Genomic DNA, 47,471 nt, shown 5'->3' on the forward strand with positions numbered 1-47,471 from the left:
GTTTAACAGCCAAACAAATGGCCCTAAACTTTCTATGGAATTTTTAAATGGAGGTAATTACGACTTTGTCCCTTTTGTGCTTAAAAACCGTCGATTAACAAATCATAGTCTATCTTGGCTTATATCTGACCACTACCCTTTATGGGCTGAATTTAAGATTTAATTGAAGACCGTTAATCCCTTTTCAAAATACTAACAACCGACAATTCAGTCAAGTTTTAATAATTAGAAATTAAAAAACAAATATTGTTTACCATAAAAAAAGCCCATGTAAACGTATTTACATGGGCTTTTTAATAAAAACAAATTGATCTAACTAACTCTTTGTTTTTCTTTCATTTTCTCTAGAAGTATTAATTCACGATGAATTTCTTCTTTTCGTGCATTGAATCTTCTAACTCTTTCGTTAATAACTTCTTGTTTTCTTAGGCGTTCTTGAAGTCTTAATTCTTCTTTTTCTATATCGCTTTTCCTATTTTTCAGTCCTTTAATTTTTTCTACAACAACTGAAAAATAAGCATATCCATACATACTTAAAAATAATAAGGCAATAATTCCTAGTATTACGTAACCGTTTTGCATAATAAGTGCTATTAATTTATTAATTATTCATTACATATTAAGCCTTTAAAAACTTAACATATATAAATATAAAAAAAAGAACTCTACCCAAAAAATAAAAAAGCTAAAGTGCTCAAAAATAAGGTGAAAGGAAAATCATACACGAAAAAACGACGTTTGGACACCAAAAAATTCCTCTATTTTAAGCTTTATTTAAAATCCACAATATCGCCTTCCCAGTCCAAAATACCACCCTCAAGGTTGTAAGCATTTTCAAACCCTAACTCACCCATAATTCCACAGGCTTGACCGCTTCTTTTTCCTGAACGGCAATACACGTAATAGTTTTTATTTTTATCTAAAGCTTCAACTTCATCTATAAAATCTTGCCCCTTATATATGTCTATATGAATTGCATTTGGTATAACCCCTTCTGCTACTTCTCCATCGGTTCTAACATCTAATATTACTGCGTTGGCATCTGCCGCTAATTGAGATGTCCATTCTTCTTGTGATAAATCTTCCATTTTTATAATTATTTGAATCCTACAAATTTAATCATCTAAAATTTATAGACGAAAAAAAATCTAAAGTATTATACTTTAGATTTTTTTAAAACATTCATTAAACTATGAATTACACTTTAATTCCGCAACCAATAGCTTTTGTTTCAGTTTGCTCAACTTCTTGACCTTGTAACAAGGCGTCTACTGCTTTTTCAACGTATTTTGTACTCACAGATGCCGCATCCTTATAATTATCGTCAATAGCACCTATGTATTTAACAACATGGCCTTTCTTTGTTTTTTGTAGTACAAACATGTGCGGCGTTTTAGTAGCTCCAAACTTTGGAAATACGTTTTGTTCTTTATCAATTAAATAAGGAAATGTAAAGCCTTTTTCGTTGGCGCGTTGCTTCATGGCATCTAAATTGTCATCTGGTTTAACCGATACATTATTTGGCATAATTGCGATTACAGGATAGCCTTTAGAAGCATACTTTTTATCTAAAGCAATAATTCTGTCTTCATAAGCCACAGCAAACGGACAGGTGTTGCAAGTAAATGTTATTATAAATCCTTTTGCATTTTTGTAATCGGCCAGAGAGACCATTTTCCCATCAATATTTTTAAGGGAGAAATCTTCGGCAACATCCCCAATTTTATAGCCCTCACTCAACGTGGTTTTAGCTACTGTAAATGCGCTAATACATAACACCACGACAGCTGCAGAAATTAATTTAATCATCTTATTCATAGTATTCTATTTTAAAAATTGTTTTACTTCCGTTTCTAATTCTTCAAATGTAAATGATTGTTCAAAAAATTTGCGTTCATCATTTTTATATATAATGGTTGCAGGTATTGAGCCCGACCATGATGCATCTATTTTGGGTATCCACGTATTCATATCCACATCATCTAAAGCAATCACTTTCGATTTTAGTTTTTTATCCTTTATGAAAGGTTTTAACTTAGACTCATATAAATGCGGAAAGTCTAAGCTCACCAACAATACCTCTACATTTTTATTCGCATATTCGGCATTCAACTTTTCAAAATGTGGCAATTCTTTTATACAAGGTGCACACCATGTTGCCCAAAAATTAATAACATATATCTTATCGTCTTTTTTATGAAGAAACTTCTTAAAACCAGCAAAATCATACACTTCTAAATCAATAGAATTTGAACTAATTTTGGTTTCAACTGCCTGTTCTTTATGACTTACAACTTCTGTTTTTTTTGAATTATTACAGCCTACTAATACAAGTGCAAAAATAAATAGTACTTTAAATTTCATTATATTTTTTGATATTTAACAAACTCACCTTGAAAAAAATTCAATAGAAGTATAAAAATAATTAATAGTTAATACTTATAGTATAGTTTAACATACATTTATATAAAAAACGCCCTAAAGTATTGTGTAATTATATTTTCATTTCTATATTTGAACTCGTTAAAACAAACAAATGAAATCAATTTTAAATAATACTTGGTGGTGGAGCTTTCTAAACTTACGTTTCGTGAAGTAAAACCCTAGTATATTTAAAAATTAAAATATCCAAAAGGCTTGTCATTCACGACAAGCCTTTTTTTAATACATAAACACTGAACCAAATTCAGCATAAATGAACAAATTCAACTTATACACCCACTACAAAAAAATTCTAGCAGATACCATTACACCCGTTAGTATTTACCTAAAAATAAGAGATAAATACCCAAACAGTATTTTGTTAGAAAGTAGTGATTATCATGCAAACGATAATAGTTTTTCATACATCTGTTTTAACCCTATTGCAACTATTAAGGTTGAAAACGAAACTATTTCACAAACGTTTCCAGATGGTAGCGAAACAAGCACTGTAATAGATAACACCACCAGTGTTACCGAAGAAATTCACCAATTCACCAAACGTTTTCAGGTAAATTCTGAAGAAGAATTCAAGTTTATAAACAACGGAATTTTTGGTTACATTGCTTATGATGCGGTTCGTTATTTTGAAGATATAAACATTTCAAAGAAAGACAACTCCATTACCATTCCTGATATTTATTATGCGGTTTATAAAAATATCATCGCTATCAATCATCAAAAAAATGAAGCCTATATTTTCGCGCATTGCTTTGATTCAGAACCGAATATCGATGAAATAGATCACCTCATTAAGGTTAAAAACTTTGCATCGTACAATTTTAGTTCAAGCGGAGAGATGACTTCAAACTTAACGGATAATGAGTATAAAAAACATGTCGAGTTAGCCAAGAAACATTGTGGTCGTGGCGATGTTTTTCAACTGGTACTTTCAAAAAGTTTTACACAAGAATTTAAAGGCGATGAATTTAATGTATACCGTGCTTTACGAAGCATCAACCCATCACCTTACTTGTTTTATTTTGATTATGGGGATTTCAAAATTTTTGGTAGTTCGCCCGAAGCCCAACTTATTGTTAGCGACGGAAAAGCCGAAATTCACCCTATAGCAGGAACTTTTAAACGTACTGGAAACGACATTCAAGATGCCGAATTAGCACAAGAACTAAAGGTAGACGATAAAGAAAACGCCGAACACGTGATGCTTGTAGACCTAGCCAGAAACGATTTAAGTAGACATGGTAGCAACGTGACTGTAGATACCTATCGTGAAGTGCAGTTTTTCTCGCACGTTATTCACCTAGTTAGTAAAGTTACAGGACAAAAACACGAAGAAACCACCACCATGCAAGTGGTTGCAGATACCTTTCCTGCGGGTACATTAAGTGGCGCACCCAAACACCGCGCCATGCAACTTATTGAGCAGTACGAAAAAACCAGTCGTTCCTTTTACGGTGGCGCCATTGGTTTTATGGATTTTAATGGTAATTTTAATCACGCCATCATGATTCGTACTTTTTTGAGTAAAAACCACGAATTGCATTGGCGAGCGGGCGCAGGTATTGTATCAAAATCAATCCCCGAAAACGAATTGCAAGAAGTATATAACAAATTAGGCGCACTAACAAAAGCTATTGAATTAGCCGAAGACATATAATTAGGGCGTTACCACAAGGGTCGGGCTTTTCGCTATATCTTTTTTGCTTTTAATGGCAAAAAAGGATGCCGCTACAATCCCTAACGCAAATAAGACCTCACAGGTTTTTAAAATATTTGAGGTTTCAAAAACAAAAACAACAAAATGACAAAAGTATTAGTTATAGATAATTACGACAGTTTCACATACAATTTGGTGCATTATTTAGAAGATCTAAACTGCGATGTTACCGTTGTTAGAAACGACAAATTAACTTTAGATGATGTGGAACCTTTTGATAAAATAGTATTATCGCCCGGTCCTGGGGTTCCAGACGAAGCTGGTTTACTAAAACCCATTATAGAACGCTATGCTTCAACAAAAAGCATTTTAGGTGTCTGCTTAGGGCAACAAGCCATTGGTGAAGTTTTTGGTGGCTCGCTGGTTAATTTAGACGATGTCTACCACGGAGTCGCTACTAAAGTTAATATCACTGTCGACGATGAACCGTTGTTTACCGGCATGGGTAAAGAAATTGAAGTGGGCCGTTACCACTCGTGGGTTGTAAATGCCAACCTTCCAGAGTGTCTAGAAGCTACTTCTATAGATGCTAACGGACAAATCATGTCCTTACGCCACAAAGTGTATGATGTAAAAGGGGTGCAATACCATCCAGAATCGGTTTTAACACCTAACGGAAAACAAATTTTAAAGAACTGGTTGCAAAGTTAGAAATCTACACTGCAGGCAAATCAATAAAAAAAATAGAAACCATTAAAAACAGTTATGTATTTGTGGTTAAAAAACATCTTTTAAAAATGAAGAATTTATTAAACAGACTTATAAACCACGAAAGCATTTCTAGCGAAGAAGCGAAACAGGTTTTGGTGAACATCTCTAAAGGTGATTATAACCAAAGTCAAATTGCTGCTTTTTTAACCGTTTACATGATGCGAAGCATTACACTTAACGAGTTACAAGGGTTTCGTGATGCTCTTTTAGAGTTATGTATTCCTATAAATTTAAAAGAGTTTAACACAATCGATTTATGCGGAACTGGTGGCGATGGCAAAGACACTTTTAATATTTCAACCTTAGCATCATTCGTAACGGCGGGTGCAGGTGTTCATGTTGCAAAACATGGTAATTATGGAGTATCCTCTGCCTGTGGTTCTTCAAACGTTATGGAATATTTGGGTATTAAATTTTCAAGCGATGAAGGTTTCTTAAAAAACAGCATTGAAAAAGCAGGTATTTGTGTGTTGCACGCACCACTTTTCCACCCTGCCATGAAAAATGTGGCACCTATTCGTCGTGAATTGGGTGTAAAAACCTTTTTCAATATGTTGGGACCTATGGTAAACCCGGCATTTCCAAAAAACCAGATGGTAGGTGTTTTCAATTTAGAACTTCTTCGCTTGTACGGCTATCTTTATCAAAATACTGATAAAAATTATTCCATTGTACACGCGTTAGATGGTTACGATGAAATATCTTTGACCGGAAAAGCAAAAGTGATTTCAAACCATACCGAAACTATGTTTTCACCAGAAGATTTAGGACTTTCAGAAATTACCCAAAAATCTATTTTTGGCGGTAATACGGTAGAATCATCTGCTAAAATATTTATCGATGTCATTCAAGGAAAAGGCACCGAACAACAAAATAACGTGGTATGCGCCAATGCTGGTTTAGCTATAGCAACCACCAATAAAATAAGTCATAAAGAAGGGTTTGAATTAGCTAAAGAATCGCTATTAAGCGGAAAAGCCAAGGCGAGTTTGAACACCTTAATCGAATTAAGTAAATAACGTCATTACGAGGAGGAAACGACGAAGTAATCTCATCAATAGGGACAGATTGCTTCGACTTAAAAAAAGTCTCGCAATGACGAATCAGAATAAAAATGAACATACTAGATAAAATTGTAGCCGATAAGCGCGTTGAAGTCGATTTAAGAAAATCGTTAATTCCTGTGAATCAATTGGAACAATCGGTTTTATTTGAAAGACAAACCATTTCATTAGCAACCCAACTACGCAATAGCCAAACAGGTATTATTGCGGAACATAAACGTAGATCGCCTTCAAAATCGGTTATCAATCAAAGCTTAAATGTATTTGATGTTGCCAAAGGATATGAAGATGCAGGCGTTTGTGGCATGTCCGTTTTAACCGATGGTAAATACTTTGGTGGCTCGTTAGACGATTTATTAACCGCGAGAGCCAGTTGTAACCTACCGCTTTTACGCAAGGAATTTATTATAGACGAATACCAATTACTAGAAGCCAAAGCATATGGAGCAGACGTTATTCTATTAATTGCGGCTATTTTAACTAGAGATGAGATTAAGCAATTTTCAGAATTTGCAAAAAGTTTAAGTCTGGATGTGCTATTGGAAGTGCATAACGAAGAAGAGTTACATAAATCCATCATGCCAAGTTTAGACATGTTGGGTGTAAACAACCGAAATTTAAAAACCTTCGATGTAAGTTTAGAAACTAGTAAAAGTCTAAGTACACTTATACCTAACGATTTTGTAAAAGTATCTGAAAGCGGTATTAGTAACATAGAAGCCATTAAAGAATTACAATCTTACGGCTACCAAGGTTTTTTAATTGGTGAAAATTTTATGAAAACCGATAATGCTAGCGAAAGTGCTAAACAATTTATTAAAGAATTAAGTAAATAACGTGATTACGAGGAAGAAACAAATATAGCTTCGACTTAAAATATCTCGCAATAACGGTAAATAAAAGACCATGAAACTAAAAGTCTGCGGAATGAAATATCAAGACAACATAGAACAAGTTGCAGCTTTGCAACCAGACTATCTTGGCTTTATATTTTACGACAAATCTGCAAGAAGTTTTGATTCTAAAAACATGCCCGATTTACCAAAATCAATAAAAAAAACAGGCGTTTTTGTTAATGAAGATTTGGATACTGTTATTGAAAAAATAAATACCCACCAACTCCAAGCTGTACAACTTCATGGCGAAGAATCTCCTGAATATTGTTTAGAATTGAAACGTCATTACCAGGAGAAAAACAACAAAGTAATTGCTTCAAAAAAAACAGATGGTTTTGAGTTAGAAATCATCAAAGTGTTTTCCATTAAAAACGAATTCAACTTTAATGTTTTAAAACCCTATGAAGCGGTCTGTGATTATTTCCTATTCGATACCAAAGGGCAGTTACCTGGCGGCAACGGTTTCACCTTCAATTGGGATGTATTAAGCCATTACCCTTCAACCAAACCCTTCTTTTTAAGCGGTGGCATTGGTGTTGATGAAATAGAAAATTTAAAACAATTTCAACAAAGTAAAGCTTCAAAATATTGTTATGCTATTGATGTTAATAGCAAATTTGAAATAGAAGCTGGATTAAAGAATATAGATTTATTAAGAAATTTTAAAGACACCGTCATTACGAAAGAGGAACAACTAAAGTAATCTTCTTTATAACAAACAAATTGCTTCACCCCGTTCGCAATGACGCTAATAGAAATACTATGAATTACAACGTAAACGAAAAAGGCTACTATGGAGAATTTGGAGGTGCCTTTATACCAGAAATGCTGTATCCAAATGTAGAAGAGTTGCGCCAAAACTATTTAAAAGTCATGGCAGAACCTGAGTTTCAAAAAGAGTTCAACCAACTATTAAAAGATTATGTAGGGCGCCCTTCCCCTCTTTATTTAGCAAAACGTCTTTCAGAAAAATACAATACCAAAATTTATTTAAAGCGTGAAGATTTAAACCACACAGGGGCACACAAAATAAATAATACTGTTGGGCAAATACTCATGGCAAAACGTTTGGGTAAAACCCGTATTATTGCCGAAACTGGCGCAGGTCAACATGGTGTGGCTACTGCCACCGTTTGTGCTTTAATGGGCTTAGAATGCATTGTTTATATGGGCGAAATTGATATTGCACGACAAGCACCAAATGTGGCTCGAATGAAAATGTTGGGTGCGACCGTTGTTCCTGCATTATCGGGAAGTCGCACCTTAAAAGATGCTACCAACGAGGCGATTCGTGATTGGATTAACAACCCCGTAAATACACATTATATAATTGGTTCGGCTATTGGCCCACACCCCTATCCAGATATGGTAACCCGTTTTCAAGCCATCATTTCAGAAGAAATAAAATGGCAATTAAAAGAACACGAAGGGCGTGAAAACCCAGATTACGTTGTTGCCTGTATTGGTGGCGGTAGTAATGCTGCAGGTACTTATTATCACTATTTACATGAACCAGACGTAAACATTATAGCGGTTGAAGCTGCTGGTTTGGGTGTCGATTCTGGTGAAAGTGCAGCTACTTCCGTATTAGGGAAAGAGGGTGTTATACATGGTTGTAAAACCCTTTTAATGCAAACTCCAGATGGTCAAATTACAGAGCCTTATTCTATTTCAGCAGGTTTAGACTACCCTGGTGTTGGCCCTATGCACGCGCATTTAGCGAAAACAGGTCGTGCTGAATTCATGTCTATTACAGACGATCAAGCTATGAAAGCAGGTTTGGAATTATGCAAGTTAGAAGGCATCATTCCTGCGATAGAAAGTTCGCATGCTCTGGCCATTTTTGAACAAAAAACATTTAAACCAAACGATGTGGTGGTAGTAAGTTTATCTGGTCGTGGTGATAAAGATTTACAAAATTATATCGAATATTTTAAAATATAAATTTTGGGCGTTACCACAAGGGTCGGGCTTTCGCAAGTCGCTCTCAAAAAGAGGAGCTCCAACAATTGCTCAATCCCTAACGCACATTCAGATTCTAAGAAAATTATTCGTGAATTAGTGGCAATAAATATTACAAAATGAACAGAATAAATAAAAAACTACAAGAAGACAAAAAGTTATTATCTATATACTTTACCGCAGGGTACCCTACTTTAAATGATACTGTTTCCGTTATTCAAAACCTTGAAAAGAGCGGTGTAGATATGATTGAAATTGGATTGCCTTTTAGCGACCCATTAGCCGACGGACCAACCATTCAAGCCAGTTCAACACAAGCTTTAAAGAATGGTATGACTACTGAAGTGCTTTTCAATCAATTAAAAGATATCAGACAATCTGTTTCTATTCCATTAATCATCATGGGTTACTTCAACCCAATGCTTCAATATGGTGTTGAAGCTTTCTGTAAAAAATGTCAAGAAATAGGTGTCGATGGTTTAATTATCCCCGATTTACCCGTGGATGTTTACAATGAAGAATACAAAGCGACCTTTGAAAAATACGGACTTATAAACGTCTTTTTAATTACCCCACAAACATCTGTAGAACGCATCAACTTTATAGACTCTATTTCAAACGGGTTTATTTATATGGTTAGTAGTGCCAGCGTTACGGGATCGCAATCTGGTTTTGGAGACGAACAAACCAAGTACTTTAAACGAATTGCAGACATGAATTTAAAAAACCCACAAGTCATTGGGTTTGGTATTTCAGACAACACCACTTTTACACAAGCAACACAATACGCTAAAGGCGCCATAATTGGTAGTGCCTTTATCAAACATTTATCAACTAAACCAGTCCATTCTATAAACGACTTTGTAAACTTTATAGTAAAATAAAAACACCATGGCTAACGTACAAAAAATAGTAATTGTAGGCGCAGGATTTGCCGGATTACAACTAGCTCAAGAGTTAATTAACCACCCTAATTATGAAATTTATTTAATAGATAAACATAATTTTCATCAATTTCAGCCACTAATGTATCAGGTGGCAACTGCACGACTAGAACCTGCAAGTATTTCTTTTCCTTTGCGAAAAGTGTTTCAAAAAGCGAAAAATGTACGTATTAGAATTGCGAAAGTGCGCGAAATAGATCACGAAGGCAAATCAGTCAGAACCTCTATTGGCAATTTTGAATATGACCATTTGGTACTTGCTATTGGCTGTACAACCAATTATTTTGGGAACGCAAACCTAAAGGATTATGCCTACCCAATGAAAACCATTCCAGAGGCGATTCAGCTTAGAAACCGTATTTTACAAACTTTTGAAGATGCTCTAAATACAACAGACCCAAATAAACTTCAGGCATTATTAAATTTTGTAATTGTTGGTGGTGGCCCTACTGGCGTAGAATTATCTGGCGCTTTAGCCGAAATGAAACGTAACATTCTCCCAAAAGATTATCCTGATAAAGATTTCTCTAAACTTACTATTTATTTGTTAGAAGGTACGCCACATACCTTGAGCCCTATGAGTGAAGGGTCTCAAAAAATGTCGCAAAAGTATTTAGAAGAATTAGGCGTTGTTGTTAAAACAAGTACCATTGTTAACGATTACGATGGGCTTACTGTAACATTAAACAACGGTGAAAAAATAGAATCTAAAAACGTTATTTGGGCAGCCGGTGTTACTGGAAATATAATTAAAGGACTTCCTAGTGAGTGCTCTACTAGAGGTAACAGGCTTGTAGTAAATCGTTTTAACGAGGTTAAAAATTTAGACAATGTCTATGCCCTAGGTGATATTGCTTTTATGGAAACACCTAACAACCCACACGGTCATGCACAGGTAGCGAGTGTAGCACAACAGCAGGCTGCGCTATTAGCTAAAAACTTTAAAAACGTGAGTGCTAACAAACCTAAAAAAGAGTTTGAATATGCCGATAAAGGCTCTATGGCAACCATTGGAAAACGTAAAGCAGTAGTCGATTTACCAAAATTTAGCTTTCAAGGGCGTTTGGCTTGGTTCACTTGGATGTTTATACACTTAATGCTTATTTTAAGTGTTAAAAACAAACTACTCATTTTCATGAACTGGTTTATTAGTTATTTTAATAACGATAGTACCTTGCGAATTATAATGAAACCAGCAGCTGTAAAAGTAAAAACAAAGAAGGATTATACTAATTAGTATAATCCTTCAAAAAAATTAATTAAAACTATAGGGTTATTTTACCACGGAGATGCTAAGTATGGAAATGAGCTTAAAAAAGCCTTATCATTTGCGTCTACATGATCATCAGAAAATTGTGGAAACTCGGGGTTAGATAATCCTTCTTCACCTCCAAAAATCAAAATAAGTTCTACCGTAATAACATCATCGGCCAGGGCTCTTCCTGTTAGCACATTGGTGCCATCAAAAAAGGTAGTCGGTTTAATCATAGATACGGTTAAGACATCTGTAGCTAAGGCTGTTGTAAAGTCTTTAGCTGTAAAACCCAATGCATTCTTATCTGTATCCAATTTAAAAGCAGGACTTAAACCCATTAAGTTGTTTTGAAACATAGGTTGAAATAAGGCACCTTGTTCTGACGGGATGGTCACATTAAAAGCATCTTTACTTCCTTTAGAAACGAAAACCGTATTAATGGCAGGTCTGCCCATTTGGTCTTCTTGCATCCATGTGGCATCTAAAAACGGATTTTCTTTATCCTTTGTTTTTTTTGAAAAGGACTCTTGATTTAGCGCTAATAAATCCGCAGTATCTTCTGTATAATTTTCTTTTTCACAACTTAGAAATGCTATAGCTACTACAACAATTCCTAACATATATTTTATTGTTTTCATGATTATTCTTTTTAGTAAATTATTGTTTTCTTTTAGTTTCTACCCATGCATTTATAGAATCTGAATTCCCTAATAATGCTTTAGGCACTTCTACAACAACAGATAGTACATTGGTTCCAGCAAACGTATCTACACCTGTTTCAAGAAAACCATTCGCTTTACCATCAAGAATTGCCGAATATTGAGCAAAATCAAAAAAGAAAGGATCGTCTCTTGGGCCCGCAAAATATGTAATTCCGTTTGCAGAAGTTTCTACTTGAGGGTTTTGATTGTAATTGGTAATTTTTACCGAATTCACTTCTGTACTAGAATTGGAGTTAGGTTTGCTTATCAATCCTGTTTGACTAGGCACAATAGGTCCTAAAAAGTACATGCGCTTGTTTTTGGGCGCTGCCTGAATAACTAAATCTTCAACACCATCACCATTTGTATCGATGTTAAATTCGATCATAATGTTCTCATTAAATTGGGCTTTTTTAGTAGCTGAGGGGCTTAATAAACCTTGAACATTCGCAACAAACACCAGGTTATCTGTGTTTTCACCTTGAAAGGCATAGAAGTCTGTGATGTCACTTTCACCTCCTGCCACGGCTGGAGCATCAATGTGATCTGCGGCAATAATAAAAAGACCTGCAAACACAACTGCACCAATTGTTACATACTTTTTTAAATTTTTCATTGGATTAATTTTTAATTATTAAGTAATATTACTTAATAACGCTTACGTAAAAATTAAGATTCCGGTTTTACATATTTGAATATATTTTATTTTTTATGTTAAAACATTGTGTTTTTATCAGAAAAACCTACTTTAATTGAATGAATTTACAATTAAATTCAATTAAGAATAGAAATAAAAGCCAACCTGTAGTTTTAACGTCAATAACTTAAACATGGCATTTTTATTGATACTACACTTGAAAGGAACCGGATTTTAGAAAATCGATTGGGTTGTTTGCTTAAGAACATCCTTCCTATTCGTTATTTTATAAGTTTTTTAATTATATCCGTTAAATTTTCAGTTTAGAACTATTAACAAGAACAATTCAAATACTATTTTTAAAACCATTATAACATGAAAAAAAATTTAAATGCCATTGTGTTTGCGATCGCCATTATTGGGGCTTCCATTATTTTAGGGAATGCTGTTATTAACAGAAACAAACAAGTAGGCACTATTTCTGTAACAGGTTTAGGGCAAACCAACTTTACGTCAGATTTAATAGTTTGGGAAGCCAAATTTTCACAAGTGAATAGTGATTTAAAACAAGCCTATTCCGACCTTAAAAAGGATAAAGAAACCATCACGCTGTATTTAAAATCTAAAGGCTTAAGTGATGATGTTATTGTTTATAAAGCCGTTGAAACTAATAAGGAATTTAAGCAAAACTACACAAAAGATGGTAATTATATAGGACAAGAGTTTATTGGATATACCTTAAGTCAAACCGTTCAAATAAATTCTAAGGAGGTTGAAAAGGTCGAAAAAATTTCACGAGAAGTGACGGAATTATTAAATAAAGGAATCCAATTATATTCTATCGCCCCGAGATACTACTACACAAAACTGGAAGACTTAAAAATTGAAATGGTGGCACAGGCTACCGATAATGCGCATGTAAGAGCTGAAAGTATTGCAGAAAATTCAGGAACCAAACTGGGTGAACTATCACTTGCCCAAATGGGAATTTTTCAAATAACGGGCCAAAATTCAAACGAAGATTACTCTTGGGGTGGAGCCTATAACACTTCATCCAAAGAAAAAACGGCGTCTATTACCATGAAACTTACGTACCGAGTAAAATAGGAGAATACAATCTATTTACATTAAATAAGCTCAAGATTAAAATAAATTAATAAATCCCTTTTTTTAGTATATTTAGTAAACCAAACTGGCTTACTAAATATACTACTAATGAAACACATACGTATTTTTTCATATATCCTGTTTTTACTAACACAACACGCGACTGCTCAAGTTATTCTAAACGCAGATGGTATCGGGAACACCTACGAATTAATAAACTCCGTTTTAGCGCCAGGAAATAATGTTATAGAAGCACCAGATTGCAGTCATACTCCTTTTGGAAGACACATTGATGAAATTTTTGACGCTGAATTGAACACCAATGTATTTCGTTTTCACATCCATGCGACAGAAGATGACGACCGCTGCATTAATACGGATAGACAACGTAATGAAATAAAAGTTTACGATAAATCTCCAGATAACCTGAAGGCTATTGAAAGCGAAACAGTTATATATAAATGGAAGTTTAAAATAGATGCAGGCTTTCAATCAACACCCAATTTTACACATATACACCAATTAAAATCGGTTGGTGGGCTTTATGAAGCGACCCCTATGTATACCTTAACAACCCGTAAAGGAACACCTGATAAACTAGAACTACGTTACGCCGAAACCTCTTCGCAAGTAACCTTAAAACAAACCGATTTAACAGTCTTTAAAGGGATATGGGTGGATGTTACCGAAACTATAAAATACGGCGTATCTGGCACTTATTCCTTAGAAATGAATAAAGTAAGTGACGGAACCTCCTTGTTTAGTTACGCTAATAATGCCATAGTTAATTGGCAAACTGGTGCCGATTTTGTAAGACCCAAATGGGGTATTTATAGAAGTTTAATTAGCGTATCAGATTTAAGAGATGAAACCATGTTGTTTAACAACTTTAGTATCGAAGAGGTTGCGCCGCTTTCCATAGACCACATACATGCGGATGAAGCCCGTATTAAAATTTCACCCAACCCGGTAAATGGGACTTATATTTCAATACACGCTTTACCATATAGTTATAATGCTATTCGTATTTACGATCATTTGGGAAAACTTATGAATCACATACACACAACTTCAAACACATTAGACGTTTCAAGCTTAAAATCAGGCACTTATTTTATGATTTTAAAAAAGGATAAGAATACAGTGTCTAGCAAAAAACTAATCATCAAATAAAACACCCCCTTGACAGAAATTACACTTAATCGATGAAATAATCACTTTCAACCAAAAACCTATAACAACCTAATAGACAGACCGTAACATTTACATAAAAAAAAGTTGTGTAATTTTAAAAAAGATTTATATTTGGAAAACCAATCTGGTAAACCAATTTAAATTATTCACTAAATGCTACAAAAATGACATTAAAAACTACACTAAATCATTGGGCTTTATTAAATCGCCTTTTCTTCAACACTTGCATTTTTACATTCATTATTTTATGTAATTATAATGGGTTTTCTCAAACCACTTATAATATTACAAGCCCTAGTCAACTTACTGCGGCTTTTTCACTAACACTTGCTCCAGGAGACACGGTTATTTTTGCAGATGGAACTTATACTGCAAGTGCAACCATGAGATTTAATGGTGTAGGTACAGCAGCCAATCCTATTACATTGAAGGCGGCTACTCCTGGTGGCGTTAAATTTACCAACGGCCAAACATTGAAAATTGGTGGAGAGTATTGTATTATTGATGGTTTTCACTGGAAAGGTGGTAATGGCGCTAGTAATTTTATTGAATTTAGAGACAGCTCTAATTACGCTAACAATAGCATCCTTCAAAATTGTGTAGTTGATGGTTTACTCGGCACTAGCACTTCAACAGCGAGTATAAAACATAATTGGGTGGTGCTATACGGAACTTATAATACTGTAATTAACTGTTCATTTTTGAATAAAATGACCTCAGGAAATATGATTCTAGCTGAATATCAATTCAATGCATCTCCTGATGGCACGGGTACTCCAAATACACGTTGCGATGTAGTTGGCCATACCATTAGTAATAATTACTTCTATAACTATTCAAAAATTGACTCTAACTTAACTAATTCTGGTGATAGTGAAACTATACGTATAGGTACAAGTGAATATCAAAACGTAAATAGTAACGCCATGGTTAGCAACAATTATTTTGTTCAAGCTGATGGTGAAAATGAAATTATCACAAATAAAAGTAAAGGTAACAGCTATATTAATAACACCTTTAGACGATGTAGAGGTTCTTTAGTGCTTCGTCATGGTTCACACACCACGGTTGATGGCAATTACTTTTTAGGTGAAGACGTTGATGGTACAGGAGGTATTAGAATTGTGGATAGCTACCAAACCGTTACTAATAATTATATTCAAGATTGTATCACTGTTGGCGATAATGCTATATGGAATAACGGTATTACTTTTTTAGGAGGAAACGATAGCAGTGCGGTAGTTTGTACTTCGACAAGCATGTCTAATGGCTATCAAAAAGTGACAGACCTCAACCTATCTAATAATACAATTGTAAATACCAATGCCCCTTTATTCTTTAATATTAATACAGGTACAACCAAACCTCTTGGAACCGTTTCTAACAACCTAATTTATTTTGTTGATAGCGATCCAAATACAACTGCCGTTATTACAGGTAATACAACCTCTCCTATACCAATGGGTACAGCATTAACCTATGCTGCTAATATTTACAAAGGAACCACTTTAGGTGAAACAACTTACCCTGGGTTCTCTTTAGAAGCAGGTATTACCGCAACACAATCTGGTGAAATTTATACCCTCACAGGTACATCAGGTAAAGGTGCTAATATGAATAGTTACACACCAACAACAGATGCTATGGTTGGTCACGCAATTGGTGCTTGTTTTGTAGATAATTTAGGTGCTAACATTACTAATGGAGATTGTACTATTGTAATACCTGAAACTTTAGTTGTTGGTACTGTACCAGACTTTACAAACCTTGCTGGTAGCCAAAATGCTTCAGTGACTGCTAATGTAAGTTGGACTGCGCTATCAAACGATTCTTGGATCACTATTACCCCTACTTCAGGAACTGGTGATGCCACGGTTTCAGTAACAGTTACTGAGAATACAGGAACAGAAAGTAGAACGGGTACGGTTACTTTTTCACAAAACCCAGGAGGTGATAATATTGTTAGAACTTTAAATATATCACAAGATGCACCAGCACCACCAGATCCAAGAGATGGTTTAAACCTAATAAACAAGACTGCTGCAGATGCTGCTGTAAGTTATGTTTCTAATGAAGAGGTAAATAGTACTAAGTTTAATTATGCCGTAAATAGCTTAGATAAAGATTTTAACACTCAATGGGCTGGAAATGGCGCATTAGATCCTGGAGGAAGCAACAATGCTATCATAATTTATGATTTAAAAGGCGCTTTTGATTTAGAATTGGTTGATATCGCTACCACCAGCGGAAAAACTTATAATTTACAAATTTGGGTATCTTCAACTGGTACTGCTGATACTGATTTTTCAAATCCATTTCCTGCTGGAGACCTTGCAAGTAACTCAGATGCATCATTCAAATCTTTTGTGCTTCCTTCTGCAGCAATCGGAACAAAATATGTTAAAATTATTGGTAATGGGCAAGTTGGAAGTACCAGTAGATTTACAACCTTACATGAAGTAGAATTTTATAGCACATCAAACAGCCTTTCAATAGACGATAAAGGTTTAGCGAATCAAATAATCATGTTTCCAAACCCTGCTAAAGATTTTATAACACTTAAAAACATAAGAAATAATGTGAGTTTAATTCAAGTTTTCAGTCTTGATGGCCGAAAAGTGTTGGAGAAAGCTGTGAAATCTTCCGAATCTGAAATTAAATTAGATGTGTCATCTATTTCAAATGGTGCGTATCTTTTGAACACTTCAAATGCGGGTGTAACTAAACAATCTAAAATGATTATTGTTTCACATTAATCATCAAAATTAAGTTTTAAAAGTTTCATTTTATTTAAATATGATATCTTCGTATTAAATAAAATGAAACTTTTTTTATGCCCTTAAATATCGTACTTATAGAGCCCGAAATACCAAATAACACAGGTAACATTGGCCGTTTGGCTTTAGCTTCTGGTTCTACGCTGCACTTAGTTAAACCCTTTGGATTTAAAATAGATGACACCCGTTTAAAACGTGCTGGTTTGGATTATTGGAAACATGTCGATATTATTTATTACGAAAATATGGATGCGTTTTTCACTAAAAACAAGGGGCAAAATATGGCGTTTCTTTCCAGTCATGGTAGCAAAAACCACTGGGATATTCCTTTTGAAGATAATTTGTTTTTAATATTCGGTAAAGAATCGGTTGGCTTGCCTAAATCCATTATTGAAACACAGTCAAATCACTTATATAAAATACCCATTTATAGTGACCAAGTTCGAAGTTTGAATTTGGCAAATGCCGTTGCCATAGTTGTTTATGAAGGTTTAAAACATTTATAACAAAAAAAATAACGGCCATTAAACCTTTTTTAAATTTAATAGTCCAAGTGCTAATTAACAGTTTAATAATTTAAAAAAATGAAAACAACAATCTTAAAATTCGGTGTATTAACACTAGCCTTATTCGCTTTTTCTCAAGTAAACGCTCAAGACAAAAAGCAACCAGATCCTGAAAAAATGTTTGCTTCTTATGATGCTAATGAAGATAAGGTGATTTCTTTAGATGAATTTAAATCTAAAAAAAGAAAAAATGAAATGAAGCCTGAAGCTCTTGAAAAAAGATACGCAGCTATGGATGCAAATTCTGATGGTTCTGTAACTTTTGAAGAGTTTAAAACGTCTATGGCCAAAGGCAGAGGCGGAAAAGAAGGCGGAAAGAAAAAACAAGGATAGTTAGTTGTTTATCACATATAGAAAAAGGTTCAAGTTAATTACTTGAACCTTTTTTATTATCATTCTTTTTAAGCATGTTTAGATACATGGTTTCCACTTTCGTTCTTGCCCAGGGCGTACGCCTTAAAAACTTCAAACTCGATTTTACCGTTGGGTTATCATTAAAACAATTAATTTTAATGGTATAGCCCATATATTCCCAACCATAATGTGCCACCAAATCATTAATAATTTGTTCTAGCTTTATGCCATGAAGGGGGTTATTGGGTTGTGATTCCATTTACTAAATCTCTTATTTTTACAGCCTTTTCAAAATGGTCTAACTTATGGTCTTTAATCCACCACGTGGCGGCTTCCATTAACAAGTCTGGATTGTTATTTTTATTCTCAAAAAACGCATAAAAAGACACACCAACTAGCGTGCCTTTTTTGGCTATTTTTTCATTACAAATTTTAATAATTTTAGCTTTTAAAGGAGCTGTCATTATATTTAATTGCTTCTATCGTTTCTTCGTCTGTCGTTATTACGTTTTGGACGACGGCTACTATCATTCTTTTTAGTATTCGAATTGGCAGAGCGCTCGTTGTTTCTAGAGCGGTTTCCACCTCCACCACCACGTTGTTGGCGCTTTTCTGGTTGGGTTGAGGCATTTGGGTCGGGTTCAAAACCTTCTACTATTTCAACAGGAATTTTAATACCTACTAATTTTTCAATATCACGTAAATACACAGTTTCATCGGCACTAACCAATGAAAGTGCTTCACCACTAGCTCCTGCTCTACCTGTTCTACCAATACGGTGCACATAATCTTCAGAGATATTAGGCAACTCAAAATTAATAACGTGTGGTAATAATGGAATATCCAAACCACGAGCAGCAATATCTGTTGCTACTAAAACACTTACGCTACCATTTTTAAAACCACCTAAAGCCTTGGTACGTGCGCCTTGACTTTTGTTTCCATGTATAGCGGCGGCTTTAATACCTGCCTTAGCCATTTTTTCACATAGTTTATTGGCGCCATGTTTGGTACGTGTAAATACCAATACTTGTTTCCAGTTACCATCTGAAATTAACTTAATAATCAAATCGGTTTTTAAGCCTTTGGCAACACGATATACTTTTTGGGTAATAGCATCAACCGTTGTGTTTTCTGGAGTCGCTTCTACTTGCACTGGGTTGCTTAAAATACCATGTGCTAGTTTCTTTATATCTGGAGAAAAAGTCGCCGAAAACATCAGGTTTTGACGTTTTGCTGGCATCATTTTAATAACACGTTCTATATCACGTAAAAATCCCATATCTAACATACGGTCGGCTTCATCTAAAACCAAAATCTCAACACGCTTTAAGGATATGTGATTCTGATTTATTAAATCTAGTAAACGTCCTGGAGTTGCTACCAAGATATCAACACCTTGACGAATGGTGGCGACTTGTGGATTTTGATTCACACCACCAAAAATAACGGCGCTGCGTAATTCTAAAAATTCACTATACTCTCTTACGTTAGCATATACCTGTGCTGCTAATTCACGCGTAGGCGTTAAAATTAAGGCACGAATGGGTCTGTATTTTTCTTTCGGATTTTCTGATAGAATATGTAAAAGCGGTAATGTAAAACCTGCTGTTTTACCCGTTCCTGTTTGAGCACTTGCCAATACATCTTTACCTTGTAATATGTGTGGAATTGCTTTTTGTTGAATAGGACTTGGAGTAGTGTATCCCTTTTTGCTAATAGCTTTTAGCAAGGCTTGAGATAAGCCTAATGAGTTAAATTGCATATAAATTGTTTGGTAGCCCTTAGTTGGGCATTTTGAGATGACAATCTATAAACTAAATATCACCTCTATTTTTAATTAAGCAACAAAGATACTGTTATTTATTTAGATTGTTAGAAAGGGCTTTATATTGATTGTTTAATGGAAATGGTCAATTATCAAAATAATGCCTTACTTAGAACAAAACCGTTTCACAATGCAATTTGATGAATACAAATTATAAAGTCCTAATAATGAGTTACATTCAAAGAATAATCATTACATTAGGTTATATAAAACACTCTCATTCAACAATTTACTATCTAATCAATAGAGAAAAAATAAATACTTCGGATTGGCCAACCTAAATGGCTACATAATAATATACAGACTCTCCCTAGATCTAGTCGCTATAATTGAATTATAACATTACGAATCTAAACAAGTACATTATGAATCCAACGAATGAAAATCAAATAAATCCTTCCAAAATATTACAAATTGGAATGGGATTTTGGGTCTCTAAAACCCTTCTAACAGCTGTTAACCTAGGCTTATTTACACACCTAGCCAAAGGCGCCTTATCGGGTCAATCTATTCAAAATAAATTAGGTCTAAACCGTAGGTCGCTCTTCGATTTTCTAGATACCTTAGTCGCATTAGGCTTTCTTCAACGCACAGGTTTAAAAGAAACAGCTATTTATACTAATGCGAACGATTGTAACTTATTTTTAGACAAAACCAAGCTACATAAGTGGCATATTAGAAATGTCTAATAATAGATTATTTTCTTTTTGGAATGATTTGGAAACCTGCCTAAAAACAGGCCTACCAGAAAACGAGACAAAAAATGGAGGGCCGTCGCTGTTTGAGGCTATTTATGCCAAGGAAGACCGCCTTCGTGAGTTTATACATGGTATGGGCGGTATACAAACTTCATGAAACTATCCCATGATTTTGATTTTTCCAAATATAAAACACTTTGCGATGTTGGCGGATCTGGAGCAAACCTGTCCATGCATATCGCCAAAAACAACAGCCATATGCAGTGTACTTCTTTCGATCTACCAGCAGTAGCTCCCATAGCTAAAGAAAATGTCTTCAAAAAAAAAGCGCCCAATTATATCGCTATAATTGGGGCGCTTTCACTAACAAAAAAACCAAAAACCAAACTCTTCAAAAGGTTTTTAAAACCACTATTTTTTTATTTATTAATATCTTATTTTTTTCTTCTAATGAATCCCTCAATTAAAAGTATGACTCTTTTATATTTTAAAATGTATAGGTTATACTTCCTTTAATAGAAAATGGTGTTCCTGGTGTAAAGTGAATTTCCTCAACGGATTGAGCTTCATTTTGAAGTCTCGATTCAGTAGCGAACTGAGTTTCATTCCATTCAGTATTAAATAAATTTTCAATAACCAATCCTAAAGTGATGTTACTAAATTTGTAATTGGCATTAAAATCGGTTACAAAATAACCATTTGCTACAATGCTATTATCTTCATTTGCCGGTCTGTCGTCCACATATCTGTAATTCATACTGCCTGAGAAACCTTGCAAATCATTAATAGACAAGCCTCCTGCCATGGTAAAATCAGGTGCCAACGGAATATAATTTTGTCCGCTTACCTCTTCAATACTGCGAGCATGTGTATAAGTGGCATCGGTATCAAAAAACAACCATTTATTTAATTGGAATCGTACACCTAAATCACCTCCATAACGCGCCGTTTTTCCGCTAGGTTCTACAATACCCGCATCTCCTACATACACAAACTCCTGTTCTAAAAACAAATACCATAATGCTGAATTAACAATAAGTTTAGGTGCAGGTTTCCAGGTAGTTCCTAAATCCAAACCATACGATCGTGGCAACACTTCTTTACCTTGTTGACTAACAACCACACGAGTATCGTTTGAATGAAAGCCTATACCAGATTTTAAGTACAGTTGCAAATTGGATGCAGCATCAAGATAGAAGTTAAGTTTCGGACTTAAAATAGTTTTTGTTTCAGCTTGAGATGTATAGTTGGCTTGCAACTTATCATGATACTGAAACTTAAAATAATCTAAACGTAATGCTGGGGCTATTTTAAATTTACCAAAATTAAACTGCATATTAGAAAACGCACTTAGATTGGTTTGGTTTAAATCACCTAATTGAATTTGTTCTAAAATAGTACTACGGTTTAAAGTATGAGATAACTCAATATCATTAATAATATCATGCCTTAAGCTAATACCCGATGTGGTTGTAAGCTCGGTAGTTCCTAAACGCAATTCATTAGTTACAGATGTATTAAAACCTAATATACTTCGGTCTTCTTTTTGTTTAATTTGATCGCCATTAGCAGCATCTTCTAAAAAAAACGTGAAATTTGAATATAGCTCAAATCCATAATGCGAATAAAACACATTGGTTTTTAAGATTGAATTATCTGAAATGTATTTATTAAATTCTACATTGAAATTGGTGCGTTCTGTGTTACCTCCTTCGGTATCATCAATAGATCCAAAACGGGTAATATTTCCGTTATCAACCTCACGCTGTGGAATTTGTCCAGAAGCATCCCACCTACTTGTAAAATGTGAAAAGCTTAATGATAGCTTATCGTTATTAGGCGAAAAACTTACATATTTCCCAAATAGATTCAGCCTATTAAAGTTTTGAGGAGACTCATAAGGACCATCATTAGCAATATACTCCGTTGCTAAATAAGCATTTTGATTTTTAGTAGTTTCCAACAAGTTAAACAAACCTAAGGTCCGAACACTATTAAATTGACCTACAGATAAAGACACTGAACTTTCTTTTAAATAATCTTTAGTTGCAAAATCAACATAGCCAGCAGTGGCAAAATCGCCATGATTAGCATAGTACGACCCTTTACCAAAGTCTATTTTATTAACCGTTTCTGGTATTACAAAATGTAAGTCGCTATACCCTTGCCCATGTGCATGCGATACCATATTTATAGGCATCCCATCAACAGATAGTGAGATATCAGTACCATGGTCTATATCAAAACCTCTTAAAAAAATTTGTTCTGCTTTACCTCCCCCTGCATGTTGACCGATTATTAAACCAGGTACTTTTCGCAATATTTCTTGAGAAGAATTCACGGGATTATTTTTTATATCCAACCTAGTAATACTACTTACTGGATTTAAGGTTTCAGTAATAACCAATTCCTCTAATTGAAACGACTTTTCTTTTAAAGAAACAATTAACTTACTATTAAAATTTGAAGCATTCAAAGCAATGCTTTTATTTTGAAAACCTAAAAGCCCAAATCTTATTGAATCTCCCACAGTATTATTATCTAAAACAAACACACCGTTTTCAGAAGAATGGGCATGACTTTTTGAGTTTAAATTATAAACATATGCAGCTTCTAAAGGTTGATTAGCTTCATTAACTATTACACCTTTTATTTGTTGCGCGCTTGAAACAGTTACAATTGCTAATAAAAAAACAAGTAGACTTAATTTCATGAGGTTTCTTTAAATTTTATTGATTTCAACTTCCATTAATGGACCAAGTTCGTAAATACTTTCTAATAAATCTGCTTTCAAATTTTCAGCCTGCTTTAATTTTCCATTAGCTTTATAAACTTCCGCTAAATGATATAAGGCTTTAGGCTCTGATGTTTTTCCAGAAACATGTTGCTCCATAATTTCTAAAGCTTGTTGTGTTTGACCTTTTTTATGGTAAGTCCATGCTAACAAATCATAAGATAAAGGTGTTGGTCTATTACTAATTTCTGTTTGAGCAATCGCTAAAGCTTCATCTAAATTTTCTGAAGTATTCGCATATAACACCACATTGTAAGCATTATACATATCGCCATACATGGCGTTTTTAACAGCTGTTTTATAAAGTGCCAACTGTTCATTTTTCATAGTTTCATCACCTTTATACTCAGCTATTTCAGCTTTTAACAAATAGTAATCGGGTGCATTATAGGTTTTAGTTACGGTATTTAATATGCGTAAAGCTTCGTCTGGGTTTTTCTCGTGTGCATACACAATCCATGCGATGCCTTTCTTAGCGTACGCATCATTAGGGAATAACTCTAAAGCTTTCATAAAATGATTGTAAGACGCTTCAATATCACCATGATGCCCATAAAAATCACCTAAATTGGTATAAACCCATTGCTTTGTACTTGGCACGTTTGAAAACTCTGCATTGTCTCTAGCTTTTTCTAAATACTTGATGGCTGCATCTAAGTTACCTCTGTGATCACTCCATTTGGCCACACGTATTAAATAATCAAAATCTCTATCATCGCTAAAAGCATCTAAATAGCCTTTTGCTAATTCATAATTACCTAATTCTAAATGCACATCGAATAGCATTTTTTGAGTACCCTCTAATTTATCGCCATTAGCTTCTGCTTTATTTAATAAAACTAAGGCTTCCTTAAATTTATGTTGTGAGATATAGTTTGCTGCAAGTCCCTTTAAGAACCCTGAATTATTTTGGTTTGTAATGTCGTTAAGCTCTAAATAAGAAGCTTCGGCATTTATAAGGTATTTGATATCTCCTGTTATAGCGAATAATTGGCTATAAGCACTGGCTATTTTAGCTAAATATGGAAATTGATTGGGTTGCTTATCTAACTTTTGTTGCCAGAAGTTAAGTTCTGCATGTGCGTTTTCCAACGCTGTAGTATCTGAAGATTCTAAGTAAACATTATAGGCTTCACTATTGGTTATTTGTTTTGAAGATGTTGTACAACTTAACGCGGACGCAAGTACACAAAACATCATTATAACTTGTAATTTCATGGTCTTTGTTTTTTCGGTTTTTGTTTTTTGTTTTTGTTTGATAAAATTCTGGAACAAGGAGAGATATAGGTATTTACTTGTTCCAGAATGGTATTAACCAGATGCGTTTTAAAGCATCATGTAATTTGGATGTCATTTCGAGTAATCCCAATTTTATCAGGATGGTATTGAGAACTGGTTTTTATTGCTCTCTTTACTAATTTCTCTATTTATCATTCGTGAAACGCACTCGAACTGACTAGATTTGGCCAAATAACAGTTGGATTATTTAGATTCTACCAAGGAGAAGCTAAATAAGGAAATGAGGCAAGAAAAGGTTTATCGTTTGCGTCTACGTTATCGTTAGAGAATTGTGGGTATTCAGTAAAATCTTCTCCACCAAAAATAAGTAGTAATTCAACTGTAATAACGTCATCAGCTAATGCTCTACCTGAAAGTGTGTTTTCTGCAACACCATCAAAAAATGTAGTTTTACCATCTAAAGACACATTTAACACATCTGTAGATAAGAAACCTGTAAATTCTGCTGCTGTTAAATTTAAAGCATTTTTATCGGTATCGTTAGCAAAAGCAGGGCTTAAAGCTTGTAAATTTGCTTGAAACATACTTTGAAACGCTGCGTTTTGTTCTGAAGGTATTGTTACATTAAACATATCTTTACTTGCAGCAGATGTAAACACAGTATTAACTGCTGGTCTACCCATTTGATCTTGTTGTGCATAGGTTCCAGAAAAATCTGGTGCCATCATGCTTGTAGTTTCTTCTTCTTTATCAGAGCAGTTAAATGCCAGTAATGAAACTGCAAATGCGACTGCTAATACTTGTATTCTTTTAATATTTTTCATAATTCTAATATTTTAAATGGTTTTTTTATTATTTTCTTTTAGATTCTACCCAAGTGTTAATTTTACCGCTTCCACCAATCATAGATTTAGGCACTTCAACTACTATAGATAATACATTCGATCCTGCAAACGTATCAGACGCTTCTCCTTGTGGTAAAAAGCCTGATGCTTCTCCTGCAATAATCGCAGAGTACTGTGCAAAGTCAAAAAAGAAAGGATCGTCTCTTGGTCCTGCAAAAAAGGTCATACCGCCGTTACTTGCTATTTTAGCACTGCTACCGTAAGCTGTAATGTCTACCATACCACCTGCAGTTGCAGTCGATTTAATAGTACTGTTAAGTCCAGCTTGTCCTGGAGCAACAGGTCCGAAGAAATACATTTTACCATTTCTAGGAATTGCTTGAATTACTAAGTCTTCAATATTGTCGCCAGTGTTATCGATGTTAAATTCAATTAATACATCTTCTTCAAACATAGCACCACTCGTTGCTGTTGGGCTTAATAAGCCTTGTACGTTAGCAACAAATACTAAGTTACTTGTGTTTTCACCTTGAAAGGCATAAAAATCGGTAATATCACTACTACCACCCTTTACTGCTGGCGCATCGATATGATCGGCCGCAATTACGAAGAAACTAGCTACTGCTAAAACTCCAATTCCAAATACTGTTTTTAAATTTTTCATGTTTTTTGAGATTTTATTATTAGTTATTTATTTGACTCTCACACATACCTACGAAGAAACTCTAGAAGCGGTTTTGTTAAAATTATGTTAACGTAAAATATTTGCTAGTAATACGCCTAAAACATTACTTTTGCAGCTACAAATAATCGCGTTATGAACCCATCAGCTAACGGCTGGATAAAAAAATTACTTAAGGAAGTGACTAAGAACACTTCTTTTTTAAACGTTGAAAGTGAAACATTCTATAACGCTTTAAGAGATTGCGGCTTTATTTATGGAAGTAACTTTGATATTGTTTGTAATGTTATTTCTAATAATGATTTCACAGATGAAGAGCTTTCTAAGACTAATTTATGCTTAGCTCTCCTATATACACATACCAACTCGCGAAGTGAAATTCCTTTTGTTGATAGTGTTATTAACTTCTATACCGAGATAAACGAACTTAAAACCTCCTTCTTTTTAGGGTTTCTTGGCGGAAAGAAGTCTAGTGAACAATTAGAAAAAATAATACACAAGCGTATTCAAATAGATGATAACTTCATTACTAAGAACTTTAATTACTTTATAATTAATGCCCTATTATATGTAGATGTATTGGCTTATGAAGAATTTTTAAAGCTAGAATCGATATCTATTGATTATATAAAGACTTTAGAATCATCTATTGAAGCCATTTCTTTAGGTGCTTTAAATTCAAAAGCATCAAAAAATAAATATGATGATGGTTTAATTAAATTGTTTGAATCGTCTTTGCGCTTCCACGACAGTACACCTATTGTTTATTCCGAAGCCATAAAAAACATTAAAACCAATCTAGAAAAATATTATATTTTAGATTTAGCATGTATGGCAACTTGGAGTGATAAAACCATTGATAAGAAGGAACAACAATTTTTACTTCAATTAAGTGCTGCTTTATATGTAGATGCTGTCCATATAAAACAATCGATGCAAACCGTTAATACCTTTTATAGTGTACATAGAGACGATATTGCCTTGCTAGGGTCTAGCAACATGGCTAAAAGTTTTTATAACAACTCTAGTAAAATGGTTAAGAAACTAATTACTAGAAATAGCAAACGCCTGTATCAAGAGTTAAAAGACAGTAAAGAGCTTATGGTACTGCTTACACAATCTACCCAACGGGATTTAACGAGTATAGAACAGAAAAAAGTACAAGAGCAATTACTCGATATTTTCAAGTCTATTCCCAGTCTTGCTATCTTTCTACTTCCTGGTGGTGCCCTACTATTACCTTTGGTTGTTAAATTCATCCCCAAACTATTACCTTCTGCTTTTGATGAAAACAGAATTGAGGAATAATCATTTATAGTCTCAATTTTTTCATTAAATTTACCAATACTTCGTTAAACCTAAAATCCATTTTAAATTTTGAAGACATCCTATTCCGTTGCGGAAATTAACAGCATTTTAAACGGCGAGTTAGTTGGAAACACCACACAAACCATTGAAGGCCCAGAGCAATTACAAAATGCCAATACCAACCATATTACTTTTATAGGAAGTAAAAAATATGTGAAACATTGGGCCGACTCTAAAGCGTGTGCTGCTGTAATAAATGATAATTTAGACATAGAACCAGGTGATAACAGAGCATTAATTAAGGTGAAAAACGCCGATTTAGCCATGGCTAAAATCTTAGAACTTTTCAACCCAGCACCACCTGTATTCGATACCGATATTCACCCAACCGCAGTGATACATGAATCTGCAAAAATAGGTTCTGGCTGCAAAATTGGAGCCAACTGCTATGTTGGTAAAGATGTGGAATTAGGCGATGGGGTTATTTTATACCCAAACGTATGCGTGTTTGACGAAACTATTATTGGTAACAACACCGTTGTTTGGTCTGGAACCGTTATTAGAGAACGTTGTATTATTGGAAGCCACTGTATTTTCCACACGAATGTAAGTATTGGGGCCGATGGTTTTGGATACAGACCAAGTGATGATGGACGAGGCTTAGTTAAAATACCACAAATAGGTAATGTTATTATTGGGCATTATGTAGAAATTGGTGCCAACTCCTGTGTAGATCGTGCTAAGTTTAGTTCGACTATTATTGGCGATGGCTGTAAAATAGATAACTTAGTACAAATAGCACACAACAGTATTATGGGACGCTCTTGTATTATGGCGGGCCATAGCGGACTTGCAGGTTCGGTTACCCTAGGTGATGGCGTTATTATTGGCGGTAGCGCTTCTATTAAAGACCATGCCACCATTCATTCTGGTGCCACCGTTGGTGCAGGCTCTGGCGTTGTGAGCGATGTGGCTGCAGGTAAAACTGTTTTAGGCTACCCCGCACAAGATGCACGAGACATGCTAAAACAATGGGTTGCCATTAGGCAGTTTATGAAAAAACAATAATTTTATTATACAACGCATTCACAATTACCCAATAAAAGGCTTATGATACGAAATATTGAAAATATAGAATTAGAGTATTTAAAACTTGAAGACTACGACGAACTAAAAGAGGTTATGATTGAAGCTTACGCTACGATGCCTGGGTCGTACTGGAAAAAGCACCATATAGAATCTTTAATTAATAAATTCCCTGACGGCCAAGTTATTATTAAGGTGAATAACCAATTAGCAGGTTGTGCCTTATCTATTATATTAGATTATGATAATTTTGACCACAACCATACCTACGAAGAAATTACAGGAAATTTCAGCTTCAAAACCCACAATAATGATGGCGATGTACTTTATGGGATTGACGTTTTTGTGAAATCGGACTATAGAGGCCTACGCCTAGGGAGACGTTTATACGACTATAGAAAAGAACTAGCAGAAAAATTAAACCTAAGAGGTATTGCCTTTGGAGGTCGAATTCCAAATTACCACAAATATGCGGCCCAATTAAGCCCTAAAGAATATATAGACAGTGTGCGACGAAAAGAAATTCACGATCCCGTGTTGAATTTTCAAATTTCGAACGACTTTCACCCATCAAAAATTTTAAAAGGCTATTTGGAAGGCGATAAAGCGTCCAATGAATTTGCTGTGCTTTTAGAATGGGATAACATTTATTACGAAAAGAAAACCACCAAAGCACATATCAAGAAAAAAGTGGTGCGTCTTGGCTTAATACAATGGCAAATGCGTTTGTATAAAGACATGGAAGAACTTATGCAACAAGCCGAATTTTTCATAGACTCGGTATCTGCCTATCGCTCTGACTTTGCGTTGTTTCCTGAGTTTTTTAACGCGCCCTTAATGGCAGATCACAATCACATGTCCGAAAGTCAAGCCATTCGGGAACTTGCCAAACACACGCCTACCATTGTACAAAAGTTCTCAGAATTTGCTATTTCATACAACATAAATATCATTACAGGTAGTATGCCCGAGTTACGTGGCGACCTTCTATACAATGTAGGTTACCTATGCAAGCGCGATGGAACTACCGAGCGTTATGAAAAACTACACGTAACCCCCGATGAAGCTAAAGTTTGGGGTATGCAAGGCGGAAATGAATTAAGAACCTATGATACCGACTGTGGCAAAATTGGTATTCTTATTTGTTACGATTCTGAATTTCCAGAATTAAGCAGAATTCTAGCCGATGAAGGCATGGATATTTTATTCGTTCCCTTTTTAACCGATACTCAAAACGGCTATTCGAGAGTACGCCATTGCGCCCAAGCCCGCGCCATAGAGAACGAATGCTATGTTGCCATTGCTGGTAGTGTTGGTAATTTACCTAAAGTACATAATATGGATATTCAGTTTGCACAATCTATGGTATTTACACCCTGCGATTTTGCCTTTCCTGCAAACGGTATTAAAGCCGAAGCAACAACCAATACCGAAATGATTTTAATTGCCGACGTCGATATTGATATGCTACGTGAATTAAACCAATTTGGTAGCGTTAGAAACTTACGAGATAGACGAAAAGATTTATTTGAGTTAAGAAAGAAATAAATTTAGTTATAAAGTTTAAATGTAAATCCTGATAGCAACCTATCAGGATTTTTTTGTTTTACGTAGGAAAAAGTAATTATATTTACGACGCAACAGAAATAACAAACTTGGTATATCCTTACTTATTGGTGGGATATGGGGTGTGATGGTTATTTATTATATGCTGCCAACATTATAAACTAAACCGCTTCGTTAGAGAAATCTGAACTGAAATAACTCTGCTTTCTCGATTTATTCTTCCTTTGTTTGCTTATAAATAAACCCACAATTTGATAAGTTAATTCTTATCTTTAGAGCTTTTTACAAAATGCAATGATTATATCTTTTAAATAAATGGCAGGAATAGTAACAAGCGTAGAGGACCAAATGAAAAAACTTCGTAAAAGAGGTATGGATTTGGATTTAGAAGAAGATAAAATAAAAGAAATACTGTTAGATATTGGGTACTATCGTTTAGGATTTTACTGGCATCCTTTTGAAGTTGATGTAAAACATAATTTTGCAGAAGGAACTAAATTCTCAACTGTAATTGACCTCTATTATTTAGATGTAGATTTAAGATACTTATTGATTAAGTATATAAACAGGTTAGAATTAAATTTTAGAACTAACCTTATTTATTGGGCTTCTACGCATTATAACGATAATGCAATTTGGTACACAGATACCGCAATAATGGCAGAAGAATATTTGAAAGATATAAAATCACATTACAATAAGAATTTTAAAACGAAGAATATTCAAATTAGTAAGCATCACGCTAAATATCCCGATGATAAGTATGCACCTTGTTGGAAGACTTTTGAATATTATACATTTGGTTCAATAGTGAAAGTATTTCAACATATTATCGACCAAGATGTTAGGAAAGTAATTTCATTACAGTATGCAATTAAGAAACCTGATAGGCTTCAAAACTTTTTAGATACTTTGGTCTTTGTTCGTAACAGTTGTGCGCATAGTGGCGTGATATTTGATTTACATATAGACGAAGGTGTCAGTGGAGTACCAGACGTGCCTTTTAACAATGATTACAGCCATAGTTTAGATGCAGCAATTAAAGCCCTGCTTTTTTTAATGGATAATATTTCGAGCAATAGAAAGAATGATTTAGAAGAAAAATTAGTTAAATTATTCAATAAATTTGCAGACAATGTTGTGATAAAAAATATCATCGAAAGTAAATTAGGATATTATTATAATACGTAATTTAAAAAATATTTGTATATTTGTACTTCAAAAGTGTCCCATTAGTCATTTGCATTCGTGGTGCACTCAAAAAAAATAAACAACCTCAGATACTATCTGAGGTTTTTTTATGCTCTAATTTCACTTCCGAATATTAGTAATTTGACATCCTTAAAATAAAATTTTGAACTGATTTATATCTAATTTAATAGAAATCAAACTTAAGACATATAAAAGCGCTTATTTTCAACTTAAACAATGTTAGTTGCTTTGTTAATTCGCTTATTGTTTTATTCAAAAACCCTTAGAACCAAATACCTTATTATTTATACACCCAAACCATACACCACCTTTTAATGAATAACTGAAATGAAATAACAGAGTCTTTTAAATTCTTAAATGATTTTAATTTCAAAGGACCTATTATTTACCCTAATGGCGTTGAAACCAATTTTGATTATATATCAAAGTATTCCGTTATAAATATAACTTATGAACCTAACTATGAATTCTTAACCAAACTTATAAAGTTTAAAACGGAGTTAAATACTTCTGAACTTGAAAAAATGAGATGGAGAAAACTAAAAAAATCTGAGTATAAAGTTTACGAAATCGGGCTTTTTTTAGACCCAAAAAATAAGAGATAGTATTCATATTGAAAACCAAGGAGACAAAAACAGAGCATACTTTGCTACCCTGCTGAAATCAAACCAAAGTGTATTAGAACATAATTTTAATGATTTCAGAATTAGTAACTTGATTTTAAAATGGCTGCATTAAAAATCGCAGCGTACACATAGACCTTATAACCAACAGCAACTCCTGAAAATTCTAGATGTAAAATCGCACGTATTAAAAAAATTCGTAACTTGTGAAAAGCTATTAATCAGTAAAACAACTAGTTATGAAAAGAAAATTCACATGTGCAATGATTATTATTTTTGGAATATTAATTATGGGATGCAAACCAAAAGAAGAAAAAGTTGAAGTTGAAGAAATTAAAATTGATTTAGTAAACGATGAGTTTCCAGAGGCCAAACAAGAAGTAATGGAAACCTTTGGTGGTATTGCCCAAAGCATTAAAGATGGTGATTTAGACAAACTAATCTCCTACCATGCCTATGGTCCGAAATTCACCGAATTTAAAAATGGAGAACCAAGAAATGGCGGCGAAGCCAATGAAGCCCATGAACGAAATGTTTTTGGCTCTGTAACTGAAGTATTAAAATTTGATGCTAAAGATTTACAAATTGCCGTTTATGGCGATGTCGCGAACCTAACCTTTCATTCCGATTTTCATTTAAAATTTGGAGAAGATGTAGTGGTAGTGAACGACCAAATAACACTTTTGTTTGTAAAAACAGATCAAGGTTGGAAAATGGTTCATGAACATCATTCCCCTTTAGCTAAAGAAGATAGTTAAAAACACAGCACAATCCCAAAAAAGATAACTCAAGACTCCTTAAAGCAAGTTTTTTCACAAATAGAAAGCTTAGTTTTAAGGAGTCCTTATTTTTATACAGCACTAATTTTAAATAAAAAAGTAAAGCCATACCCACATATTAACACCTACTTTAACCTCCAAATAATAAATAAATGTTAAAACCTTTTCCTATTACTAACCGATTGTTTAGTTTTGTCCTGTAATTAAAAGTAATGGCTCGAAAAAAAGCATATATAGAAGAAGAGGTTATTGAAAAAGCGATGGGCCTATTTTGGCGCAACGGCTACGAATCTACTTCTATGCAAATGCTTGAAAAAGAAATGGGCATTAATAAGTTTTCCATTTACTCTAGTTTTGGAAGTAAACAGGGTGTATTTCTGGAAAGCTTAAAAAATTATAACAAGAAAATACACGTTATTTTCGACAAATTTAAAAACGCCAACAATGGCGTTCAAGACATTAAAGATTTTTTCTATGATTCTGTACATATTAGTAATCTAGAAGGCAATCATAAAGGTTGCTTGGTTACAAATACTTACAATGAATTTTCTGAAAGTGACGATCCGTTAATATCAAATCAAATGGCAGCATTCATGGATAATGTTAAAACATTATTTATAGAAAAATTAAGCATGGACGGAACTAAAGATGAAGAAACCATAAAGAAACAAGCTAATTTTTTACTATTAGCCAAACATGGTTTAGCCGCAGCAACACGTGTTAATACACAAAAAGAAATTGAAGATTATATAGAAATGACCTTCATGAATATATAAACATTTTTTTACCTAATAACTAACCGATTGTTTAGTTATTTAATACTAATTACAAATTTTAAAATAGAATAGATTATGACAACATTAAAAATTCACAACATCGAATCGGCTCCAGAAGCTAGCAAACCATTATTAGAAAAATCTCAAAAAGCATACGGAATGATACCTGGCTTACACGGTGTACTAGCAGGTGCTCCAGGCGCACTAGATGCTTACCAAATAATACATGAGTTATTTGTTAACTCATCATTTAATGAAGAAGAATTAACCGTAGTTTGGCAATCTATAAACGTTGAACACGCGTGTCATTATTGTGTACCTGCACATACTGGCATTGCAAAAATGATGAAGGTTGATGAAGCCATTACCGCTGCATTACGTAACGAAACACCTCTTGAAAACCCAAAATTAGAAGCTTTACGTACTATGACTTTAACGATTGTTCGTAATCGTGGTAATGTAACAGCACAAGATTTAGAAGCTTTCTATGCTGCAGGTTACGAAGAAAGACAAGTTTTAGAAATCATTTTAGGAGTATCTCAAAAAGTGATTAGTAACTATACAAACCATATAGCAAATACGCCCGTAGACGCAGCTTTTAAAAGCTTTGCATGGGAAAAAGGGAATGTGGCAAAATAAAACCACAGATTGATAGCCATAAACCTTCCGCTGTTTTTTAGGCGGGAGGTTTATTTATAACTAAAAAACATGATTAAACTAACAGTAATGTATCCAAATACCCCAGATACAACGTTCAATAAAACCTATTACACAAACCAACACAGTCAATTACTGTCTGATTTGTTGGGTGACGCCATCCTATCTTCCGATATTAATTTCGGGTTAACAGGAGCTTCACCAGAATTACCAGCTCCTTATGTGATTATTTCAAACCTCGTTTTTGAATCTTTGGAGTCATTTCAACAATCTTTTGGCGCTCATACTGAAGTTATTTTAGCAGATCTTCCTAACTTTACGAACGTGCAACCGCAAGTTCAAATTAGCGAAATCTTATAAAATAGGTTTCACTCTAAATACGATATTATGAAAGAAAAATTAAAAATAGACATCGTTTCAGATGTGGTGTGCCCTTGGTGCACCATTGGCTATAAACGCTTAGAAAAAGCCATTTCAGAATTAGGCCTTCAAGACCAAGTAGAGATTGAATGGCAACCTTTTGAGTTGAACCCACACATGCCTGCAGAAGGTCAAAATGTACAAGAACATATTGCAGAAAAATATGGTTCTACCTTAGAACAGCAAAAAGAATCTCAAGAACACATGGCAGAAGCTGGTGCTGAACTTGGTTTTACCTTTGACTATTTTGACGACATGCGCATGTCCAACACATTAGAAGCTCATATTTTATTAGAATATGCCAAAGCTTTTGGGAAGCAAACCGAGTTAAAAATGCGTTTAACAACAGCTTTTTTCAGTGAAAGAAAAGATGTATCAAAAAGAGACGTCTTAAAGGAAGCTTTACTGGATATTGGTTTAAATGCAGAAGAAGCATTAGCTAAGTTAGATAGTGACGATGCACGCTATGAAGTAAAAACGAAAGAAGCTTACTGGCAAAATATGGGTGTAAAATCGGTACCAACCATTGTTTTTAACAGAAAAAGTGCTGTAACTGGTGCACAACCAGTGGATGTATTCAAACAAGTATTGTCTGAACTTACAGCTGAAGCCTAAAAACCAAACCCTTATAAAAATAAGACCCATGGAACCTACAGGAAACCATAAAGAATTACAACGCCCAAAAGTGTTGTTTTTTGATGTAAATGAAACACTTTTAGATCTTACCAACATGAAAAAAAAGGTTGGTGACGCTTTAGGCGGAAGAGAGGATTTGTTATCATTATGGTTTACCACCATGTTGCACTATTCTTTAGTAACATCGGCTAGTGGACAGTATGAACATTTCGGTCATATTGGTGCTGCAACCCTGCAAATGGTTGCCGCCAATAATAACATCGTGATTTCTGAAGATGAAGCCCGAAAAACAGTTACCGAAGGTTTACAAGGTTTACCTGCGCACCCCGAAGTAAAAGCGGCTTTAACACAATTAAAAAATGCTGGTTACAAATTAGTTTCTTTTACCAATTCATCCAATGAGGGCGTAAAAAAACAATTTGAAAGTGCTGGTTTAACCGATTATTTTGACGCACGCTTAAGCATTGAATCTGTTGGAAAATTCAAACCCTTTACAAACACTTACGCATGGGCCGCCGAACAAATGGGCGAAAAACCAGAAGCATGCATGCTCATTGCAGCACATGGTTGGGATGTTGCCGGAGCCCTCTGGGCAGGTTGGCGTGCTGCCTTTGTAAGCAGACCTGGGCAACAACTTTTTCCTTTGGCGCCTAAAACAGAAATTGTAGCTTCCAATTTAAAAAAGGTTGCCGATATTCTTATAACTTACAAATAGTATATAATACCCTTTTCCGCTTCGTAATTTAGCTACTTTTGCGTTCTCGTAATGAACCCATAAGTGACTAAGGCTGCATTTTTCATGAAATGATGAGGTCTGAATTCAAATAACCACATGATAAAAAAAGTTGTAAAAATGACGACCATCACCATATTAGCATTCGTAGGCTTCTTAGTAATAGCCTATATCCTTTTTACAAACTTCTACCCTAGTTTTGGTGGTAAAATATCGAAAGAGCGCCACGTTATTTATGTTCAATCGGAACAATTTAGAGATGGAAAATTCAACAATACTCGTCCTGTTCCTAAAGATTTAAGTTTTACTGAAACTTTAAAACTTGCCTATACCTTTTTCACAACTAAAGTTCCTAACGGTCGCCCTAAACAAAACTTAGATGTAAAAAAACTGGATTCCACCCGGGTTGCAAATTACAGCAATAAGGCCAGAATGGTTTGGTTTGGACATTCGTCATTTCTCCTTCAAATGGAACATAAAAATATTTTAATAGACCCTATGTTTGGGAAAGTGGCGGCACCTCACCCCCTTTTAGGCGCTAACAGATTTAATACAGAGTTTCCCTTAGAAGTAGATAAGTTACCACAAATTGATGCTGTTATTTTTTCGCATGACCATTACGACCATTTAGACTATGAAACCGTTCTGAAAATAAAAGACAAAACTGGGCATTTCTTTGTTCCGCTTGGCGTCGGTGCCCATTTAGAAGCTTGGGGTGTTCCTAAAACTAAAATCACCGAATTAGACTGGTGGCAAGAAACTACTTTTGGAGACTTAACCTTTGCATGTACACCTGCACAGCATTTTTCAGGTAGAAGTTTTAATAATGCACAAAGCACCTTATGGTGTTCGTGGGTGATACAGTCTAAAACTGAAAACATTTATTTTAGCGGAGACAGCGGTTATGCGCCACACTTTAAAGAAATTGGCGACAAATACGGTCCTTTTGATTTAGCTTTAATGGAATGTGGGCAGTACAATAATATGTGGGCAGATATCCATATGATGCCCGAAGAAACAGCACAAGCAGGCTTAGATGTAAAAGCTAAAAAAATAATGCCTATTCACTGGGGCGGATTTAAATTAGCATTGCATGATTGGACAGATCCTATAAAACGGGTACAAGCCAAAGCCAACGAATTAAACCTGATGCTTATTACCCCAGAAATTGGTGAAGACATTCGTGTTAGTGATTTAGATAACCCTTATACAAATTGGTGGGAAGGAAAGTAATAACATATTACTCCAACCACGTCTTGAAATCCTTAACCCGTTCGCGAGCAACAATAACATCTTCTTCATTATAAGAGTTTAGCTTTATTTGTAAACGCGAATTGGTATAGCTCACCATATCTTTAATGGCATTAATGTTTACAAAGAATTTTCTATTAATACGGAAAAAGGTTTGTGGCTCTAGTTCGTTTTCCAATAATTCTAAAGTAGTGTCTAATAAATAATTCCTACCTTCTGTGGTGTGCAAATACGTGCCTTTATTTTCACTGTAAAAACATTCAATCTCGTCTATATTTACAAGTTTTAAATGCTGACCAACCTTTACCGAAAAGCGCTTTTTATACTCCCGGTCTATGGGGTTAACGAGTAGTTTCTTGATATCATTAAAATCTAAAGTAACGGCTTGTTTTTGCGGTAAGCGTTCCTGGTATTTTTTAACGGCATTTTCTAAATCGTAATCATCAATGGGTTTCAGTAAATAGTCTATACTGTTTAGTTTGAAAGCCCGCAACGCATATTCATCATAAGCTGTCGTGAAAATAACGGCCGATTTTATTTCAATAGCTTCAAAAATTTCAAACGAAAGTCCGTCGCTTAATTGAATATCAAGAAAAATTAAATCGGGATGTGGGTTATTATTAAACCATTCAATCGCTTCTTCTACGGAATGCAACATGGTTTCTGCTTCTATGTTTAAAACACTCAGCATGCGCTGTAAACGTCTTGCTGATGGTTTTTCGTCTTCTATAATGATGGTTTTCATGCGTTGGTGTTAATTTGTTTTTTTTTCAAAGTTGTAAAAGAATAAGGTTTTAAAGTTACAAAGTCTCAAATCGTTACTGAATACTGAAACTGCTTACTGCCACTGAACACTGCGACTCAATACTGCAACTGTTCACTAAAACCTCACTTCCAAGGTTTCTTATCCTTTTCCATAAGTTCTTTAATTTTACGTTCTTCCCAGTCCTTACCCAACATATAATTCGGCACAAAAACAGATACACCATGCGCCACTAAACCAATGCCCCAAAAAAACAAGGTTGTAAAATTATGCCATTGAAAATAGCTTTCCCCAGCATCTAAATTTTGAATATTAACAACCACTATCATCATATTAATAACTACGTACACTATCGCATGGGAGTAGAAACCTCTAATACGTTTTACGCGTTTTGCAGCACGCTCATAACGGTCTTTATCTATATAATTGCTTTCCATTATTTCCAGGTTTTATGATTTGACGATTCTTCTTTTTCTAAAATTTCTTGAATTTTACGTTCTTCCCACGATTTTCCGTATCCAAAAATACCAAAGGCGTGAAACGTTAAACCCATGCCCCACCCTAACATCGGGAACCAAAACCATTGATAACCCCACGAGGTCCTGTAGTTTATAAATATTAAAAAAGGGATGACGATGCAATAGGATAGTAAATTTGAATAAAAGCCTTTAATTTCTTGTACGCGTTTTTTGGCTTTGTAATAAGCATCTTGTTCGTTGTAATTTTGATTGGTTTCCATGTTGTAAATTTGTTTAGTAAGCATTGGTATGGCTACAGAGAACCGGTTTGCTTCTTTGTTAATATCTATTTTTTTTGTGGTTAATAAGTCGTAACGCTGCATGATGTTATTTAAACCTACACCACTACTTTTTTTAACTATTTGTTTAATTTGTAAATTATTTTCAACCACCAAACGGTCACCGGCTTCGTAAATTTTAATGTGCAATGGCTTGCTTGATGTGACAATGTTGTGCTTTACTGCATTTTCTAAAAGCAGTTGTAAGGATAACGGAACTACTTTGCTTTCTGGGTTGTTTGCGTTTTCAGGAATATCGAAAATAATACTGTCTTCAAATCGCATTTTTAATAGTGACATGTAGGTTTTAGCAAATTCCAATTCCTCGTCAACAGATACCAACTCCTTATTTTTTTGTTCTAAAACATAGCGGTATACTTTAGAGAGTGACGTTGTAAACTTTTGGGCGTTTACCGGATTCTCTTCAATTAAACTCGTTAGTACATTCAAACTATTAAACAGAAAATGCGGATCTAACTGGTTTTTTAAAGCATCGAACTTGGCACTTGCCGTACCAGCAATAACCTTTTGTTCCTTTATTTTGTTTTGTTGATACCTGTTATAGAAATACACAAAGTGAAAAATAATAACAATGGTTAAGGTGATCCACAATCCAAACTGGTAGTATGCGAATTTTTCATGCGCTATAAATTCTTGAAACGAACCGCCATAAAACACAATGGATGTAAACCCTCTAAGAAAAAACAAGCCTAATAAAGTTAATACTGTAGATCCCGCAATACCAATAACAATCCGTTTAATCCGGTCTGTTTTATCCCATTGGCGACATTCCAAATAATCGAAAAAAGACATATTACCAAAGCCCAAAACAAAACTGTATAATTGGTAAAGTGAAAAATTGATTAAAAATTCGTTTACACTTTCAAAATTAAAGCCACCAGACAAGGCGTTGCCAATTACAAAAACAGCACAACCTATTATAAAACTTAAAATAATTGATTTTTTTATTTTTTTCATCTGGTTATATTCTTTGCTTTTAATTGGAAACATTTAGCTTCCTTTTAATCAATTCTTTGGGCATCGAGAACTCGTTATATATGGTTCCTAACTTTGTTTTAAACTATTTACACGATTCTAATAACATAACAACACGATCTTTTCCCCAATTTGGACTAAACGGTGTTTCAGGTTTAAAGTTAGCAAAAAGTTCTAAAGCGCGTTCTAAATCCTTACAGAATGGCTTCGTATCTTGTCCAAAATACTTAGCACTCCCCATGTTCCACTCCGCTTTACTGTAAACAACTCGTGGGTTTTCTGGTGCTATCATTTCTGCTTTTGTGTATAATTCTACAACTTTGCCTGACAACGTCATTCCATACGTTGCCCCATCAAAAGACACCCAAGCGGTATGCAATAAGGCTTGAAGCACTAAAATTTCCGGATTGTTTTTAGAGATCGCTGTGGCATCGTTCAAAAAATCTTGAGCCTTTTTAAGTTGAGCCGTTAATTTTTCCTCATTCGTTTCCCCAAAACTACTAACAATATTAATTTGGGCAGCGTAATATGAGGGCAACCAATTATCGGGTTCTGCTTTTGCGATGCGTTCAAACAAATTAGATGCTTCGGTTGGGTTGTTGCTTCCCCAAAGTTCAAAGGCTTTTTGCATACCTTGTTCGTAATTAGTTTGTGCTGTTGTTATGGCTGAAACTAGAATTGCTGTGATGATGATTAAATTTTTCATGAGTTTATATTTAAAGTCTTATTTGTTGAATAATTGATTCATTATTTATTTGAAATTTGGCATCTTCCCATTTTGGAGGTCCCATAAAACCTTTTGCATTGTTGGAACAACCGTAATCTTCTTTAGGAATTCCGAAAATTATCGTATCAAATTTTCGGTTATCATTTTCATCATGAAACATAGAAACCGCATAAGTACCATTTGGAACATCTTTAAAGGTTATGGTACAACTATTGTTCTCAATTTTTTTAATGCCACTTTTAATGCCTTTAGCTAAAAAGGTGGATTTTGAATTGTAAAGTGCCACAAACACTTTTCCGTTGTTACTATCTAAATTTGAAATAACGACAGTCACATCGTTTTGTTTTGATTCCTGAGCGCTTAAGGCAATAACACTGAAAAGCGATAAAAAAATTATTTTAATTAGATTTTTCATGATGGCGTAGTTTTAAGTTCTGATACAAATATCTAACAGCATCACTGATTTTTAAAAAGCGACTTACCCAATTGTAATTTTTCGGGGATGAAATGTGCAAACCGCTTCATTTCACAAAAACCCCGAGTTGATTTAATAGAATAAAGCAACTATATTCGTTTTACCTTCGATAAAAAAAGCATTTTTCATAAATTGACAGGTATTGAAAACAAGCACCAAGATAAAATGAGCTCCGGGAAATTTTTAACATACATCGCTTCACATTTAAATAGAGATGAAGCTGAAATTTCGAGCATCGTTGCCAGTTGTTCATTTAAAAATGTAAAAAAGGGCAGCTATCTTTTACAAGCGAATGAACATTGTAACCATGGCTTTTTTGTTGAAACAGGCCTTTTAAGACAATATTCTATTGATAAAAAAGGAAAGGAACACACCATCTCGTTCGTTCCTGAAGATTGGTTTGTAACCGATAGGGACAGTGTGTTTTTCAACAGGCCATCAAAATATTTTATACAAGCACAAGAAGATAGCCAAGTGGTGTTGATAGACCAGAATTATGAAAAATTAATGTCTGAGAAAATCCCCAATTTTGCCGAGTTCAACAACAGGTTACTACATAACCACATTAGCCAACTGCAAGAACGCATCGACCTCCTTTTAGGCGCTACGGCAAAAGAACGGTATTTACATTTCATAAAAATGTACCCAGATATTTTACTGCGTGTACCACAAACCATGGTGGCTTCTTATTTAGGTATAACCCCCGAAGGTTTAAGTCGGGTTCGGAAAGATTTAGCTCTAAAAAACTTCAAAAAATAGTTTCTTAACATAGATCAATGCACAACCGTTTTAATGGCTCTAACTTTGTATTATTAAAATTTAGAACCATGAAACTTCTGAAACAAACTCTTGAATATTAAGAGAATGATGCTAAGAAAGTAACATGTGTTCACTAAAAAATTATAAACACATGAAAACAAAAACTGTAGAATTAGTAGCCGCACCACCATCACCACATTTTGTAGGCGATGGTTTTAGAGTACACAATTTTATACCTGGCGGCTTTCGAATGGATATGAAACGAATGGATCCGTTTATTATGATGGATTATAATTCTAAATATGTATTTCCACCCGCAACCAAACCCAAAGGCGTTGGGGTACACCCACACCGAGGTTTTGAAACAGTTACTATTGCCTACAAAGGCAGAGTGGCTCACCACGATAGTGGCGGCGGTGGCGGTGTTATTGGTGAAGGCGATATCCAATGGATGACGGCTGCAAGTGGCGTACTCCATAAAGAATACCACGAGGAGGCATGGAGTAAAAAAGGAGGCGAATTTCAAATGGTACAACTTTGGGTAAACCTTCCTAAAAAGGACAAAATGAGTCCGCCAAAATACCAAGCCATTAAATACGACACCATTAACCGCGTCGCATTAGAAAATAATGCAGGCACTATCGAAGTTATTGCAGGCGAATACCAAGGCACATTAGGTGTTGCTTCCACTTTTTCTCCTGTAAACATGATGAATGCCAAATTGAAAAAAGGAGGTAAAGCGAGTTTCCAGTTTCCTGCAAACTTCAACACCGTATTATTAGCTATTGAAGGAAGTTTTATAATAAATGGAACCGAACAAGTACCTACCGACCATTTAGCTTTAATGGCCAATGATGGCGACCAATTTGAAGTAGAAGCTAGTGAAGACTCGGTAATATTGGTACTTAGTGGAGAACCGTTAAACGAACCTATTGCTGCACAAGGACCTTTTGTTATGAATACCAGAGAAGAGATTGCTGAAGCTATAGACGATTACAATCTTGGTAAATTTGGGCATTTGGAAGATTAAGTCCTAAAGCAATCGTGTGACACCTTCATAACACAATCGTACTTGAATGTGTGAAAATTAGAATTAAATTAGAAACTTGGAGTACACTTATAATTTGGTGTACCCAAGTTTTTGAGTTTAAAAAGGAGCTTCATTAGGAAACAATACCTGGCTACAAATTATCCAATTGGTTGCTCTTTTTATCTTCACTGATAGTCCAAAAGAAACCTACAAAAAAGAATTGATCGGCAGCGGGTTGTAAAGCACGTCGGTTAAAATGCCCATTCCCATCGGGCGTATTCGCATATTGGTAGCCATTAATATTTTTAAAACCCAACACGTTATTTACTGAAGCATATAGAATTTTTTGCGGACTAATTAAATACGCCCAATTCACACTCAAGCTATTATAAGCTTTTGTTTTTTGGTTCAAAAATCCCGTTTCGTTGGGGTTGGTATACGTTCTACCCGATGCCAAAGCGTAACTAAAACCTACTTGACTGCGCCAATCATTAATCCAATATTTCCCAACAACTGATAAGTTATGTGTATTTGCGAAATTGGGCTGTGCCTTTGTTGGGTAGTTTTTATAATCGCGCTCGGTATCTAAAAACGAATAACTCAACCAATAATCAATATTTTTAATGCTTTTACTATCGCGGTAAAAGAAGTCGACACCCCGTGCAAACCCAAACCCCTTGTTGTTATAGTTGCTGTTGAAATTGGCAAAATCGCTATCATATTTTACCAAATTATTATAGTTTTTATAATAAGCTTCTGCTCTAAATAGTTTTCTATCGGCATTATATTGATAATTCACTATAAAATGCGAGGTATTTTGTGCTTTTAAATCTTGATTGAATTTTAAAATATCACGCGATGGGTTTTGATAAAAGTTACCATAAGCCAGCGATACTTGGCTTTTACCAGATGTTTTGTAGGCCAAAGACAGTCGCGGTGCTATGCTAAACGCTTCAAACAACTGGCTATATTCTGCACGTACACCTGTTTTAAACGCGAGCTTTTTAGAAATAAAGATATCAGCTTCTGTAAACGCCGCCACCAGATTAGAATCATACCCGTAGTTAGCGTTATTTATAGAACCATTGCTGTAGTTTTCCTTGAAATTGGTAGCGAAGTATTCCGCGCCAAAATAAAGCTTAAAACGATTGCTTATTCGGTTTTTGAATTTTAGTTTGGTATGTACCGAGTTTTCTTCATCTGCAATAGTACTATCAACGATGCCTAAATCATTATTCCCATGAGTAAAACTGATGCCTCCAAAATAGGACCAATTAGCATTTATACTCCCTTCATACGAACTATTCAAATAGAAATTTTTATTCTTCAATTTAAAATGAACACCCGCTTCTTCATTTATATCTTCTTGAGTTAATTCAAACTGAGTCACATCAAAAGCACCATACAATTTAAACAACCCGCTACTTGTTTTTTTTCGAAACACGGTTTCACCAGATAGCGTTTCGAAAGGTTTCAACCAATCATTCCGACTCGTAAACACAGCATTATAAGGTGCCAAGTTGATATAAGACACATTAAAACTCAACGAACTTTTGTCCCATTTATGGGTATTCCCCAAACTTCCACCTACACTCATTACGCCAATATCCGTTTTCTCTTGATCGGGTTCATCAATGGTATTTAAAAGCAATACACTGGAAAGCGCTTGACCAAATTCAGCCGAATACCCACCTGTCGAGAAGGTAATACCATCGAACAAAAATGGGGAATAGCGTCCACGGGTTGGTGCATTATTGGTGGTGGGCGTATAAGGCGTAAACACCCGAATGCCATCAATAAAAATTTGTGTTTCGTCGGCATCACCACCACGCACAAACAATCTGCCATCTTCGGCAACCGTGGTCGTTCCTGGTAAGGTTTGCAAAGCCCCCACAAAATCGCCCAAAGCACTAGCGGTTGTTACCACATCCATAGGTTTCAATACTGTTACTTTACTGGTATCGCCTGCCGAAAAGGTTCTTGCCGATAGTACCACAGCGTCCAAAGCATTCACATCTTCACGCAGCTTCACATGTACATTTTGCATATAAGAAATAGCTCCTAGCATGGTAAATGTTTCAAAAGACATAAAAGAAACAATTAATGTTTGCGTTCCTGTTTGTGTTGTTATAAATGAAAATGTGCCATTCTCACCACTCGTGCTCCCATCATAAGTGCCTTCCAAATAAATATTTGCACCAGGTATGGGCATGCCTTTTGCATCGGTCACTTTTCCGTTAATGGTTGTTTGTGCGCTTAAATTCAAACTCAATAAAATAACAAGACTTGTAATTAGTTTTTGCATGATTTTGGTTCTTCGGTTTCTTCCATACAAATTTGAAACAAAAGGAATGGCTTTAAAATTTTAGATAACCGAACTGTTAAATTAGGAGGACGAACAGTTATTTTAATGAAACCATACATAAAAAATGAAGCCAGTTTACAGATTATTTCCTACCTCCTTTCCGTCTCCTTTTCACTTAATATATTTTTCCTATATTAGCCTATCTAAATACCGTATTTTTAATAAAAACGCCGTCATAGATTTTATCTATACCAATACATTAAACAAATACTATCCAAATAGTTAAATAACTCAACTAAAGTTTTTATTTAACCTCAACACAAAACAGACAAAACCATAAAACGACTACTATACCGTTCATTTAGACTTCTAAAAAAGTAAAAAAAAGCCTCTTAATTTAGCGCCATTTTAAATCACTTTTTAAAATTCTTCACACCCTACTGTAACATTTCAAAACTTTAAGCTACTTATAATAATAACTAATCCACCGATTTGAATAAAGAACTAGAACATAGTTTTGTTGAATTGCTTGAAGCGCATCAAAACATCATACATAAAGTATGTCGTTTGTACACCAATAATTACGATGCACATAACGATTTGTTTCAAGAAATAACCATACAACTTTGGAAAGCGTACCCAAAGTTTCGTGGCGATGCCAAGTTTAGTACTTGGATGTATCGAGTAGGATTAAATACCGCCATAACGCTTTACCGAAAATCGAAACGTAGCATAAACACACAAGATTTTCAAGGTGTAGAATTTAAAATATCCGTAGAAGCTTATGACGACACAGAAGAACAACAACTTAAAGTATTATATAAAGCAGTACATCAACTCAACGATATAGAAAAAGCCCTGGTGTTTCTATATCTAGAAGACAAAAATTACAGTGAAATTAGTGAGACCATGGGTATTAGCGAAGTCAATGCCAGAGTGAAAATGAACCGAATTAAAAACAAGCTAAAAACCATTCTAAATCCCTAAGGCAATGGACGAATTAGACATCTTAAAAAAAGACTGGAACAAAGAAAAGCCAGAACATAAAAAATTATCTACCCAAGATATATACCCCATGTTACATAAAAAATCGTCCTCCATTGCGAAGACCCTTTTTTACATTAGCATTGCCGAATTGGTGTTTTGGATTTTAATAAGCATCATCCCTTATTTCACATCCAATAGCTACAAAGAACGCTTAGACGCCATTTACACCAACGATTACGTGTTTGGAGCACTAACCGTATTTAGCTACACCATCATTCTGTTATTTATCTACCTACTGTTTAAATCGCATCAAGCCATTTCTGTAACAGATAATGCTAAAAAACTCATGGAAAGTATTTTAAAAACCCGAAAGGTTATAAAATACTATGTTATCTATAATTTAGCGATGGCCTTTGTTTCTATGGTATTAGGCACCTATTTCGCCATCATACACAGCCCAGAATTAACCGACACCATCTCGCATTTCAGTGATAAACAAAAACTAGTTGCTTTTGCTATAATTACAGGCTGTACCGCGGTATTTATATTCGTAATCTGGTTGTTTTACAAACTCCTTTATGGCTTTCTACTTAAACGCCTAAACCGAAATTATAAAGAATTAAAAAAGCTGGAAGTTTAATTAGGAGTTGGGCGTTACCACAAGGGTCGGGCTTTCCGCTACAAGTCCGCGCTCCCCCAAAAAAGCGGGGTCGCTGTGGGCTTTCCGCTGCAATCCCTAACGCATAAAGAAGGTAACTAAAACGTTTTTCAGAACGTTATAACGAAGCACGAAGCCATCTCATCATATTTATTCAAAATATAATATTAACTCAAAATAAACAGATTGCTTCAGTCGTGCCTCCTTCACAATGACCTGAAGTTTGACACGCAACGTCATGGCGAGGCACGAAGCCATCTCATGATATTCCGTTCAAAATAAATAAGCAACTCAAAATAAATAGATTGCTTCATTCGTACCTCCTTCGCAATGACCTGAAGTTCGATGCGCAACGTCATGGCGAGGCACGAAGCCATCTCATGATATTCAGTTCAAAGTAAATAAGCAACTCAAAATAAACAGATTGCTTCAGTCGTGCCTCCTTCGCAATGACCTGAAGTTCGATGCGCAACGTCATGGCGAGGCACGAAGCCATCTCATGATATTCAGTTCAA

50 protein-coding genes are annotated in these 47,471 nt (G+C 34.8%); 31 read left to right on the plus strand and 19 right to left on the minus strand.

The features are described from left to right. Positions 1-312 precede the first annotated feature (312 nt). From Q5N74_RS17075 to Q5N74_RS17090, 4 genes are all read right to left on the minus strand, one after another. On the minus strand, positions 313-582 hold the full coding sequence (locus tag Q5N74_RS17075) for a hypothetical protein (protein WP_304390211.1): 270 nt from the start codon (positions 580-582) through the stop codon (positions 313-315). Positions 583-770: 188 nt separating this feature from the next. Beyond that, the gene (locus tag Q5N74_RS17080) at positions 771-1,088 is read right to left on the minus strand and encodes a rhodanese-like domain-containing protein (protein WP_304390212.1); all 318 of its coding nucleotides are present in this window, start codon (positions 1,086-1,088) and stop codon (positions 771-773) included. Between the two features lie 109 nt (positions 1,089-1,197). Then, complete coding sequence (locus tag Q5N74_RS17085) at positions 1,198-1,818, minus strand: thioredoxin family protein (protein ID WP_304390213.1); 621 nt, start codon at positions 1,816-1,818, stop codon at positions 1,198-1,200. A gap of 6 nt (positions 1,819-1,824) precedes the next feature. Then, the gene (locus Q5N74_RS17090; RefSeq protein WP_304390214.1) at positions 1,825-2,364 is read right to left on the minus strand and encodes a TlpA disulfide reductase family protein; all 540 of its coding nucleotides are present in this window, start codon (positions 2,362-2,364) and stop codon (positions 1,825-1,827) included. A gap of 331 nt (positions 2,365-2,695) precedes the next feature. On the opposite strand from Q5N74_RS17090, the gene Q5N74_RS17095 reads away from it, so the two are divergent. From Q5N74_RS17095 to Q5N74_RS17130, 8 genes are all read left to right on the plus strand, one after another. Beyond that, on the plus strand, positions 2,696-4,099 hold the full coding sequence (locus tag Q5N74_RS17095) for an anthranilate synthase component I family protein (RefSeq protein ID WP_304390215.1): 1,404 nt from the start codon (positions 2,696-2,698) through the stop codon (positions 4,097-4,099). A gap of 144 nt (positions 4,100-4,243) precedes the next feature. Further along, a complete protein-coding gene (locus tag Q5N74_RS17100; protein ID WP_304390216.1) occupies positions 4,244-4,810 on the plus strand; it encodes an aminodeoxychorismate/anthranilate synthase component II in 567 nt (188 codons plus the stop codon). 86 nt (positions 4,811-4,896) lie between these two features. Next, positions 4,897-5,889, plus strand: a complete 993-nt coding sequence (trpD, locus tag Q5N74_RS17105) for an anthranilate phosphoribosyltransferase (RefSeq protein WP_304390217.1) — start codon at positions 4,897-4,899, stop codon at positions 5,887-5,889. A gap of 95 nt (positions 5,890-5,984) precedes the next feature. Beyond that, positions 5,985-6,770, plus strand: a complete 786-nt coding sequence (trpC, locus tag Q5N74_RS17110; protein ID WP_304390218.1) for an indole-3-glycerol phosphate synthase TrpC — start codon at positions 5,985-5,987, stop codon at positions 6,768-6,770. A 70-nt stretch (positions 6,771-6,840) separates the two neighbouring features. Then, on the plus strand, positions 6,841-7,533 hold the full coding sequence (locus Q5N74_RS17115) for a phosphoribosylanthranilate isomerase (RefSeq protein ID WP_304390219.1): 693 nt from the start codon (positions 6,841-6,843) through the stop codon (positions 7,531-7,533). Between the two features lie 59 nt (positions 7,534-7,592). Next, complete coding sequence (gene trpB, locus Q5N74_RS17120) at positions 7,593-8,774, plus strand: tryptophan synthase subunit beta (RefSeq protein ID WP_304390220.1); 1,182 nt, start codon at positions 7,593-7,595, stop codon at positions 8,772-8,774. A 137-nt stretch (positions 8,775-8,911) separates the two neighbouring features. Beyond that, complete coding sequence (trpA, locus tag Q5N74_RS17125; RefSeq protein ID WP_304390221.1) at positions 8,912-9,676, plus strand: tryptophan synthase subunit alpha; 765 nt, start codon at positions 8,912-8,914, stop codon at positions 9,674-9,676. 7 nt (positions 9,677-9,683) lie between these two features. Next, positions 9,684-10,973 carry an NAD(P)/FAD-dependent oxidoreductase gene (locus tag Q5N74_RS17130; protein ID WP_304390222.1) on the plus strand — a complete coding sequence of 430 codons (1,290 nt, stop codon included), beginning with the start codon at positions 9,684-9,686 and terminating at the stop codon, positions 10,971-10,973. Between the two features lie 41 nt (positions 10,974-11,014). Here the strand turns inward: Q5N74_RS17130 and Q5N74_RS17135 are convergent, their stop codons facing one another. Both Q5N74_RS17135 and Q5N74_RS17140 read right to left on the minus strand, forming a co-directional pair. Then, positions 11,015-11,629, minus strand: a complete 615-nt coding sequence (locus Q5N74_RS17135) for a DUF4331 family protein (protein WP_304390223.1) — start codon at positions 11,627-11,629, stop codon at positions 11,015-11,017. Between the two features lie 19 nt (positions 11,630-11,648). After that, positions 11,649-12,308 carry a DUF4331 family protein gene (locus Q5N74_RS17140; protein ID WP_304390224.1) on the minus strand — a complete coding sequence of 220 codons (660 nt, stop codon included), beginning with the start codon at positions 12,306-12,308 and terminating at the stop codon, positions 11,649-11,651. Between the two features lie 396 nt (positions 12,309-12,704). On the opposite strand from Q5N74_RS17140, the gene Q5N74_RS17145 reads away from it, so the two are divergent. The 5 genes from Q5N74_RS17145 (at position 12,705) to Q5N74_RS17165 (ending at position 18,306) form a co-directional block, all read left to right on the plus strand. Further along, the gene (locus Q5N74_RS17145) at positions 12,705-13,436 is read left to right on the plus strand and encodes an SIMPL domain-containing protein (protein ID WP_304390225.1); all 732 of its coding nucleotides are present in this window, start codon (positions 12,705-12,707) and stop codon (positions 13,434-13,436) included. 108 nt (positions 13,437-13,544) lie between these two features. Continuing rightward, positions 13,545-14,609: a T9SS type A sorting domain-containing protein gene (locus tag Q5N74_RS17150; protein ID WP_304390226.1), complete on the plus strand. Its 1,065-nt coding sequence runs from the start codon at positions 13,545-13,547 to the stop codon at positions 14,607-14,609. 185 nt (positions 14,610-14,794) lie between these two features. Next, positions 14,795-17,386, plus strand: a complete 2,592-nt coding sequence (locus Q5N74_RS17155; protein WP_304390227.1) for a chondroitinase-B domain-containing protein — start codon at positions 14,795-14,797, stop codon at positions 17,384-17,386. A 77-nt stretch (positions 17,387-17,463) separates the two neighbouring features. Continuing rightward, positions 17,464-17,913, plus strand: a complete 450-nt coding sequence (locus tag Q5N74_RS17160; protein ID WP_304390228.1) for a tRNA (cytidine(34)-2'-O)-methyltransferase — start codon at positions 17,464-17,466, stop codon at positions 17,911-17,913. 78 nt (positions 17,914-17,991) lie between these two features. Next, a complete protein-coding gene (locus tag Q5N74_RS17165; RefSeq protein WP_304390229.1) occupies positions 17,992-18,306 on the plus strand; it encodes an EF-hand domain-containing protein in 315 nt (104 codons plus the stop codon). 34 nt (positions 18,307-18,340) lie between these two features. On the opposite strand, the gene Q5N74_RS17170 is transcribed toward Q5N74_RS17165, so the two are convergent. The 3 genes from Q5N74_RS17170 to Q5N74_RS17180 are packed head-to-tail and all read right to left on the minus strand — an operon-like array spanning position 18,341 to position 20,092. Continuing rightward, positions 18,341-18,586, minus strand: a complete 246-nt coding sequence (locus Q5N74_RS17170) for a VF530 family protein (protein ID WP_304390230.1) — start codon at positions 18,584-18,586, stop codon at positions 18,341-18,343. Further along, the gene (locus tag Q5N74_RS17175) at positions 18,567-18,791 is read right to left on the minus strand and encodes a DUF6500 family protein (RefSeq protein ID WP_304390231.1); all 225 of its coding nucleotides are present in this window, start codon (positions 18,789-18,791) and stop codon (positions 18,567-18,569) included. The genes Q5N74_RS17170 and Q5N74_RS17175 overlap by 20 nt, the downstream gene beginning before the upstream one ends. A 5-nt stretch (positions 18,792-18,796) precedes the next feature. Then, a complete protein-coding gene (locus Q5N74_RS17180) occupies positions 18,797-20,092 on the minus strand; it encodes a DEAD/DEAH box helicase (protein ID WP_304390232.1) in 1,296 nt (431 codons plus the stop codon). Between the two features lie 428 nt (positions 20,093-20,520). On the opposite strand from Q5N74_RS17180, the gene Q5N74_RS17185 reads away from it, so the two are divergent. Genes Q5N74_RS17185 through Q5N74_RS18990 form a run of 3 tightly spaced genes read left to right on the plus strand, consistent with a single transcriptional unit; the run spans position 20,521 to position 21,369 of the window. Continuing rightward, on the plus strand, positions 20,521-20,844 hold the full coding sequence (locus tag Q5N74_RS17185; protein WP_304390233.1) for a methyltransferase dimerization domain-containing protein: 324 nt from the start codon (positions 20,521-20,523) through the stop codon (positions 20,842-20,844). After that, a complete protein-coding gene (locus Q5N74_RS17190; RefSeq protein WP_304390234.1) occupies positions 20,837-21,010 on the plus strand; it encodes a hypothetical protein in 174 nt (57 codons plus the stop codon). Before Q5N74_RS17185 ends, Q5N74_RS17190 begins: the two co-directional genes overlap by 8 nt. Further along, on the plus strand, positions 21,007-21,369 hold the full coding sequence (locus Q5N74_RS18990; RefSeq protein ID WP_369686040.1) for a methyltransferase: 363 nt from the start codon (positions 21,007-21,009) through the stop codon (positions 21,367-21,369). Before Q5N74_RS17190 ends, Q5N74_RS18990 begins: the two co-directional genes overlap by 4 nt. Here the strand turns inward: Q5N74_RS18990 and Q5N74_RS17195 are convergent. The 4 genes from Q5N74_RS17195 to Q5N74_RS17210 all read right to left on the minus strand — a co-directional run bounded on the left by Q5N74_RS17195 (position 21,341) and on the right by Q5N74_RS17210 (position 26,395). Beyond that, on the minus strand, positions 21,341-23,566 hold the full coding sequence (locus Q5N74_RS17195; protein ID WP_304390235.1) for a TonB-dependent receptor plug domain-containing protein: 2,226 nt from the start codon (positions 23,564-23,566) through the stop codon (positions 21,341-21,343). The genes Q5N74_RS18990 and Q5N74_RS17195 overlap by 29 nt on opposite strands. Positions 23,567-23,575: 9 nt before the next feature. Next, entirely contained in the window at positions 23,576-24,865 is a 1,290-nt protein-coding gene (locus Q5N74_RS17200) for a cell surface protein (RefSeq protein ID WP_304390236.1), read from the minus strand. Between the two features lie 275 nt (positions 24,866-25,140). Further along, positions 25,141-25,710 (minus strand): DUF4331 family protein, encoded by a 570-nt coding sequence (locus tag Q5N74_RS17205; RefSeq protein WP_304390237.1) that lies wholly within the window; start codon positions 25,708-25,710, stop codon positions 25,141-25,143. Positions 25,711-25,738: 28 nt separating this feature from the next. Continuing rightward, a complete protein-coding gene (locus tag Q5N74_RS17210; protein ID WP_304390238.1) occupies positions 25,739-26,395 on the minus strand; it encodes a DUF4331 family protein in 657 nt (218 codons plus the stop codon). A 153-nt stretch (positions 26,396-26,548) separates the two neighbouring features. Here Q5N74_RS17210 and Q5N74_RS17215 point away from each other — a divergent pair, with 153 nt between their 5' ends. The 11 genes from Q5N74_RS17215 to Q5N74_RS17265 all read left to right on the plus strand — a co-directional run bounded on the left by Q5N74_RS17215 (position 26,549) and on the right by Q5N74_RS17265 (position 37,442). Beyond that, positions 26,549-27,721 (plus strand): LETM1-related biofilm-associated protein, encoded by a 1,173-nt coding sequence (locus tag Q5N74_RS17215; RefSeq protein WP_304390239.1) that lies wholly within the window; start codon positions 26,549-26,551, stop codon positions 27,719-27,721. Between the two features lie 69 nt (positions 27,722-27,790). Continuing rightward, positions 27,791-28,789 (plus strand): UDP-3-O-(3-hydroxymyristoyl)glucosamine N-acyltransferase, encoded by a 999-nt coding sequence (gene lpxD / locus Q5N74_RS17220; RefSeq protein ID WP_304390240.1) that lies wholly within the window; start codon positions 27,791-27,793, stop codon positions 28,787-28,789. Positions 28,790-28,831: 42 nt separating this feature from the next. Beyond that, positions 28,832-30,355, plus strand: a complete 1,524-nt coding sequence (locus Q5N74_RS17225) for a carbon-nitrogen hydrolase family protein (RefSeq protein ID WP_304390241.1) — start codon at positions 28,832-28,834, stop codon at positions 30,353-30,355. 333 nt (positions 30,356-30,688) lie between these two features. Then, positions 30,689-31,564, plus strand: a complete 876-nt coding sequence (locus Q5N74_RS17230; RefSeq protein ID WP_304390242.1) for an Abi family protein — start codon at positions 30,689-30,691, stop codon at positions 31,562-31,564. An 883-nt stretch (positions 31,565-32,447) separates the two neighbouring features. Next, positions 32,448-32,966, plus strand: coding sequence for a nuclear transport factor 2 family protein (locus tag Q5N74_RS17235; protein WP_304390243.1), 519 nt, complete (start codon positions 32,448-32,450; stop codon positions 32,964-32,966). Positions 32,967-33,199: 233 nt separating this feature from the next. Then, entirely contained in the window at positions 33,200-33,763 is a 564-nt protein-coding gene (locus Q5N74_RS17240; protein ID WP_304390244.1) for a TetR/AcrR family transcriptional regulator, read from the plus strand. Positions 33,764-33,838: 75 nt separating this feature from the next. Continuing rightward, positions 33,839-34,402: a carboxymuconolactone decarboxylase family protein gene (locus tag Q5N74_RS17245; RefSeq protein WP_304390245.1), complete on the plus strand. Its 564-nt coding sequence runs from the start codon at positions 33,839-33,841 to the stop codon at positions 34,400-34,402. Positions 34,403-34,471: 69 nt separating this feature from the next. Further along, positions 34,472-34,780 (plus strand): EthD family reductase, encoded by a 309-nt coding sequence (locus Q5N74_RS17250; protein ID WP_304390246.1) that lies wholly within the window; start codon positions 34,472-34,474, stop codon positions 34,778-34,780. 27 nt (positions 34,781-34,807) lie between these two features. Then, complete coding sequence (locus tag Q5N74_RS17255) at positions 34,808-35,455, plus strand: DsbA family protein (protein ID WP_304390247.1); 648 nt, start codon at positions 34,808-34,810, stop codon at positions 35,453-35,455. Between the two features lie 28 nt (positions 35,456-35,483). Beyond that, positions 35,484-36,191, plus strand: a complete 708-nt coding sequence (locus tag Q5N74_RS17260) for a haloacid dehalogenase type II (RefSeq protein WP_304390248.1) — start codon at positions 35,484-35,486, stop codon at positions 36,189-36,191. Between the two features lie 117 nt (positions 36,192-36,308). Then, positions 36,309-37,442: an MBL fold metallo-hydrolase gene (locus Q5N74_RS17265; protein WP_304390249.1), complete on the plus strand. Its 1,134-nt coding sequence runs from the start codon at positions 36,309-36,311 to the stop codon at positions 37,440-37,442. 7 nt (positions 37,443-37,449) lie between these two features. Here the strand turns inward: Q5N74_RS17265 and Q5N74_RS17270 are convergent, their stop codons facing one another. From Q5N74_RS17270 to Q5N74_RS17290, 5 genes are all read right to left on the minus strand, one after another. Then, positions 37,450-38,205 carry a LytTR family DNA-binding domain-containing protein gene (locus Q5N74_RS17270; protein ID WP_304390250.1) on the minus strand — a complete coding sequence of 252 codons (756 nt, stop codon included), beginning with the start codon at positions 38,203-38,205 and terminating at the stop codon, positions 37,450-37,452. 143 nt (positions 38,206-38,348) lie between these two features. Further along, positions 38,349-38,660: a 2TM domain-containing protein gene (locus tag Q5N74_RS17275; protein ID WP_304390251.1), complete on the minus strand. Its 312-nt coding sequence runs from the start codon at positions 38,658-38,660 to the stop codon at positions 38,349-38,351. After that, a complete protein-coding gene (locus Q5N74_RS17280; protein ID WP_304390252.1) occupies positions 38,660-39,997 on the minus strand; it encodes a 2TM domain-containing protein in 1,338 nt (445 codons plus the stop codon). Before Q5N74_RS17280 ends, Q5N74_RS17275 begins: the two co-directional genes overlap by 1 nt. A 103-nt stretch (positions 39,998-40,100) precedes the next feature. Beyond that, entirely contained in the window at positions 40,101-40,721 is a 621-nt protein-coding gene (locus Q5N74_RS17285) for a hypothetical protein (protein WP_304390253.1), read from the minus strand. A gap of 10 nt (positions 40,722-40,731) precedes the next feature. After that, positions 40,732-41,157 carry a DUF2141 domain-containing protein gene (locus Q5N74_RS17290; RefSeq protein ID WP_304390254.1) on the minus strand — a complete coding sequence of 142 codons (426 nt, stop codon included), beginning with the start codon at positions 41,155-41,157 and terminating at the stop codon, positions 40,732-40,734. A gap of 192 nt (positions 41,158-41,349) precedes the next feature. Here Q5N74_RS17290 and Q5N74_RS17295 point away from each other — a divergent pair, with 192 nt between their 5' ends. Both Q5N74_RS17295 and Q5N74_RS17300 read left to right on the plus strand, forming a co-directional pair. After that, entirely contained in the window at positions 41,350-41,976 is a 627-nt protein-coding gene (locus Q5N74_RS17295) for a Crp/Fnr family transcriptional regulator (RefSeq protein WP_304390255.1), read from the plus strand. A gap of 151 nt (positions 41,977-42,127) precedes the next feature. After that, complete coding sequence (locus Q5N74_RS17300) at positions 42,128-43,006, plus strand: pirin family protein (RefSeq protein ID WP_304390256.1); 879 nt, start codon at positions 42,128-42,130, stop codon at positions 43,004-43,006. Positions 43,007-43,157: 151 nt separating this feature from the next. On the opposite strand, the gene Q5N74_RS17305 is transcribed toward Q5N74_RS17300, so the two are convergent. Beyond that, a complete protein-coding gene (locus tag Q5N74_RS17305) occupies positions 43,158-45,311 on the minus strand; it encodes a TonB-dependent receptor (protein ID WP_304390257.1) in 2,154 nt (717 codons plus the stop codon). 492 nt (positions 45,312-45,803) lie between these two features. On the opposite strand from Q5N74_RS17305, the gene Q5N74_RS17310 reads away from it, so the two are divergent. Together Q5N74_RS17310 and Q5N74_RS17315 are read left to right on the plus strand one after the other, a co-directional pair. Then, entirely contained in the window at positions 45,804-46,298 is a 495-nt protein-coding gene (locus Q5N74_RS17310; protein ID WP_304390258.1) for an RNA polymerase sigma factor, read from the plus strand. 4 nt (positions 46,299-46,302) lie between these two features. Continuing rightward, positions 46,303-46,938 carry a hypothetical protein gene (locus Q5N74_RS17315; protein WP_304390259.1) on the plus strand — a complete coding sequence of 212 codons (636 nt, stop codon included), beginning with the start codon at positions 46,303-46,305 and terminating at the stop codon, positions 46,936-46,938. The last annotated feature ends 533 nt before the right edge of the window (positions 46,939-47,471 follow it).

Origin of the sequence: Mariniflexile sp. AS56 (genome assembly GCF_030552475.1) — a bacterium.
In the GTDB taxonomy this organism is placed as follows: Bacteria; Bacteroidota; Bacteroidia; order Flavobacteriales; family Flavobacteriaceae; genus Mariniflexile.

Excerpts from the sequence above, each read along its gene's own strand:
- Q5N74_RS17075 (WP_304390211.1), bottom strand. The coding sequence starts at position 582 with ATGCAAAACGGTTACGTAATACTAGGAATTATTGCCTTATTATTTTTA.
- Q5N74_RS17080 (WP_304390212.1), bottom strand. The coding sequence starts at position 1,088 with ATGGAAGATTTATCACAAGAAGAATGGACATCTCAATTAGCGGCAGAT.
- Q5N74_RS17085 (WP_304390213.1), bottom strand. The coding sequence starts at position 1,818 with ATGAATAAGATGATTAAATTAATTTCTGCAGCTGTCGTGGTGTTATGT.
- Q5N74_RS17090 (WP_304390214.1), bottom strand. The coding sequence starts at position 2,364 with ATGAAATTTAAAGTACTATTTATTTTTGCACTTGTATTAGTAGGCTGT.
- Q5N74_RS17095 (WP_304390215.1), top strand. The coding sequence starts at position 2,696 with ATGAACAAATTCAACTTATACACCCACTACAAAAAAATTCTAGCAGAT.
- Q5N74_RS17100 (WP_304390216.1), top strand. The coding sequence starts at position 4,244 with ATGACAAAAGTATTAGTTATAGATAATTACGACAGTTTCACATACAAT.
- trpD (WP_304390217.1), top strand. The coding sequence starts at position 4,897 with ATGAAGAATTTATTAAACAGACTTATAAACCACGAAAGCATTTCTAGC.
- trpC (WP_304390218.1), top strand. The coding sequence starts at position 5,985 with ATGAACATACTAGATAAAATTGTAGCCGATAAGCGCGTTGAAGTCGAT.
- Q5N74_RS17115 (WP_304390219.1), top strand. The coding sequence starts at position 6,841 with ATGAAACTAAAAGTCTGCGGAATGAAATATCAAGACAACATAGAACAA.
- trpB (WP_304390220.1), top strand. The coding sequence starts at position 7,593 with ATGAATTACAACGTAAACGAAAAAGGCTACTATGGAGAATTTGGAGGT.
- trpA (WP_304390221.1), top strand. The coding sequence starts at position 8,912 with ATGAACAGAATAAATAAAAAACTACAAGAAGACAAAAAGTTATTATCT.
- Q5N74_RS17130 (WP_304390222.1), top strand. The coding sequence starts at position 9,684 with ATGGCTAACGTACAAAAAATAGTAATTGTAGGCGCAGGATTTGCCGGA.
- Q5N74_RS17135 (WP_304390223.1), bottom strand. The coding sequence starts at position 11,629 with ATGAAAACAATAAAATATATGTTAGGAATTGTTGTAGTAGCTATAGCA.
- Q5N74_RS17140 (WP_304390224.1), bottom strand. The coding sequence starts at position 12,308 with ATGAAAAATTTAAAAAAGTATGTAACAATTGGTGCAGTTGTGTTTGCA.
- Q5N74_RS17145 (WP_304390225.1), top strand. The coding sequence starts at position 12,705 with ATGAAAAAAAATTTAAATGCCATTGTGTTTGCGATCGCCATTATTGGG.
- Q5N74_RS17150 (WP_304390226.1), top strand. The coding sequence starts at position 13,545 with ATGAAACACATACGTATTTTTTCATATATCCTGTTTTTACTAACACAA.
- Q5N74_RS17155 (WP_304390227.1), top strand. The coding sequence starts at position 14,795 with ATGACATTAAAAACTACACTAAATCATTGGGCTTTATTAAATCGCCTT.
- Q5N74_RS17160 (WP_304390228.1), top strand. The coding sequence starts at position 17,464 with ATGCCCTTAAATATCGTACTTATAGAGCCCGAAATACCAAATAACACA.
- Q5N74_RS17165 (WP_304390229.1), top strand. The coding sequence starts at position 17,992 with ATGAAAACAACAATCTTAAAATTCGGTGTATTAACACTAGCCTTATTC.
- Q5N74_RS17170 (WP_304390230.1), bottom strand. The coding sequence starts at position 18,586 with ATGGAATCACAACCCAATAACCCCCTTCATGGCATAAAGCTAGAACAA.
- Q5N74_RS17175 (WP_304390231.1), bottom strand. The coding sequence starts at position 18,791 with ATGACAGCTCCTTTAAAAGCTAAAATTATTAAAATTTGTAATGAAAAA.
- Q5N74_RS17180 (WP_304390232.1), bottom strand. The coding sequence starts at position 20,092 with ATGCAATTTAACTCATTAGGCTTATCTCAAGCCTTGCTAAAAGCTATT.
- Q5N74_RS17185 (WP_304390233.1), top strand. The coding sequence starts at position 20,521 with ATGAATCCAACGAATGAAAATCAAATAAATCCTTCCAAAATATTACAA.
- Q5N74_RS17190 (WP_304390234.1), top strand. The coding sequence starts at position 20,837 with ATGTCTAATAATAGATTATTTTCTTTTTGGAATGATTTGGAAACCTGC.
- Q5N74_RS18990 (WP_369686040.1), top strand. The coding sequence starts at position 21,007 with ATGAAACTATCCCATGATTTTGATTTTTCCAAATATAAAACACTTTGC.
- Q5N74_RS17195 (WP_304390235.1), bottom strand. The coding sequence starts at position 23,566 with ATGAAATTAAGTCTACTTGTTTTTTTATTAGCAATTGTAACTGTTTCA.
- Q5N74_RS17200 (WP_304390236.1), bottom strand. The coding sequence starts at position 24,865 with ATGAAATTACAAGTTATAATGATGTTTTGTGTACTTGCGTCCGCGTTA.
- Q5N74_RS17205 (WP_304390237.1), bottom strand. The coding sequence starts at position 25,710 with ATGAAAAATATTAAAAGAATACAAGTATTAGCAGTCGCATTTGCAGTT.
- Q5N74_RS17210 (WP_304390238.1), bottom strand. The coding sequence starts at position 26,395 with ATGAAAAATTTAAAAACAGTATTTGGAATTGGAGTTTTAGCAGTAGCT.
- Q5N74_RS17215 (WP_304390239.1), top strand. The coding sequence starts at position 26,549 with ATGAACCCATCAGCTAACGGCTGGATAAAAAAATTACTTAAGGAAGTG.
- Q5N74_RS17225 (WP_304390241.1), top strand. The coding sequence starts at position 28,832 with ATGATACGAAATATTGAAAATATAGAATTAGAGTATTTAAAACTTGAA.
- Q5N74_RS17230 (WP_304390242.1), top strand. The coding sequence starts at position 30,689 with ATGGCAGGAATAGTAACAAGCGTAGAGGACCAAATGAAAAAACTTCGT.
- Q5N74_RS17235 (WP_304390243.1), top strand. The coding sequence starts at position 32,448 with ATGAAAAGAAAATTCACATGTGCAATGATTATTATTTTTGGAATATTA.
- Q5N74_RS17240 (WP_304390244.1), top strand. The coding sequence starts at position 33,200 with ATGGCTCGAAAAAAAGCATATATAGAAGAAGAGGTTATTGAAAAAGCG.
- Q5N74_RS17245 (WP_304390245.1), top strand. The coding sequence starts at position 33,839 with ATGACAACATTAAAAATTCACAACATCGAATCGGCTCCAGAAGCTAGC.
- Q5N74_RS17250 (WP_304390246.1), top strand. The coding sequence starts at position 34,472 with ATGATTAAACTAACAGTAATGTATCCAAATACCCCAGATACAACGTTC.
- Q5N74_RS17255 (WP_304390247.1), top strand. The coding sequence starts at position 34,808 with ATGAAAGAAAAATTAAAAATAGACATCGTTTCAGATGTGGTGTGCCCT.
- Q5N74_RS17260 (WP_304390248.1), top strand. The coding sequence starts at position 35,484 with ATGGAACCTACAGGAAACCATAAAGAATTACAACGCCCAAAAGTGTTG.
- Q5N74_RS17265 (WP_304390249.1), top strand. The coding sequence starts at position 36,309 with ATGATAAAAAAAGTTGTAAAAATGACGACCATCACCATATTAGCATTC.
- Q5N74_RS17270 (WP_304390250.1), bottom strand. The coding sequence starts at position 38,205 with ATGAAAACCATCATTATAGAAGACGAAAAACCATCAGCAAGACGTTTA.
- Q5N74_RS17275 (WP_304390251.1), bottom strand. The coding sequence starts at position 38,660 with ATGGAAAGCAATTATATAGATAAAGACCGTTATGAGCGTGCTGCAAAA.
- Q5N74_RS17280 (WP_304390252.1), bottom strand. The coding sequence starts at position 39,997 with ATGAAAAAAATAAAAAAATCAATTATTTTAAGTTTTATAATAGGTTGT.
- Q5N74_RS17285 (WP_304390253.1), bottom strand. The coding sequence starts at position 40,721 with ATGAAAAATTTAATCATCATCACAGCAATTCTAGTTTCAGCCATAACA.
- Q5N74_RS17290 (WP_304390254.1), bottom strand. The coding sequence starts at position 41,157 with ATGAAAAATCTAATTAAAATAATTTTTTTATCGCTTTTCAGTGTTATT.
- Q5N74_RS17300 (WP_304390256.1), top strand. The coding sequence starts at position 42,128 with ATGAAAACAAAAACTGTAGAATTAGTAGCCGCACCACCATCACCACAT.
- Q5N74_RS17305 (WP_304390257.1), bottom strand. The coding sequence starts at position 45,311 with ATGCAAAAACTAATTACAAGTCTTGTTATTTTATTGAGTTTGAATTTA.
- Q5N74_RS17315 (WP_304390259.1), top strand. The coding sequence starts at position 46,303 with ATGGACGAATTAGACATCTTAAAAAAAGACTGGAACAAAGAAAAGCCA.